This is a genomic window from Qipengyuania intermedia (assembly GCF_019711615.1).
GTDB lineage: Bacteria > Pseudomonadota > Alphaproteobacteria > Sphingomonadales > Sphingomonadaceae > Qipengyuania > Qipengyuania intermedia.
Window position 1 is genome coordinate 396,268 of record NZ_JAIGNS010000001.1, and the last position, 53,310, is coordinate 449,577.

Annotated in this window: 58 protein-coding genes and 1 tRNA gene (2 of these 59 cut by a window edge); 23 read left to right on the plus strand and 36 right to left on the minus strand. The window is 63.2% G+C overall.

Annotated features, from left to right (window positions below; all coding sequences use genetic code 11):
- Positions 1 to 628: the beginning of an adenylosuccinate synthase gene (locus tag K3179_RS01945; RefSeq protein WP_160594392.1), read on the minus strand. It extends 662 nt beyond the left edge of the window; only the first 628 of its 1,290 coding nucleotides appear in the window; its start codon is at positions 626 to 628; its stop codon lies beyond the left edge, outside the window.
- 126 nt (positions 629 to 754) lie between these two features.
- Between K3179_RS01945 and K3179_RS01950 the strand changes: the two genes are divergently transcribed.
- From K3179_RS01950 to K3179_RS01960, 3 genes are read left to right on the plus strand one after another with little or no spacing between them, the layout of a single operon-like run.
- Positions 755 to 1,570, plus strand: a complete 816-nt coding sequence (locus K3179_RS01950; RefSeq protein WP_221562238.1) for an aldo/keto reductase — start codon at positions 755 to 757, stop codon at positions 1,568 to 1,570.
- A gap of 47 nt (positions 1,571 to 1,617) precedes the next feature.
- A complete protein-coding gene (gene trhO, locus K3179_RS01955; protein ID WP_221562239.1) occupies positions 1,618 to 2,571 on the plus strand; it encodes an oxygen-dependent tRNA uridine(34) hydroxylase TrhO in 954 nt (317 codons plus the stop codon).
- Positions 2,564 to 3,175 (plus strand): glutathione S-transferase, encoded by a 612-nt coding sequence (locus K3179_RS01960; RefSeq protein WP_221562240.1) that lies wholly within the window; start codon positions 2,564 to 2,566, stop codon positions 3,173 to 3,175. Before trhO ends, K3179_RS01960 begins: the two co-directional genes overlap by 8 nt.
- On the opposite strand, the gene K3179_RS01965 is transcribed toward K3179_RS01960, so the two are convergent.
- The 3 genes from K3179_RS01965 to K3179_RS01975 all read right to left on the minus strand — a co-directional run bounded on the left by K3179_RS01965 (position 3,172) and on the right by K3179_RS01975 (position 7,143).
- Entirely contained in the window at positions 3,172 to 4,284 is a 1,113-nt protein-coding gene (locus K3179_RS01965) for an ATP phosphoribosyltransferase regulatory subunit (protein WP_221562241.1), read from the minus strand. The two genes, K3179_RS01960 and K3179_RS01965, sit on opposite strands and share 4 nt — an antisense overlap.
- Before the next feature lie 28 nt (positions 4,285 to 4,312).
- Entirely contained in the window at positions 4,313 to 5,896 is a 1,584-nt protein-coding gene (serA, locus tag K3179_RS01970; protein ID WP_221562242.1) for a phosphoglycerate dehydrogenase, read from the minus strand.
- An 89-nt stretch (positions 5,897 to 5,985) separates the two neighbouring features.
- Positions 5,986 to 7,143 (minus strand): phosphoserine transaminase, encoded by a 1,158-nt coding sequence (locus tag K3179_RS01975; RefSeq protein ID WP_221562243.1) that lies wholly within the window; start codon positions 7,141 to 7,143, stop codon positions 5,986 to 5,988.
- Positions 7,144 to 7,317: 174 nt separating this feature from the next.
- On the opposite strand from K3179_RS01975, the gene K3179_RS01980 reads away from it, so the two are divergent.
- Complete coding sequence (locus tag K3179_RS01980; protein ID WP_221562244.1) at positions 7,318 to 8,487, plus strand: glycosyltransferase family 4 protein; 1,170 nt, start codon at positions 7,318 to 7,320, stop codon at positions 8,485 to 8,487.
- Between the two features lie 12 nt (positions 8,488 to 8,499).
- Here K3179_RS01980 and K3179_RS01985 read toward each other — a convergent pair whose 3' ends face one another.
- Together K3179_RS01985 and K3179_RS01990 are read right to left on the minus strand one after the other, a co-directional pair.
- The gene (locus K3179_RS01985; protein ID WP_157799495.1) at positions 8,500 to 8,937 is read right to left on the minus strand and encodes a hypothetical protein; all 438 of its coding nucleotides are present in this window, start codon (positions 8,935 to 8,937) and stop codon (positions 8,500 to 8,502) included.
- Between the two features lie 74 nt (positions 8,938 to 9,011).
- Positions 9,012 to 9,773 (minus strand): PadR family transcriptional regulator, encoded by a 762-nt coding sequence (locus tag K3179_RS01990; protein ID WP_247712767.1) that lies wholly within the window; start codon positions 9,771 to 9,773, stop codon positions 9,012 to 9,014.
- 98 nt (positions 9,774 to 9,871) lie between these two features.
- On the opposite strand from K3179_RS01990, the gene K3179_RS01995 reads away from it, so the two are divergent.
- The 3 genes from K3179_RS01995 (at position 9,872) to K3179_RS02005 (ending at position 12,167) form a co-directional block, all read left to right on the plus strand.
- Positions 9,872 to 11,188 (plus strand): replication-associated recombination protein A, encoded by a 1,317-nt coding sequence (locus K3179_RS01995; RefSeq protein WP_221562245.1) that lies wholly within the window; start codon positions 9,872 to 9,874, stop codon positions 11,186 to 11,188.
- Positions 11,181 to 12,062 (plus strand): hypothetical protein, encoded by an 882-nt coding sequence (locus K3179_RS02000; RefSeq protein ID WP_221562246.1) that lies wholly within the window; start codon positions 11,181 to 11,183, stop codon positions 12,060 to 12,062. Before K3179_RS01995 ends, K3179_RS02000 begins: the two co-directional genes overlap by 8 nt.
- A gap of 29 nt (positions 12,063 to 12,091) precedes the next feature.
- A tRNA-Thr gene (locus K3179_RS02005) sits at positions 12,092 to 12,167 on the plus strand.
- A 10-nt stretch (positions 12,168 to 12,177) separates the two neighbouring features.
- Here K3179_RS02005 and K3179_RS02010 read toward each other — a convergent pair.
- Entirely contained in the window at positions 12,178 to 12,447 is a 270-nt protein-coding gene (locus K3179_RS02010; RefSeq protein ID WP_221562247.1) for a hypothetical protein, read from the minus strand.
- A gap of 111 nt (positions 12,448 to 12,558) precedes the next feature.
- Between K3179_RS02010 and obgE the strand changes: the two genes are divergently transcribed.
- From obgE to K3179_RS02025, 3 genes are read left to right on the plus strand one after another with little or no spacing between them, the layout of a single operon-like run.
- Positions 12,559 to 13,620: a GTPase ObgE gene (gene obgE / locus K3179_RS02015; protein ID WP_221562248.1), complete on the plus strand. Its 1,062-nt coding sequence runs from the start codon at positions 12,559 to 12,561 to the stop codon at positions 13,618 to 13,620.
- 7 nt (positions 13,621 to 13,627) lie between these two features.
- Positions 13,628 to 14,749 (plus strand): glutamate 5-kinase, encoded by a 1,122-nt coding sequence (proB, locus tag K3179_RS02020; protein WP_221562249.1) that lies wholly within the window; start codon positions 13,628 to 13,630, stop codon positions 14,747 to 14,749.
- Complete coding sequence (locus tag K3179_RS02025; protein WP_221562250.1) at positions 14,746 to 15,657, plus strand: NAD-dependent epimerase/dehydratase family protein; 912 nt, start codon at positions 14,746 to 14,748, stop codon at positions 15,655 to 15,657. The genes proB and K3179_RS02025 overlap by 4 nt, the downstream gene beginning before the upstream one ends.
- On the opposite strand, the gene K3179_RS02030 is transcribed toward K3179_RS02025, so the two are convergent.
- Positions 15,654 to 16,238 (minus strand): hypothetical protein, encoded by a 585-nt coding sequence (locus K3179_RS02030; RefSeq protein WP_221562251.1) that lies wholly within the window; start codon positions 16,236 to 16,238, stop codon positions 15,654 to 15,656. The genes K3179_RS02025 and K3179_RS02030 overlap by 4 nt on opposite strands.
- A 165-nt stretch (positions 16,239 to 16,403) precedes the next feature.
- On the opposite strand from K3179_RS02030, the gene K3179_RS02035 reads away from it, so the two are divergent.
- Positions 16,404 to 16,826, plus strand: a complete 423-nt coding sequence (locus K3179_RS02035; protein WP_221562252.1) for a hypothetical protein — start codon at positions 16,404 to 16,406, stop codon at positions 16,824 to 16,826.
- Between the two features lie 48 nt (positions 16,827 to 16,874).
- Here K3179_RS02035 and K3179_RS02040 read toward each other — a convergent pair whose 3' ends face one another.
- The 9 genes from K3179_RS02040 to K3179_RS02080 all read right to left on the minus strand — a co-directional run bounded on the left by K3179_RS02040 (position 16,875) and on the right by K3179_RS02080 (position 25,128).
- Positions 16,875 to 17,630, minus strand: a complete 756-nt coding sequence (locus K3179_RS02040; RefSeq protein ID WP_221562253.1) for a phosphoadenylyl-sulfate reductase — start codon at positions 17,628 to 17,630, stop codon at positions 16,875 to 16,877.
- A complete protein-coding gene (locus K3179_RS02045; RefSeq protein ID WP_221562254.1) occupies positions 17,627 to 18,073 on the minus strand; it encodes a DUF934 domain-containing protein in 447 nt (148 codons plus the stop codon). The genes K3179_RS02040 and K3179_RS02045 overlap by 4 nt, the downstream gene beginning before the upstream one ends.
- Positions 18,066 to 19,697: a nitrite/sulfite reductase gene (locus K3179_RS02050; RefSeq protein ID WP_221562255.1), complete on the minus strand. Its 1,632-nt coding sequence runs from the start codon at positions 19,695 to 19,697 to the stop codon at positions 18,066 to 18,068. The genes K3179_RS02045 and K3179_RS02050 overlap by 8 nt, the downstream gene beginning before the upstream one ends.
- The gene (locus K3179_RS02055) at positions 19,697 to 19,993 is read right to left on the minus strand and encodes a DUF2849 domain-containing protein (RefSeq protein WP_090481934.1); all 297 of its coding nucleotides are present in this window, start codon (positions 19,991 to 19,993) and stop codon (positions 19,697 to 19,699) included. The genes K3179_RS02050 and K3179_RS02055 overlap by 1 nt, the downstream gene beginning before the upstream one ends.
- Entirely contained in the window at positions 19,990 to 20,748 is a 759-nt protein-coding gene (gene cobA / locus K3179_RS02060; RefSeq protein WP_221562256.1) for a uroporphyrinogen-III C-methyltransferase, read from the minus strand. Before cobA ends, K3179_RS02055 begins: the two co-directional genes overlap by 4 nt.
- 97 nt (positions 20,749 to 20,845) lie before the next feature.
- Complete coding sequence (locus K3179_RS02065; RefSeq protein WP_221562257.1) at positions 20,846 to 21,913, minus strand: mechanosensitive ion channel family protein; 1,068 nt, start codon at positions 21,911 to 21,913, stop codon at positions 20,846 to 20,848.
- A 2-nt stretch (positions 21,914 to 21,915) separates the two neighbouring features.
- On the minus strand, positions 21,916 to 23,124 hold the full coding sequence (metC, locus tag K3179_RS02070) for a cystathionine beta-lyase (protein WP_221562258.1): 1,209 nt from the start codon (positions 23,122 to 23,124) through the stop codon (positions 21,916 to 21,918).
- Between the two features lie 2 nt (positions 23,125 to 23,126).
- Positions 23,127 to 23,960 (minus strand): sulfurtransferase, encoded by an 834-nt coding sequence (locus K3179_RS02075; RefSeq protein WP_221562259.1) that lies wholly within the window; start codon positions 23,958 to 23,960, stop codon positions 23,127 to 23,129.
- Between the two features lie 37 nt (positions 23,961 to 23,997).
- Positions 23,998 to 25,128 (minus strand): hypothetical protein, encoded by a 1,131-nt coding sequence (locus K3179_RS02080; RefSeq protein ID WP_221562260.1) that lies wholly within the window; start codon positions 25,126 to 25,128, stop codon positions 23,998 to 24,000.
- Between the two features lie 104 nt (positions 25,129 to 25,232).
- Here K3179_RS02080 and queF point away from each other — a divergent pair, with 104 nt between their 5' ends.
- Both queF and K3179_RS02090 read left to right on the plus strand, forming a co-directional pair.
- Positions 25,233 to 25,691, plus strand: a complete 459-nt coding sequence (gene queF, locus K3179_RS02085; protein ID WP_221562261.1) for a preQ(1) synthase — start codon at positions 25,233 to 25,235, stop codon at positions 25,689 to 25,691.
- Positions 25,692 to 25,703: 12 nt separating this feature from the next.
- Positions 25,704 to 26,492, plus strand: a complete 789-nt coding sequence (locus tag K3179_RS02090; protein WP_221562262.1) for a DUF1499 domain-containing protein — start codon at positions 25,704 to 25,706, stop codon at positions 26,490 to 26,492.
- Here K3179_RS02090 and K3179_RS02095 read toward each other — a convergent pair.
- Positions 26,482 to 27,579, minus strand: coding sequence for an FAD-dependent oxidoreductase (locus K3179_RS02095; protein WP_221562263.1), 1,098 nt, complete (start codon positions 27,577 to 27,579; stop codon positions 26,482 to 26,484). The genes K3179_RS02090 and K3179_RS02095 overlap by 11 nt on opposite strands.
- A gap of 47 nt (positions 27,580 to 27,626) precedes the next feature.
- Positions 27,627 to 28,529 (minus strand): ABC transporter permease, encoded by a 903-nt coding sequence (locus K3179_RS02100; protein ID WP_221562264.1) that lies wholly within the window; start codon positions 28,527 to 28,529, stop codon positions 27,627 to 27,629.
- Between the two features lie 71 nt (positions 28,530 to 28,600).
- On the opposite strand from K3179_RS02100, the gene K3179_RS02105 reads away from it, so the two are divergent.
- Together K3179_RS02105 and K3179_RS02110 are read left to right on the plus strand one after the other, a co-directional pair.
- Complete coding sequence (locus K3179_RS02105) at positions 28,601 to 29,290, plus strand: GcrA family cell cycle regulator (protein WP_221562265.1); 690 nt, start codon at positions 28,601 to 28,603, stop codon at positions 29,288 to 29,290.
- A 188-nt stretch (positions 29,291 to 29,478) separates the two neighbouring features.
- Positions 29,479 to 30,663, plus strand: coding sequence for a GGDEF domain-containing protein (locus tag K3179_RS02110; RefSeq protein ID WP_221562266.1), 1,185 nt, complete (start codon positions 29,479 to 29,481; stop codon positions 30,661 to 30,663).
- Between the two features lie 15 nt (positions 30,664 to 30,678).
- Here K3179_RS02110 and K3179_RS02115 read toward each other — a convergent pair whose 3' ends face one another.
- The 7 genes from K3179_RS02115 to K3179_RS02145 form a co-directional block, all read right to left on the minus strand.
- The gene (locus K3179_RS02115; protein WP_221562267.1) at positions 30,679 to 31,359 is read right to left on the minus strand and encodes a spermidine synthase family protein; all 681 of its coding nucleotides are present in this window, start codon (positions 31,357 to 31,359) and stop codon (positions 30,679 to 30,681) included.
- A gap of 57 nt (positions 31,360 to 31,416) precedes the next feature.
- On the minus strand, positions 31,417 to 32,478 hold the full coding sequence (locus tag K3179_RS02120; protein ID WP_221562268.1) for a methyltransferase domain-containing protein: 1,062 nt from the start codon (positions 32,476 to 32,478) through the stop codon (positions 31,417 to 31,419).
- 181 nt (positions 32,479 to 32,659) lie between these two features.
- Entirely contained in the window at positions 32,660 to 34,945 is a 2,286-nt protein-coding gene (gene pnp, locus K3179_RS02125; RefSeq protein ID WP_221562269.1) for a polyribonucleotide nucleotidyltransferase, read from the minus strand.
- A 182-nt stretch (positions 34,946 to 35,127) separates the two neighbouring features.
- A complete protein-coding gene (rpsO, locus tag K3179_RS02130) occupies positions 35,128 to 35,397 on the minus strand; it encodes a 30S ribosomal protein S15 (protein WP_090482753.1) in 270 nt (89 codons plus the stop codon).
- A 7-nt stretch (positions 35,398 to 35,404) separates the two neighbouring features.
- Positions 35,405 to 36,403, minus strand: a complete 999-nt coding sequence (gene truB, locus K3179_RS02135; protein WP_221562270.1) for a tRNA pseudouridine(55) synthase TruB — start codon at positions 36,401 to 36,403, stop codon at positions 35,405 to 35,407.
- Positions 36,403 to 37,092 (minus strand): site-2 protease family protein, encoded by a 690-nt coding sequence (locus tag K3179_RS02140; RefSeq protein WP_221562271.1) that lies wholly within the window; start codon positions 37,090 to 37,092, stop codon positions 36,403 to 36,405. Before K3179_RS02140 ends, truB begins: the two co-directional genes overlap by 1 nt.
- Positions 37,093 to 37,129: 37 nt before the next feature.
- Positions 37,130 to 37,708 (minus strand): thymidine kinase, encoded by a 579-nt coding sequence (locus tag K3179_RS02145; protein ID WP_221562272.1) that lies wholly within the window; start codon positions 37,706 to 37,708, stop codon positions 37,130 to 37,132.
- Between the two features lie 103 nt (positions 37,709 to 37,811).
- Between K3179_RS02145 and K3179_RS02150 the strand changes: the two genes are divergently transcribed.
- Positions 37,812 to 39,443, plus strand: coding sequence for an AbgT family transporter (locus K3179_RS02150; protein ID WP_221562273.1), 1,632 nt, complete (start codon positions 37,812 to 37,814; stop codon positions 39,441 to 39,443).
- A 3-nt stretch (positions 39,444 to 39,446) separates the two neighbouring features.
- On the opposite strand, the gene rbfA is transcribed toward K3179_RS02150, so the two are convergent.
- From rbfA to pspF, 10 genes are all read right to left on the minus strand, one after another.
- Positions 39,447 to 39,848: a 30S ribosome-binding factor RbfA gene (gene rbfA, locus K3179_RS02155; protein WP_221562274.1), complete on the minus strand. Its 402-nt coding sequence runs from the start codon at positions 39,846 to 39,848 to the stop codon at positions 39,447 to 39,449.
- Complete coding sequence (locus tag K3179_RS02160; protein ID WP_221562275.1) at positions 39,848 to 40,390, minus strand: DUF1697 domain-containing protein; 543 nt, start codon at positions 40,388 to 40,390, stop codon at positions 39,848 to 39,850. The genes rbfA and K3179_RS02160 overlap by 1 nt, the downstream gene beginning before the upstream one ends.
- Entirely contained in the window at positions 40,387 to 40,809 is a 423-nt protein-coding gene (locus K3179_RS02165) for a PaaI family thioesterase (RefSeq protein ID WP_345721820.1), read from the minus strand. Before K3179_RS02165 ends, K3179_RS02160 begins: the two co-directional genes overlap by 4 nt.
- Positions 40,806 to 43,325: a translation initiation factor IF-2 gene (gene infB, locus K3179_RS02170; protein WP_221562276.1), complete on the minus strand. Its 2,520-nt coding sequence runs from the start codon at positions 43,323 to 43,325 to the stop codon at positions 40,806 to 40,808. The genes K3179_RS02165 and infB overlap by 4 nt, the downstream gene beginning before the upstream one ends.
- Entirely contained in the window at positions 43,322 to 44,071 is a 750-nt protein-coding gene (locus K3179_RS02175) for a DUF448 domain-containing protein (RefSeq protein WP_221562277.1), read from the minus strand. Before K3179_RS02175 ends, infB begins: the two co-directional genes overlap by 4 nt.
- Entirely contained in the window at positions 44,052 to 45,719 is a 1,668-nt protein-coding gene (nusA, locus tag K3179_RS02180) for a transcription termination factor NusA (protein WP_221562278.1), read from the minus strand. The genes K3179_RS02175 and nusA overlap by 20 nt, the downstream gene beginning before the upstream one ends.
- Positions 45,719 to 46,276, minus strand: coding sequence for a ribosome maturation protein RimP (gene rimP / locus K3179_RS02185; RefSeq protein ID WP_221562279.1), 558 nt, complete (start codon positions 46,274 to 46,276; stop codon positions 45,719 to 45,721). The genes nusA and rimP overlap by 1 nt, the downstream gene beginning before the upstream one ends.
- Before the next feature lie 190 nt (positions 46,277 to 46,466).
- The gene (locus tag K3179_RS02190; protein WP_247712768.1) at positions 46,467 to 47,597 is read right to left on the minus strand and encodes a S8 family serine peptidase; all 1,131 of its coding nucleotides are present in this window, start codon (positions 47,595 to 47,597) and stop codon (positions 46,467 to 46,469) included.
- A gap of 265 nt (positions 47,598 to 47,862) precedes the next feature.
- Positions 47,863 to 49,446, minus strand: a complete 1,584-nt coding sequence (locus K3179_RS02195) for a type II secretion system protein GspD (protein ID WP_221562280.1) — start codon at positions 49,444 to 49,446, stop codon at positions 47,863 to 47,865.
- A 127-nt stretch (positions 49,447 to 49,573) separates the two neighbouring features.
- Positions 49,574 to 50,596: a phage shock protein operon transcriptional activator gene (gene pspF / locus K3179_RS02200; RefSeq protein WP_221562281.1), complete on the minus strand. Its 1,023-nt coding sequence runs from the start codon at positions 50,594 to 50,596 to the stop codon at positions 49,574 to 49,576.
- A 158-nt stretch (positions 50,597 to 50,754) separates the two neighbouring features.
- Between pspF and K3179_RS02205 the strand changes: the two genes are divergently transcribed.
- The 7 genes from K3179_RS02205 to K3179_RS02235 all read left to right on the plus strand — a co-directional run.
- Entirely contained in the window at positions 50,755 to 50,907 is a 153-nt protein-coding gene (locus K3179_RS02205; protein ID WP_221562282.1) for a hypothetical protein, read from the plus strand.
- Between the two features lie 86 nt (positions 50,908 to 50,993).
- Positions 50,994 to 51,776 carry a phage shock protein PspA gene (gene pspA, locus K3179_RS02210; RefSeq protein WP_245755895.1) on the plus strand — a complete coding sequence of 261 codons (783 nt, stop codon included), beginning with the start codon at positions 50,994 to 50,996 and terminating at the stop codon, positions 51,774 to 51,776.
- A gap of 3 nt (positions 51,777 to 51,779) precedes the next feature.
- On the plus strand, positions 51,780 to 52,076 hold the full coding sequence (pspB, locus tag K3179_RS02215) for an envelope stress response membrane protein PspB (RefSeq protein WP_221562283.1): 297 nt from the start codon (positions 51,780 to 51,782) through the stop codon (positions 52,074 to 52,076).
- Positions 52,073 to 52,447, plus strand: coding sequence for an envelope stress response membrane protein PspC (gene pspC, locus K3179_RS02220; protein WP_090481839.1), 375 nt, complete (start codon positions 52,073 to 52,075; stop codon positions 52,445 to 52,447). Before pspB ends, pspC begins: the two co-directional genes overlap by 4 nt.
- Positions 52,448 to 52,472: 25 nt before the next feature.
- On the plus strand, positions 52,473 to 52,778 hold the full coding sequence (locus tag K3179_RS02225; protein ID WP_221562284.1) for a hypothetical protein: 306 nt from the start codon (positions 52,473 to 52,475) through the stop codon (positions 52,776 to 52,778).
- The gene (locus K3179_RS02230) at positions 52,778 to 53,086 is read left to right on the plus strand and encodes a hypothetical protein (RefSeq protein WP_221562992.1); all 309 of its coding nucleotides are present in this window, start codon (positions 52,778 to 52,780) and stop codon (positions 53,084 to 53,086) included. The genes K3179_RS02225 and K3179_RS02230 overlap by 1 nt, the downstream gene beginning before the upstream one ends.
- Positions 53,086 to 53,310, plus strand: partial view of a hypothetical protein gene (locus tag K3179_RS02235; RefSeq protein ID WP_221562285.1) — the 5' portion only. Its footprint extends 90 nt past the window's final position; only the first 225 of its 315 coding nucleotides appear in the window; its start codon is at positions 53,086 to 53,088; the stop codon falls past the right edge of the window. Before K3179_RS02230 ends, K3179_RS02235 begins: the two co-directional genes overlap by 1 nt.

A 53,310-nucleotide genomic window follows, 5' to 3' on the forward strand; every position in this document is an offset into this window, starting at 1 on the left:
CTTTCTTGAGGCGCTTCCACACCGGCTGTGCGTATTGCAGCACGAAATCGGCAATGCCGCGCAATTCCTCGAGCAATGCCTCGCGGTCGACCGGCGGCTGGTCGAAACCGGCACGCAGCGCGTCATGATGGGCGCACAGGCGATCGAGCTGCGGTTCGAGATGATCGAGATGCGCAAGGTCGCACACGCGGATCGCGCGGCGGCCGACCTTGTCTTCGTACGCCGGGCCGATGCCGCGGCCTGTCGTGCCGATCTTGCCCGAACCGGCAGCCGCTTCGCGCAGGCCGTCGAGATCGCGGTGGATCGGCAGGATCAGCGGGCAATTGTCGGCAATCGCAAGATTGTCGGCGGTGATGGTAACGCCCTGCCCTTCGAGCTTTTCGACCTCGGCCTTCAGCGCCCAGGGGTCCAGCACAACGCCATTGCCGATGATCGACAGCGTGCCGGACACGATGCCCGAAGGCAGCAGCGAAAGCTTGTAGACGTTGCCGTCGATGACCAGCGTGTGGCCGGCGTTATGGCCGCCCTGGAACCGGACGACGGCATCGGCGCGGCTGGCCAGCCAGTCGACGATCTTGCCCTTGCCCTCATCGCCCCACTGGGCGCCGATTACGGTGACGTTGGCCATTGAAAAGCTACTCGCGATCTAGGGATGCACAAACGCGCGTCGCGTTAGGCGTTTGCGGCCAAGGGGGCAAGGCAGATCGGGGAAACTTCGAAGCCACTTCTCCATTGTTCAGGCAAAGGAGAATTTATGACCGACTATCCCACTCTCAACCTGAACGACGGCCGCCAGATCCCCCAGCTCGGCTTCGGCACCTACAAGATCGACGAGGACAAGGCGCCCGAAGCCGTCTCGACCGCGATCGACGTGGGCTACTGGCTGATCGACACGGCGGCCATCTACCAGAACGAAAAGGGCGTCGGCAAAGGCGTGGGCGAATGGTCCGACATCTTCCTACAGACCAAGGTCTGGAACGAAAGCCAGGGGTATGAACGGGCCAAGCGCGCGGCGGAAAAGTGCCTCGAACGGCTGGGCCGCGACCATGTCGACATGCTGCTGATCCACTGGCCCTGCCCCGACAAGGGCGAATTCGTGGACACGTGGAAAGCGTTCATCGAGCTGCGCGACGAGGGCAAGGCCAAGTCCATCGGCGTTTCCAACTTTCGCGAACAGGACCTGCGCAAGCTGGTCGAGGAGACGGGCGTGACCCCCGCGCTCAACCAAATCGAACTGCACCCCAGCTTCCAGCAGCGCGCCCTGCGCAAGGTGCATGAGGAAATGGGTATCGTCACGCAAAGCTGGTCGCCGCTCGGCCAAGGCGAAGGTCTTTCGAACGAGACCATCGAAGCCATTGCGGAAGAAACCGGCCAGCCCGCCAGCGCGGTCATCATCCGCTGGCATATCCAGCACGGCTTCTCGACCATTCCCAAGGCCAGCAGCCGCAAGCATATCGAAGCTAATTTCAAGGCCTTGTCGTTCGAACTGTCGGACGACCAGATGGCGCGCATCGACGCCCTCGACAGCGAAGACGGCCGCATGGGCCCCGACCCCAGCGAATTCTGCTGAACAGGAGGGGTGCGAGGCCGCGTGCACGCTGCTAAAGGCGCGCCAACATGACCGAGCACCCCATCCGTATTGCCGCGCTCTATCACTTCACGCGGTTCGACGATCCGGCAGCCCTGCGCCCCGCCCTTGCCGCTTTGTGCGACAAGCACGGCGTGAAGGGTACGCTGCTGCTGGCGCATGAAGGCATCAACGGCACGATCGCCGGGAGCGATGCGGGCATCCAGGCGGTGCTCGACCATATCCGTGCGCTGCCGGGCTGCGCGGATCTGGAAGTGAAGGAATCGCGTGCAGACACCATGCCCTTCTATCGCAGCAAGGTGCGGGTGAAGGCGGAGATCGTCACCATGGGCCAGCCCGACCTCGACCCGATGGAGGGCGTCGGCACCTATGTCGCGCCGGAGGACTGGAACGCGCTGATTTCCGATCCCGACACCATCGTGATCGACACCCGCAACGACTACGAGGTGCAGATCGGCTCTTTCGAAGGCGCGATCGACCCGGAAACGAAGAGCTTCCGCGAATTTCCCGAATGGTTTCGCGCCCGCCGCGCCGAATTCGAGGCCGAGGGCAAGACGCCGAAGATCGCCATGTTCTGCACCGGCGGCATCCGCTGCGAAAAATCGACCGCCTTCGTCAAATCCGAAGGGCTGGACGAGGTTTACCACCTCAAGGGCGGCATCATGAAATACCTCGAGGAAGTGCCCGAGGAGGAAAGCCTCTGGAAAGGCGAATGCTTCGTCTTCGACGAGCGGGTGAGCGTGAAGCACGGCCTCGAAATCGGCGAGCACACGCTGTGCCGCGCCTGCCGCATGCCCCTGTCGCCTGAGGACCTCGCGCACGAGACTTACGAGGAAGGCGTCGCCTGCCGCCACTGCCACACAGAGCGCACCGACGAACAGCGCGCCCGCTATGCCGAACGCCAGCGCCAGTCGAAACTCGCCCGCGAGCGGGGCGAAGCGCATGTCGGCAAGGTGCTGGACCGGGACGGCAAGGATGGCTGAGCCGGTCCTCTACAGCTTCCGCCGCTGTCCCTATGCGATGCGGGCGCGCATGGCGCTGCACATCAGCGGGGTGGAGAAGGAGCACCGCGAGGTCGTGCTGCGCGACAAGCCTGCCGCGATGCTGGAAGCCTCGCCAAAGGGGACCGTCCCTGTTCTCGTCACCGATGACGGCACGGTGCTGGAGGAAAGCCTCGACATCATGCGCTGGGCGCTCGGCAAGAGCGATCCCGAAGGCTGGCTGGAGCGTCAGGATACAGAGCTGCTGGAAGCGACCGACGGGCCGTTCAAGCATCACCTCGACCGATACAAATACCACACGCGCTACGAGGATGCGGACCCGCTGGAACACCGCGCGCAGTGCCTCGATCATCTGAAACGCCTGGACGAGCGGCTGGAGGGGCAGTCCAATCTATGCGGCGAACAACGCGGCTTCGCCGATATCGCCATTTTCCCCTTCGTGCGGCAATGCGCTAATCACGACCGCGAGTGGTTCGAAGGCGCCGGCATCGCCAATGTCGCCGCATGGCTCGAACGCCATGTGACGTCCGACCTCTTCGCGGCCATCATGACCAAATATCCGAAGTGGGAGCCGGAAGCGGCTTAAAGCGGCTTCGCCTCGCCGTTTTCGAGGCGGTGCGTGCATCCCAGCGTTGCGGCATCGTCTTCTGCATTGACGGCTGCGCGGGTGCGCCAGCCGTCCGCACGCAATGACGCTGCTACCGAACGGTCATGGCCGAGCGGCAGGAATACCGTGTCGCGCTGCTCCGCCTCGCCCTTGCCGAGCGCTTCGAGGATCGGCTCCATGTAGAGCGAGAAGCCGGTTGCTGCCTCGTCGCTGCCCTTGATCGCATAGGTCCCGCCGCGCCCCAGCGCGCCGCGTGCCTTGTCGCTGTGCAGCGTGAAGCCGAACCAGCTCTGGTATCCGAAACCGTGCCGTTCGGACGGGTCGAGCGTGAGGCGCACGCGGTCGCCAAGGATCGCGGCCACTTCGCGCAGCGCCGCGGTCCGGCTGGCGAGCACACCGCCGGCATCCAGCGCCGACAGCTTCTCCAGCGCCTGCTCCATCGGCCCTGCGGCATAAAGCAGCGGGAGATAGGCTTCCCCGCCGACAGCCTTGAGGCCGCCCGCATCCTTCATGTCGAGTTCGCGGCGCACCGCTTCACGCTGCTCCACGTCGAGTGGGAGCGCCTCTTCAGCCAGCGTATCGACGAGGTCGGGCATGGTGAAATCGACCGACAGGCCATCGACACCGGCAGCTTCCAGCGCATCGAGCGCGACCGAAACGGCTTCTGCGGCGGCTGCCACGCTGTCGCTTCCGACCAGTTCGGCACCCAGCTGCAGGCGCTGGCGAGCCGGATCGAGCTGGTCCGCCTTGATCGTGGCGACCTCGCCTGCGTAGCACAGGCGCAACGGGCGCGGCGCATCGCGCAGCGAGGTGGCGGCAATCCGCCCGACCTGCACGGTCATGTCGCTGCGCAGGGCCAGCGTGCGCAAGCTTTCCGGATCGGTAAAGCGGATCATGCGGCGCGTCGCCACGCCTTCCATGCGTCCGGCAAGCGAATGCTCGAATTCCACCAGCGGAGGACGCACGCGGTCGTAACCGTGGGCGTCCATCGATTGCAGCACCTGACGCATGGCGCTGGTGATGGCGGCGGCACGCGCAGGCAGCGCGTCTTCGAGCCCGATGGGCAGGAGATCGTCAGGCTGTGTCATATGGCCAGCGCCCCTGCCCCATCGCGCATCAGAATGCCAGTGGCATTACGGTCTTCACGCCTTCCAGCGCGCAGGCCTTGTCGACGACGTCCTGCGGTATCGGCTGGTCGACACTGAGCAACAGGATCGCTTCCCCGCCCGCTTCGCGGCGGCCGAGGTTGAAGGTGCCGATGTTGATGCCATTTTCGCCCAGCAGCGAACCGATCCGGCCGATGAAGCCAGGTGCGTCTTCGTTGACGATGTACAGCATGTGCCCGTCGAGCTCCGCCTCGATCCGCACGCCGAAGATTTCGGTCAGGCGCGGCGCATCGGCGCCGAACAGCGTACCGGCAACCGACCGGTCGCCGCTGTCGGTGCCCACGGTCACGCGCAGCAGCGTGTTGTAGGCGCCTTCCTTCTCGTGACGGATCGAGCGGATATCGAGGCCGCGTTCCTTCGCGAGGAAGGGCGCGTTGACCATGTTCACCGTGTCCGAATACTGGCGCATCAGGCCGGCAAGCACCGCACCTTCGATCGGCTTGCCCGAAAGCTGGGCTGCGGCGCCCTCGCGCTCGATGCTGATCTTGGTGAGGTTGCCGTGGGCGAGCTGGCCCACCAGGCTACCGAGGTTTTCGGCAAGGCCCATGTAGGGGCGCAGCTTGGGAGCTTCCTCTGCGCTGAGCGAAGGCATGTTGAGCGCATTGGTGACGCCGCCGTTGACGAGGTAATCGGCGAGCTGTTCGGCCACCTGCAAGGCGACATTGACCTGCGCTTCATTCGTGCTGGCGCCAAGGTGCGGCGTGCAGATGAAATTGGGCTTGCCGAAGAGCGGCGATTCCTTGGCCGGTTCGGTCTGGAACACGTCCAGCGCCGCGCCAGCGACCTGACCGCTGTCGAGTGCATCGGCCAGCGCCGCTTCGTCGATGAGGCCGCCGCGCGCACAATTGACGATGCGCACGCCCTTCTTGGTCTTGGCGAGGTTTTCGCGGCTGAGGATGTTGCGGGTTTCATCGGTCAGCGGCGTGTGCAGCGTGATGAAATCGGCACGGCCCAGCAGCGTGTCGAGATCGACCTTCTCGACCCCGATTTCCACTGCGCGTTCTTCGGTCAGGAAGGGATCGAAGGCGATGACCTTCATCTTGAGGCCCTGCGCACGGCTGGCGACGATCGAGCCGATATTGCCCGCGCCAATCAGGCCCAGCGTCTTGCCGGTGACTTCGACGCCCATGAAATCGTTCTTCGGCCATTCGCCCGCCTGTGTGCGGCGGTCGGCAGCGGGGATCTGGCGGGCCAGCGCCATGATCATCGCGATGGCGTGTTCGGCGGTGGTGATCGAGTTTCCGAACGGGGTGTTCATCACGACCACGCCTTTCGAACTGGCGTAGGGAATGTCGACATTGTCCACGCCGATACCGGCGCGGCCGATGACCTTGAGATTGGTCGCCGCGTCAAGGATTTCCTTGGTGACCTTGGTCGAAGAACGGATGGCGAGGCCATCGTATTCACCGATGCGGGCTTTGAGTTCTTCGGGCGTTTCGCCGGTGATGACGTCGACGTCGCAGCCGCGCTCTTCGAAGATGCGCGCAGCGTTCGGGTCCATCTTGTCGCTGATAAGGACTTTAGGTTTGCTCATGACGGAATATTCCTGTCGCTTTCCCGGCTTTGTACCGGGCAGTAATTAGGGAGGAAGGCGGCGGCCCGAAGCGCGGGCCGCCAGCCGGATCAGCCGTTCTTGACGGTCTCGTAGGCCCATTCGATCCAGGGCAGGAGACGCTTCAGGTCTTCCTGCTCGACCGTACCGCCGCACCAGATGCGCAGGGACGGCGGGGCATCGCGATAGCCGTTGAAATCGTAGCCCACGTCGCGGTCTTCGAGAAGCTTGACGATCTTCTTCGGGACAGCAGCCTGGTCTTCTGCGGACAGACTGTCGTACCAGTCGCCCTGGAAGACGAAGCATACGCCCGTGTTGGTGCGCTTGGCAGGGTCGGAGACCATGTTGCGCAGCCACGGCGTAGCCTCGATCCAGTCGAGCACGATCTTGGCATTGGCATCGGCGCGTTCGAACATCGCCTTGCGGCCGCCCAGGGCCTGCGCCCATTCGAGCGCGTCGATGTAATCTTCGGTCGCCAGCATGGACGGCGTGTTGATCGTTGCGCCTTCGAAGATCGAGCGGTTGATCTTGTCGCCCTTCTTCAGGCGGAAGAGCTTGGGCAGCGGCCATTCGGGATCGTATTCCTCGATCCGGTTCACCGCCTTGGGGCTGAGGATCAGCATGCCGTGCTGGGCTTCGCTGCCCATCACCTTCTGCCAGCTATAGGTCGTGGCATCGAGCTTGGCCCAGTCCATCTCCATGGCGAAAACGGCGCTGGTGGCATCGTTGATGGTCACGCCTTCGCGGCCTTCGGCGAGCCAGTCGGTGTTCGGAATCTTCGCGCCCGAAGTCGTGCCGTTCCAGGTGAAGACGACGTCGTTTTCCTGCGGGATGGAAGCGAGATCGGGGATTTCGCCGTAATCGGCATCGAGCGTGGTCAGCTTGGGCAGCTTCAATTGCTTTACCGCGTCCTGGATCCAGACGTTGCCGAAACTTTCCCACGCCGCGACCGTGGCCGGGCGATCGGGGCGCAGCATCGTCCACATCGCGCATTCCAGCGCGCCGGTGTCCGAAGCCGGCATGATGCCGACCAGGTAATCCTCGGGCACGCCGAGCATCTCCTTCGACAGGTCGATGGCATATTTCAGCCGCGACTTGCCAAGGGCGCTGCGATGCGAGCGTCCGAGCGATTCGGTTTTGAGGTTGGAAGCGGACCAGCCCTTGTGCTTGGCAGTCGGTCCGGACGAAAAGAAAGGGCGCTCGGGTTTGAGCGTCGGTTCGGCAGTCATGTATTCTCTCCTTGCAGAGAGCTCGCGCGGCGTTGGGACCGCGTGGCCCATCGGCGGCAATAATGTTGCGGTGCGGCGAGTCAATGCGAAATAGGTATGCGTCTGATTTGCAGCGGTTCGTTCAATCAAGCGCCCTCTCGCCAAAATCGTTCCACTTGCCTAAAGCCCGGCCTGATGGACGTTACCGATCTACGCATCGCGCTGTTCAGCGGGAACTACAATTACACCCGCGACGGTGCGAACCAGGCGCTCAACCGGCTGGCCGAATACCTGCTGAGGCAGGGCGCAAAGCTGCGTGTCTATTCCCCGGTGGTCGACAATCCCGATTTCGAGGCGACCGGCGATCTCGTCAACGTGCCCAATGTGCGTATGCCGGTTAAGGGGCGCGGCGAATACCGCCTTCCCTTGGGGCTCGGCAGCAAGGTCGAGGCCGATCTGGCCCGCTTTGCGCCCAATACCATGCACCTCGCCTCGCCCGATCCGTCGGCGCACAAGGCGCTCAAATGGGCCCGGGCGCAGGACATTCCGGTGCTAGCCAGCGTGCATACGCGGTTCGAAACCTACCCTCGCTATTACGGCCTCGGCTTCCTCGAACCCGTGGTCGAAGCGGGCCTGCGGCGATTCTATAATCGCTGCGACGCGCTGGTCGCGCCCTCGGACAGCCAGATCGCCGAACTGAAGACGCAGGAGATGCACGAGGACATCTCGATCTGGTCGCGCGGGGTGGACCGAGACGTGTTCGACCCCTCGCGCCGCGACATGGAATGGCGCCGCGCGAACGGCCTTGCGGATGACGACGTGGCCATCGTTTTCCTCGGCCGCCTGGTCATGGAAAAGGGCCTCGACGTCTTTGCCGACACGATCGTCGAATTGCGGCGCATGCAGGTGCCGCACAAGGTGCTGGTCATCGGCGACGGGCCTGCCCGCGGCTGGTTCGAAAAAGCCCTGCCCGGCGGCACCTTCGTGGGCTTCCAGACCGGCAAGGATCTTGGCCGCGCGCTGGCGAGCGGGGACATCTTCTTCAATCCCTCGATCACCGAGACCTTCGGCAATGTGACGCTGGAAGCGATGGCCTGCGGGCTACCCGTGGTCGCTGCCGGGGCGACGGGCGCCGCCAGCCTCGTCAGGCCGGGCGAAACGGGCCAGCTCGTCCCGCCCAGCAAGACCGACGCCTTCTCGAAAGGCTGCGCCGAAGCGCTGGCGCCCTATTGCACCGACGATGCCCTGCGGCTGGCCCACGGCGCGAATGGCGAGAAAGCCGCGCGCGCATATTCGTGGGACGCGATCAACCAGGCGGTGGTCGACACCTATCTGCGGCTGCACGCCTCGCGCACAGCCGCATAACAGGTGTTTGTCCTAGCGCAGGACGCCCTTCTTCTTCATCGACCAGGCATACCAGAGCTGGAAGATGGCAAGGCCCCACAGAAGTATGGGGAACCAGCCGGGCTGCATTTCAGCCAATTCGGCAGGCATGTCCGCCCCCGCTTCATAGACCGTCGTCAGCGCAATCCCGATGAGCGAGATGACGAAGGACCAAACGGCGAAGCGGCTGCGCAGCAACAGCAGGACCGATCCCATTACCGCGCCCCACACGCCGAGCGCCCATCCGGCTTCGGCCCAGGCGGGAAACTGGTCGAGATAATCGATACCCGCCTGCGGATAGCCCATGGAATTCAGGTAATCCATGTTGCGCAGTTGCGTCTGCGTGTAATCGTTCGCGCCGAAGCCGTTCCATAACAGCGTCACGATCCCGACCACCCATAGGTGCCAGGGTGCCTTGGTCGCACTATCCATCCGAAAATCCTCCCTCTCGCGTCCCTCGGCCACCAGACTAGCGCCGGGGCCGAAAGACGCAAGATTGAGGCAGATCAGAGGCGTTCGATCTTCTTCGCCAGCTCGTCCACGAGGTCGACGATTTCGCGCATGGTATCCTCGTCCAGCTGGCCGCTCTTGGCGCGGTTTTTCAGCACGGTTGCGAGATTGCCGACCGCTCGGAACATTTCTGGGGTGGCGAACGCCTTGCCTGACTTCGCGCGGTGCCTGCGCTGCCCTTCGATCCGGCCGACAAGCGTTTCGATCTCGTCCTTGCGGTCGGCCAGTTCGCCGCGGCCCTTCTCGGTCGCGCCATAAGCCCTTCGCGCTTCGTCGCCATCGACCTCGCGGATCAGGCCTTCATCCTGCAGCAGGGAGAGGGTCGGATAGACCGTCCCGGGACTTGGCGAATAGGTGCCACCGGTCATTTCTTCCACGGCTTTGATCAATTCGTAGCCGTGCCGCGGTTCTTCCGCGATCAGGTGCAGCAGCAAAAGGCGCAGCTCGCCGCTCGCGAACATCCGGCGACGCCGCGATCTGTGCTTGCGGCCCGATTTCCCGCCACCCTCGCCAAAGGGACCGCGCGGACCGAACGGACCGTTCGTGCTAAAAGGTCCGTCGGGACCGAATGGACCGCGGCGGCCAAAAATGCCGTCGGGTCCGAAAACTCCCGAAGCGCCATAGGTCCGGGTGAAGCTGCCGTCGGAATCGGGATCGACATCCACATCGATCTCCACCTCGACATCGAAATCTTCGCCTTCGGGCCGGTCGGGAATGTCGCCTTCCATCGGCTCGTCGCGATCTCCGCTACAAGTCATATCGAATCTCCTCTTAGATATTACTAAGATATATCTTATTGACCCACTGACAAGCGCCCACTGCAATTTGTCGGCGAACGCACTATGTGATCCGATCAATGGCCGACCTTTTTCCCGAAGATCTCCCGCAAACCCCCGCGTCCGAGGGCGTGCGCGAAGATGCACCACTCGCCGACCGACTGCGCCCCAATTCCCTCGCCGAGGTTATCGGGCAGGACCATCTGACCGGTCTCGAAGGCGCGATCGGCCGCATGGTCGCTGCAGGCCGCCTCTCCAGCATGATCCTGTGGGGCCCGCCCGGAACCGGCAAGACCACCATCGCGCGCCTCCTGGCAGACAGCGTGGGCATGCGCTTCGAAAGCGTCAGTGCAGTGTTCTCCGGCGTGGCCGACCTCAAGAAAGCCTTCGCCGCCGCAGACAAGGCTGCGGAGGCCGGCCAGCGCACGCTGCTGTTCGTGGACGAAATCCACCGCTTCAACCGCGCCCAGCAGGACGGTTTCCTGCCCTTCGTCGAACGCGGCACGGTAACGCTGGTCGGTGCGACGACGGAAAACCCCAGCTTCGCGCTCAACGCCGCACTGCTCAGCCGCGCACAGGTATTGATCCTCCAGCGCTTGGACCGCGAGGCGCTCGGCCAGTTGCTCGACCGGGCGGAAGAGCTGGAAGGCCCCCTCCCCCTGACGGAAGAAGCGCGCGATGCCCTGGTGGCGAGCGCCGATGGCGACGGGCGCTTCCTGCTCAACCAGGCGGAAACGCTCTACAATGCGAAGATAGACGAACCGCTCGACCCGGCAGCGCTCGGCAAGTTCCTCCAGCGACGCGTCGCGGTCTACGACAAGGATCGCGAGGGCCATTACAACCTGATTTCCGCACTCCACAAGGCGGTGCGCGGCAGCGATGTGCAGGCCAGCCTCTATTACCTCGCGCGCATGCTGACGGCTGGCGAGGAGCCGCGCTTCCTCGCCCGCCGGCTTGTCCGCATGGCGGTGGAAGACATCGGCATGGCCGACCCGCAGGCGCTGGTCCAATGCATGGCGGCGAAGGATGCTTACGAGTTTCTCGGCAGTCCGGAAGGCGAACTCGCGCTGGTGCAGGCCTGCACCTATCTCGCCACCGCTCCCAAATCCAACGCGGTCTACAGGGCGCAGAAATCCTCCTTCAAGAGCGCGAAGGAAACCGGCAGCCTCATGCCGCCGCAGAACATCCTCAACGCGCCCACCAAGCTGATGAAGGATATCGGCTACGGGTCGGGCTACAGCTACGACCACGATGCAGAGGACGGTTTTTCGGGCGACAATTACTGGCCCGAGGAGATGGAGCCGCAAAGCTATTACCAGCCGGTAGAGCGCGGGTTCGAGCGCGAGGTGAAGAAGCGTCTCGACTATTGGGACAAGCTAAGGCGCGAACGTGACTGACCGCTTCGACCATTTCGTGGCGATCGACTGGTCGGGGGCGAAAGGGGCGAAGCAGAAAGGCATTGCCGTCGCCATCGCCGATGCAGGAGGTGGCCCGCCGGTACTGGTGGAGCGCGGAAAAGGGTGGGGCCGCGACGACGTGCTCGCAATCCTGCGCGACGATCTGCCGGACGATACGCTGGTCGGGGTCGATCTGGGCATCTCCCTCCCCCACGCAGATTGCGGCGCGTTCTTCCCCGCCAACGACTTGCTCCTGCCGCACGCGCCTGCCCTGTGGGCGCTAATCGACGACATCTGCTCGCATGAAGCGAACCTCGGCGCGCAGGCCTTCGTCGATCACCCTTCCTACCGTCCCTATTTCCGCAACGGCACCGATACCGGTACGCATTTCTTCTGCGACAATGCGGAACACCGGCGCGGGCGCTTTCGCGTGACCGAGCAGGTGCAGGCCAGCATGGGGTGCAAACCCTATTCCAACTTCAACCTCGTCGGCGCGGCGCAGGTCGGCAAGTCCAGCCTCACCGGCATGCGGATGCTGCACCAGCTGCGCGGACGCCTGCCCGTGTGGCCGGTCGACCCGCTACCCGCCTCCGGTTCGGCTCTGGTCGAGATTTACACCAGCCTCGCCGCGCTTGAGGCTGGCCGCAGCGCAGGGCGGGCAAAGATGCGCACGATCGAGGAGCTGAATGCAGCGCTCACAGTCCTCGGGTCGCCTTCGGTACCCGGCAGCGGGGCAATCGACGACCACGCTTCCGACGCGCTGCTGACGGCGGCGTGGCTGCGCAAAGTGGCCGGAGAACGGGAACGCTGGGCGCCGCAGGGGCTGAACGACGAAATTGCACGCACAGAGGGCTGGACCTTCGGCGCGTTTTAGCCCAAAGGCGCGCGTCGTTGGGTGAACAGGCCGGCTTAGCTCAGTTGGTAGAGCAGTTGATTTGTAATCATCAGGTCGCGGGTTCGACTCCTGCAGCCGGCACCACCCGCCCCCTTTAGCCCTCTTTTCCAGCCTCGCTTGCGGCCATCAGGTCCATGAAATTGCGGGCGGCTTCGCGCTCGTCATCGTTTTCGAATGCCACGTCGAGATCGGGCGCCGCGCCGAGCATGAAGAGCAGCGACCACAGGGCAAAGCGTTTGCCCGGGTCTGTTTCGAGGCCGAGGTCCACGCGGCAGCGTTCTATGCCCGCTTCCAAACCCGCCGGAGTAACTTCGGTCAGGTCCGGGGTGGCGAAATAGCGGCGCATGAGATCGTCGAACTGCATAGCGCCGGAGTAGGTGCGAAGGCGGCGCGGCGCAAAGACAATTCGTCAGGGCACCCAGTTTGGGGGCCACCAATACTCGCCATCGGCGGCAAAAACGATTAGAGGCGCGCCATGCACTTTCTCGACCAAGCGAAGATCTACCTGAAAAGCGGTTCCGGAGGCCCCGGCGCCGTCAGCTTTCGCCGCGAGAAATATATCCAGTATGGCGGCCCGGACGGCGGCAATGGCGGCAAGGGCGGCGACATCGTTTTCGAAGCGGTCGAAGGCCTCAACACGCTGATCGACTTTCGGTACTCGCAGCATTTCAAGGCGAAGCGCGGCAGCCACGGCATGGGCCGCGACCGCACCGGTGCAGGCGCGCCCGACCTGGTGATCCAGGTGCCCGTCGGCACGCAGGTCCTGTCCGAGGACAAGGAAGAAGTGCTCGCCGATTTCACCGAAGCGGGACAGAAGGTCGTCTTCCTCGAAGGCGGTATCGGCGGACGCGGCAACGCCAGCTACAAGAGTTCGACCAACCGCGCCCCGCGCCAGCACCAGCCGGGCGAACCGGGCGAGGAAATGTGGGTCTGGCTGCGGCTGAAGCTGCTGGCAGATGTTGGCCTGCTCGGCCTGCCGAATGCGGGCAAATCGACTTTCATCAACCAGGTCACCAATACCAAGGCCAAGGTGGGCGCTTATGCCTTCACCACGCTCGTGCCGAAACTCGGCGTCGTGCGCCACAAGGGGCGTGAATTCGTCCTCGCCGACATTCCCGGCCTGATCGAAGGCGCAGCAGACGGCGCAGGCATCGGCGATCGCTTCCTCGGCCATATCGAACGCTGCCGCGTGCTGATCCACCTGATCGACATTGCGGGCGATGACCCCGCAGACGCCTACCAGACCGTCAACGCGGAGCTCGACGCCTATGGCGCGGGCCTCCTAGACAAGCCGCAGCTGGTGGTGCTCAACAAGCTCGACCTTGCGGACAAGGAACTGGGCGCGGCCTTTGCCGATGAATTGCTGGCTGCAGGGGCGGAAAAGGTCTTCTCCATCTCCGGCGCGACGGGCGAAGGGGTCGAAGAACTCATGGATGCGGTCCTCAGCTACCTGCCGGAACGCACCGCGACCGAGACCAAGGCCGCGCCTGTCGACGATACCGAGGCGGACGAAGCCTCCGACTGGTCGCCTCTCTGATTTCTCGATGGCCATAGCCTCCCTCGCCGACATTCGTTCCGCCAGGCGGCTGATCGTCAAGGTCGGCTCGGCCCTGCTGATCGAAAACGGCGAAGCGCGGCGCGAATGGCTGGCGACTTTGGCAGGCGAACTGGCCGGGTTGCGGGAAGCGGGCACCGAGATCATCGTCGTATCCTCGGGCGCGATTGCGCTGGGTGCCGCACGCCTCGGACTGCCAAAGGGTGGCCGCGCAAGTCTTGCCGATGCACAGGCGGCCGCATCGGTCGGGCAGGTGGAACTGGCGCGGGTCTGGGGAGAGGCGCTGGCGGCGCACGGAATGCTTGCCGCGCAGATGCTGGTGACGCTGGGCGATCTCGAGGACCGCAGGCGCTACCTCAATGCCTCCGCAACGCTGCAGCGGCTGATCGAAACCGGCGCAGTGCCGGTGGTCAACGAGAACGACAGCGTGGCGACCGAAGAAATCCGGTTCGGCGATAACGACCGGCTTGCCGCCCGCGTGGCGCAGGCTGCGGGCGGGGATGCGGTCCTGCTGCTCTCCGACGTCGACGGGCTCTACGATCGCCACCCGAGCGAAGATGGCGCGCAGCTGATCGAAAAGGTCGAGGGCGTTTCACCCGAAGTCATCGCCATGGCGAGCACGGAATCGGGTTCGGGCATGGGCTCTGGCGGCATGGTCGCCAAATTGCAGGCCGCGCGCATTGCCGAGCGCGCCGGTATCTGCCTCGCGATCATCAACGGCACGCACGACGCGCCTATCGGAAAGGCGCTGGACAGCGGGACCGGCACGCTCTTCACCGCGCAAGGAGAAGAGAGCGCGCGCAAGGCATGGTTGTCCGGCAGGCTTGCCCCGGCAGGCGTGCTGACCGTCGATCCCGGCTGCACCGCCGCGCTCGCCAACGGCGCCAGCCTGCTCGCGGCAGGTCTCACGGCAATCGAGGGCGATTTCCAGCGCGGCGACCTTGTCGCAATCCACGGTGCGAAGGGCGAGCGGCTGGGTCAGGGCCTCGTCGAATACAGCGCCGCCGAATGCCGCCAGATCGTGGGCCTGCGCGAAGAAGAGCAGGCCGAAAAGCTCGGCTATGCGCCCCGCGCCGCAGTCGTCCATCGCGACCACATGGTGCGCGCATGATCGTCGCGCTGACAGGGGCCACCGGCTTCGTCGGGAGGGCCGTGCTCGACGTCGCTAGCGATCGGGAGGTCACAATTCGGGCCCTGACCCGCCGTGCGCAGGACGAAGCGGCAGGGGTGGAGTGGATCGAGGGCAGCCTGTCCGACACCGCATCGCTGGAAACACTCTGCCAAGGTGCCGACGCCGTCATCCACGTGGCAGGCCTCACCAACACCCCCGACCCAGCTACTTTTCGCGAGGCCAATGTCGAAGGAACCGCGCGCCTGATCGAGGCCGCAAAGGCCAAGAAGGTGAAGCGCTTCGTTTTCGTTTCTTCCCTCGCCGCGCGCGAGCCAGGTCTGTCGGCCTACGGCGCCTCGAAGGCGGAGGCGGAAAAGCTGGTCGAGGCGAGCGGCCTCGACTGGACGACCGTGCGTCCGCCCGGCGTATACGGCCCGCGCGATGTCGATTATTTCGAGATGTTCCGCAGCGCGAAATTCGGCTTCCTTCCCCTGCCCCCGCGCGGCGCCAGTTCGCTGATCCATGTGCAAGACCTTGCGCGCCTCCTGCTCGACCTCGTCGATGCCTCACCCGCCTTGGTGAGGCGCAAGACCTTCGAACCCGACGACGGACGCGAAGGCGGCTGGGGCCATGACGAACTCGCCAAAGCCATCGGGCAGGCCGTGGGACGCAGGGTCTTTGCACCCCATCTCCCCAAGAACGTGCTGGAACTGGGCGCGAAGGCCGACAAATTGCTGCGCGGCGACAAGGCGCGCCTGACTGCCGACCGGGTCGGCTACATGACCCATCCGAACTGGGTATCGCGATCCGCGATGAAAGTGCCCGCAGCCGTGTGGGAGCCCTATATCGAAAGCCGCGACGGCCTGAAGATGACCGCGCAATGGTATCGCGAGGAAGGCTGGCTTTAGCCTGCTTGCTCCGGCGCCACGCACTCCCTCATCGCATAGGCTTCCGCGTAGGGCCGGTCCCAGCACCTGTCGAACGCCTCGAGCACGTTGAGGTTCGGCGGCCATGCCATTGTGAAACTCGAGCCGTCTGGGCGATTGAACGTCAGATTGTCGGGTGCAGGCATCCCTTTCAGCCGCTCGATCGCGCGCGCCAGCCTCTCGCGATCACGTGACAGGAAGGCGATACTCCCGTCGACATAGTGATTCCAGCCGAAATCGCGGTCCCACTCGGGCGATTTATAGGTCAGTTTGAACAGCGCGATCGCCTGCTCAGTCTGGCCGATTTCCGCGCGAAGCTGCCCCTCGTGCCAGTAAAGAATGCTGGCATGGGCCCGCTTTTCGTGACGCCAGTCGCGGATTAGCTCGGCGGCCTCTTCGCTGCAGCCGCGTTTCGCCAGCGACCTCCAGCCCCCTTCGAGGTCCTGATCGAACTCCTGCTGGGACAAAGCGAGCATTACCTCGCGATCATAGGTGCAGTCGGGCGGAGACAGCGGACCGGCGGCCTGCGCCAGTGCGAGAACGGATAGGAGGGCAATCGACATCGGGGGAGCCTATCCGCGCGCAAAGGCAAGTCAACACGGGCTGGGTGACGCGCCCAAACCCGAGGAACGTTGCCACCCTCCACCCTCGCCCCTAGTGTCCGCGCAGGGTTGCGAGTCGTGAGCGGAAATATCCGCCTTCATTCACGGGTCGCTGTGGAGGTCTTCATGAGAAAACTGATACTCGTCGCAAGCGCGGCGATCCTGGCAGGCTGTTCGCAGGCTGCCGAAGAAGAAGTCGTAGACGAACCGGTGGAAGAGCCCGCCATGGTGGACGAGTCCGGCATCGCGGCGGACGGCCAGGCAACCCCGGGAATGTACCGCGTCACGTCTTCGGACGGCAACGTATACGACGAGGATGTTCGCGCCGACGGCACCTACACCCAGTCGCTCAATGGCGAAGTCGTCGAGACCGGCAGGTGGGACCAGAAATCGCCGAGCCAGTACTGCTACACGGTCGACGAAGCCTATGTCGATGAAGACACCCCCGCCGGGGAGCAGTGCAACACCGAACAGATCGGCGAAGACGGCGTCTGGACATCGACCAATCCCGCCGGGGAGACGGCCGTGGTCGAGCGCGTACAAAGCTAAGTTGAACCAATCGGGGCGCGGGGGATCGAACCTTCGCGCCCTTTTTCTTTAGAGGAAGGGTTCCTCGTCCGGCTTGTGGATGCCGCACTCCACCTTGTCCCAGCCGCTCCAGCGGCCGGCGCGCGGATCTTCGCCCGGCTTCACTTCGCGGGTACAGGGCGAGCAGCCGATCGAGGGGAAACCGCGTTCTACCAGCGGATGACGCGGGAGATTATGCTCTTCGAAATAGGCTGCGATACGGTCCGCATCCCAGTCGATCAGCGGGTTGATCTTCATTCGCCCCTGCGCATCCGAAGTGTCCACTTCGAAACGCGGCAGATTGGCGCGGGTCGAGGACTGGAACGCCTTGCGCCCCGTGAGGCTCGCATCATAGCGTGCCAGCGCCTTCTCCAGCGGACGCACCTTACGCAATTCGCAGCATCCGTCCGGATCATATGACCAGCGAAGGCCCGTTTCATCGCGCTTTTGGAGATCGGAAAGCTCGGGATAAAGATCGACCCGGTTGAGGCCGAACAAGTCGGTCAATTCGTCGCGATAGGCCAGGGTTTCCGGAAAATGCTTGCCCGTGTCGAGGAACAGGATCGGGATGCTGTCGTCGATCCGTGAGACGAGGTGCAGCAGTGCGGCACTTTCCGCACCGAAGCTGGAAACCAGCGCGATGTCTCCCACCAAATTGCCGTCGACCACCGCGCGCAGCCAGTCTTCCGTTTCGGTGCCGCGAAACATTCGGTTCAGGCGGATGGCGTCCTGATCCGTGAAGCGTGGCCCCGTATCGAGGCGGTCGATGGCGCGTGTCTCGTTCATGCGTGCCGCTTGGCCCAGATCGGCGTGCGGCTGTCGGCGGCAGGCTGGTACACTTCCGGCCGGCGCGAGAGCGCGGTTTCGAGGTCGTCTTGGTTGAGGGCTGTGTCCGGCTCGAAAGCGTCGAAGCCGCAGCGGCGCATATAAGCGACCTGGTCGACCAGCACATCGCCCACGGCGCGCAGTTCGCCCTCGTAGCCGGCTTCGCGCAACAGACGGGCGGACGAATATCCGCGCCCGTCACCGAAAGCGGGGAAATTCACTTCCACCAGCGCAAGACGTTCGAGATGCGGGATCAGTTCGCGCGCGTCGTCGCCCGGTTCCACGCGCACGGCGCTCGCGTTCGACTGGTCGAGGAAGGAATCGACCGTTACCGCCGCATGATCGACGGGCTCGTCTTCGCGATAGCGGATGAGCGTGTCTGTGTCGGAAACGAAGTCAGCCATAGAGGGCCTCCTTGAAGGGGGTCATGCCGATACGGCGGTAGGTGTCGAGGAAGCGCTCGCCGTCCTGGCGTTCGCGCAGGTAGACGTCTGCGGCGGTTTCGACCGCGTCGACGATGCCTGCTTCATCGAAGCCGGGGCCGGTGATCTTGGCGAGGCTCACGTCCTCCGCCTCGCTCCCGCCGAGCAGGAGCTGGTAGTTCTCGACGCCCTTCTTATCGACGCCGAGGATGCCGATATGGCCAGCGTGGTGGTGCCCGCAGGCGTTGATGCAGCCGGAAATCTTCAGCTTGAGCTGGCCCAGCGCCTCGGTCTTCCCATTTGCGGCGAAACGCTCCGAAATCTGCTGCGCGACCGGGATCGAGCGCGCATTGGCGAGGCTGCAATAGTCGAGGCCCGGGCAGGCGATGATGTCCTCGACCGTGTCGAGGTTCGGGCTGCCCAGTCCTGCGTCATCGAGAGCGCTCCATAGCGCGTGGAGATCGGCCTTGCGAACGTGCGGCAGGACGATGTTCTGCGTGTGCATCACGCGCAGTTCGTCGAAGCTGTAATCGCGCGCGAGGTCGGCCATCAGATGCATCTGCTCTGCGGTCGCATCGCCAGGAATGCCGCCGACCGGCTTCAGGCTGATGACGGCGGACACGTATCCATCCGCCTTGTGCGCAACCGTATTGCGGTCGACCCACAGCGCGAAATCGGGATCCGAGCGATCGATGTCATCGGGCAGGTCCGCTTCGAAAAGCGGGTCCTCGAAGTAGGTGCGGATACGCTCGAGTTCGGCGAAGGGAGGTTCGACGCCCTGTTCAAGAAGGTGCGCGAATTCCGCTTCGACCTGGCGCGTGTATTCTTCCGCGCCCATCTCGTGGACGAGGATCTTGATGCGCGCCTTGTACTTGTTGTCGCGGCGACCGTGGCGGTTGTAGACCCGCAGGCATGCCTCGGCATAGGTCACCAATTGGTCGAGCGGGACGAAGGGGTTGATGCAAGGCGCGATCATCGGCGTGCGGCCCATGCCCCCGCCGACGTAGAAGGCAGCGCCCAGTTCGCCGTCCCGCTCCACGATCTGGATGCCGATGTCATGCAACCGCATGGCTGCACGATCGGTGTCGCTGGCGATCACCGCGATCTTGAACTTGCGCGGCAAATAGCTGAATTCGGGGTGGAAGCTCGACCATTGCCTCAGCAATTCGGCATAAGGCCTTGGGTCGACGACCTCGTCCGCAGCAGCGCCCGCGAAATGGTCGGACGAGATATTGCGGATGCAGTTCCCGCTGGTCTGGATGGCGTGCATTTCCACCTTGGCGAGATCGGCCAAGATATCGGCCGCATCTTCCAGCTTGATCCAGTTGTACTGGATGTTCTGGCGGGTGGTGAAATGCCCGTATCCGCGATCGTACTTGTCCGCGATATCGGCCAGCGCATGCATCTGCCGGCTGTCGAGCGTGCCATAGGGAATGGCGACGCGCAGCATGTAGGCGTGCAATTGCAGGTAGAGACCGTTCATCAGCCGCAGCGGCTTGAACTGGTCTTCGGTCAGCTTTCCTTCGAGACGGCGGCGTGCCTGGTCGCGGAATTCCTCGACCCGGGCATCGACCATCTGCTGGTCGTATGAATCGTACTTATACATCAGATCACCCAGTTGCCGATGTCGGGATCGGCGGGTTTGAGAGTGAGATCGGGGCGCACCGTCGGGCCGATCGCGCGGACGCGGTCCTTGATGTGCGAAGGACGCGGGCTGCCCTCGTCCATCGTCGCGTCGATCGCATAGGGCGCATTGACGCGGCGGGCGGATTCCTCGCGGCGGGCGATTTCGTCCTCGCTGCCGGTCACATCGACGGCGTCTTCGACATGGAGGGACCAGTCGCTGCCGGTCCACCAGGTGACCGCACCCGTCTTGAGGTCGTTTCCGGTCAAAATCCTCATCGCGCAGCCTCCTGTGCAAGAGCCGCGAGCGAGACGTTATCGCGCGCCGTCACCTCGCCAATTACGATCAGCGCGGGACTGATAACCTGTTCGGCTTCGACAAGGTCGGGAAGAGCAGCCAGCGGAGCGCGCAGCACGCGCATTTCGGGGCGCGCACCGTTCTCGATCACGGCCACCGGCATGTCGGGCGCAAGGCCATCTTCCATCAGCTTTTCCGCAATTTGCGGCGCGGTCTTCACGCCCATGTAGATGACGAGCGTGCGGCCCTTGCCGGCAAGTCCGGCCCAGTCCTGGTCCTTCAGCCCCTTGCACTGGCCGGCGACGAAGCTGACGATCGAGGATGCATCGCGGTGGGTGAGCGCAATCTGTGCCGCAGCCGCCGCGCCGTTGGCGGCGCTGATGCCCGGCACGACTTCGACCGGCACATTCGCCGCGCGAGCCGCTTCCGCTTCTTCGCCGCCACGCCCGAAAATGAAGGGATCGCCGCCCTTCAGGCGCACGACGTCTTCACCGGAGCGGGCAATGCGCACCAGCAGGTCGCAGATGTCTTCCTGCGCCATGGTGTGCTTCGACCGCTGTTTCGCGACCGAGATCAGCTCGGCATCAGGATGGGCGAGCGCCAGGATTGCAGGATCGACGAGACCGTCGTGGACGATGATGCGCGCGCGATCGAGCAGGCGCGCAGCCCTCAGCGTCAGAAGATCGGGATCGCCCGGCCCCGCGCCGACGAGATATATGGTTCCGGTATTTGCCATGGGTCATAGATGCGCCGCATGGGCATGCCACGCCAATCAGAATGAATGCGTGGGCAGGTAGCGCAGATTTTGAAATCAGCGCTGTGCGCGCGCAAAACTATTCTTTTGTAACCTGGTCGCCGCCGCTGCGGGTCATCATCATTTCGAACCACCGGTCGAGCTGATCGCTCGAGCGGATGTGCAGGTCGCGCTGCGGGAACGGGATTTCGATGCCGTTCTCCTTGAACAACCACCACAGCTTCTTGAGCACGGCACTGCGCACATTGCCGACACCGTCTTCAGGGTCCTTGATCCAGCAGTGGATCATGAAATTCACCGAGTTATCGCCGTATTCGGCCATCCAGACGGTGGGAGGGGGCGCTTTCAGCACGCGGTCGCACGACTTGGCCGCTTCAAGCATGAGCTCTTCTGCCAGCTTCATATCGGCCTCGTAGCTGACGCCGACCGGCACCTGCATGCGCACATTCTTCGACGAATAGGACCAGTTTTCCACCTGGTTTATCATCAGGTTTTCGTTCGGGATCAGATATTCGCGCTGGTCGCGCGTGGTCACCGATACCGCACGAACGCCGATCTTGCGGATCTGGCCGAAGCTCTCATTACCGGCCATGTCCGTCACCGCGATGACGTCACCCGGCTTGATCGACTTGTCCATCAAGAGGATGATGCCGGCAATCAGATTACCGAATGTCTTCTGCAGGCCGAAACCGATGGCAAGGCCGAAAGCGCCGGAGAATACCGCCAGCGCGGTCAAATCGATACCGAGCAAGTCGATCCCGAGGAAGAAGGCCGCGGCCCAGATGGCGATGGTGACGATCTTCTCGACCAGCAATTGCTGCGTGTCGTCCAGCCTTGTGATGCGTCGCACCAGTCGGCGCGACAATTTGCTGATAAACCAGGCGAAGGCGATCACGCCGACGAGGATCGTTGCCACGATCAGCACGTCGAACAGCGAAATGCGCATCTCGCCGAAGCTCAGCGCGAGCGAATCCAGCGTGTCGACGATCGAACCGACCGTTGCGCTTTTTTCGCTGACCGCTTCCCTGATACCTTCCGATGCCGCCACGGCGGTTTCTTCCGGCGCAGGTTCGGCCAGGGACCACGCCTGCTCTACCGTATCGGTCTGCGGGGTTTCACTGCTTGCGGGTGGTGTTTCGCCCTGCACGACTATCCTTTATCCATTACCACGAAAGCCTGATCGAGATCTGCGATCAGGTCGCCTGCATCCTCGAGACCGATCGATAGGCGAATTCCGCAGCTATCGCCAATCCCCCAATCTTTCTTCGGCCAATTCATCACGCTTCGCACGCCCGGCACGTCAAACGGCAGGGCAAGGCTCTCGAAGCCGCCCCAGCTGTATCCGATGCCGAACAGCTCCAACGCATCGATCAGGCGCACTCGTGCCGCATCGTCGCGGTCCTTGAGAACGAAGCTGAACAGGCCGCAGCCGCCCGTGAAATCGCGTTCGTATAGTTCGTGACCCGCCGATCCGGGCAGGACCGGGCACAGCACCTGTGCGACCTCGTCCCGCGCTTCCAGCCACTTTGCAATCTTGAGGGCAGTCGCGGTTTCGCGTTCCAGCCGCACGTCCATCGTTCTCAGCCCCCTCAGCGCGAGAGCAGCGTCATCTGGTGACACGATGTGGCCAAGCTGCTGAGCCGTCATGCGCAGGCGGCGATACCAGCGCTCACCCGCGCTCGCGGAACCCATCATCAGGTCTGAATGCCCGCCGACATGCTTGGTCAGCGCCATGATCGCAATGTCGCACCCCCGCTCCAGAGCCGGGAAACCGAGCGATGTCGCCCAGGTATTGTCCATCAGGCTGACCGCTCCCTGATCCCGTGCAATCGCGGCGAGCGCGGGAATATCGCACAATTCCATCGTCAGGCTGCCGGGGTTCTCCAGCATGACCGCCTTGGTCCGTTCGCAGAACTTTTCCGCAAATCCATCGAGGTCGAGCGGGTCGAAAAACCGGTGCTCGACACCAAAGCGCTTGAGCAGGCCCATGGCGGTATTGCGGGTCGGGTCGTATGCATTGTCGGTAACGAGCAGGACGTCGCCTGCCTTCAGCACTGCCATCAGCGCACCGACGATGGCCGCAACGCCGCTGGGGTAGAGGACCGTGCCATGTGCGCCCGGCTCCAGCTCGGTCAGCGCGTCCGACAGTGCCCATTGCGTCGGCGCGCCGCGCCTGCCGTAGAAGAAGCGCCCGTCCTCGTTCGCCTTCGGCCCTTCGCGCAAGGAGGCGCAATCGGGATAGAGATGGGTGCTGGCCCGCCACACCGGCGGATTGACCACGTGCCGGGCGAAATCGCCCGTCCGCCCCGTCGTCACCAAGCGCGTGCCCTTGCCCTGCTTTCCCTTGGAGCCCGCCATGGTCAGCCAGCCGAGCCCCTGGCCTTGGGCGTATCGGGATCGGCGCCCCACTCCATCCAGCTGCCATCGTATAGCGCGACATCCTCCTTACCCGCCACTTCCAGCGCGAAGAGGAGAACGCAGGCCGTCATGCCGCTGTTGCAGCTGGTGATGACCGGCTTGTCGAGGTCCACGCCTGCGCTTTCGAAGATGCCGCGTATCTCATCGGCGCTGCGATAGGTCCCATCCTCGTTGAGCAGCCGCGTGAAATGCACATTCGCCGCGCCGGGAATATGACCGTCGGACCCGCTGCCTTCTTCGCCCGCAAAACGCGCCGCATCGCGGGCATCGACGAGTTGGGCATCGCCATTCTCGATGGCGTCGAGAATGTCCTGCTTGCTGCGGACATCGCGCCGCATGTGCGGCTCCGGATAATCGCGCGGCGCGTGATCGAGGCGATCGTCCTCCAGCGGGCGATCCTCCGCTATCCATTTGGCAAGTCCGCCGTCGAGCACGGCCACATTGGGCTCGCCCGCGTGGTCGAACAGGAACCAGGCGCGCGCGGAGCTGCGAATATCGCTGTCGTCGTAGAGGACGATGCGGCCACCATGGGCGACGCCAAGCTTTCGCATCCTCTCGGCGAATTGGTCTGCCGTCGGCACCGCCTTGGGGACGCTGGAGCCGGGATCGGTAAGCGCGGCGAGGTCGAGATACCGCGCACCGGGAATGTGCCGCTGCCGGAACTCGGCTTCCGCGTCCCTCCCGCTGTCGGGCAGATGCATGGTTGCATCGAGGATGATTAGGTCATCCGCGCCGATCCGCGCTGCGAGCCACTCTGTAGAAACCAGTTTGTCCATCCCTGCGTGCTAGCGCGGGGGCGCATCGCTGTCGATGTCAGTCGAGAGCGCGGGCCGCGACCGGGCTCCAGCTGCGCAAGCCTTCGTCGAGACGGAATGGAGCAACACGCCCGGCATTGGCCTCGCCCTGACCGATGACGAAGGTGCGGACCTGGGGCTCTCCCCTGGCATCGGCGACTTTCAGCCGCAGTAGCGGCACGAGCAGGACCATGGAGCCCTGGTGCAGCACGCGGGCATTGGCGACAGGAAGCTGGACCTTGCCTTCATACCGCACGCTCTGACCCGGCGCGATGCGTTCGAAGACATGCTGCTGGGGCAGGTCCTGCCCGGCCGATGCGACCTGCTGTTCGACTGGCAAGTCGCCGTGCGCCGAGACGAGATCGGCAGAAACCGACACGCCTGACATCGCCGAGGTCGAACGATTGAGCACGCTCACCCGGTAGTCGAGCGTCGCGTACGCGAAGGAAAGCGTCAGCTTGATCGCTTCGACCTTGATCTCGGCAGGCTTTGCAACCTGCGCGGCTGCAGGCGCCTGCTTGGGCGCTACGACGGGGCGTTCGATCCGGGGCGGCGGTGCGCTTGCACGCTTGCGCTGCCACGCGAAGAGCGCGAATCCCAGTGCGAGGAGACCTGCCAGCGCAGCCAGGATGATCGCCCAGGGCAGTCCGCCCGTTTCCTCCGCAACGGTGACGTCGGCATCTGCGTCAGGCGCAACCGGTTCGGCAGCGGGAAGCGATATCGACCCGGGAGGATCTATCGTGCTGGTGGGCTCCCCCGCTTGCGTTTCGGGCAGCGTATCGACTGGTGCCTCGATCTGTGGCGGAGCCGGACGTGCGCTTCCTACGGCAGGGGCCTGCGTGGGCCCTTGTCGCGGCGCGGTTTCGATGACCGGTCCGGGCGAGATCGTGGGCCTGGGCGTCGGGGCTTCTTGCGGTGCCGGTGTGGCTTGCTGGGTCGGCGTCGGCGTCGGCGTGGACCGCGCGGTTTCGATGACCCGGGGGCGCGTCGTCACCGGCGCTGCATCGTCCACCGGGCCCTGCACCTGCGGACTGGGCGTAGAGGTCGGGTTCGACGGCGGAAGCTGGAAATCCTGCGCGCGTTGCGCTGCCGCGGACACAGGCAGGGCAAGCACGAGGGCAGCAAGAAGAGTGGTAGAACGTATATTCATGGTAACGGCCGGTCTGGTCGGGAAGGCGCGCTGAATAGGCGGTGAAGGATGCGCATCCAAGCCCCCTCCTTGCGCCGGGACGACATTCGCGGCAGATGCGCGGCATGAGCGACACACCGACACCCAAGTTCCTTGGCGAGAACAGCCCCCTGCCGACCTCACCCGAAGAGGCCGAACTCGATTACGTGCCCAACCCGCGTGCGGGCCAGCTTTACCTGGTCCGGTTCGCAGCGCCGGAATTCACCTCGCTGTGCCCGGTAACCGGCCAGCCCGATTTCGCGCATCTCGTGATCGATTACGCGCCTGGCGAGACGATCGTCGAATCGAAGAGCCTCAAGCTGTTTCTCGGGTCGTTCCGCAATCACAACGGCTTCCACGAGGATGTGACTGTCGGCATCGGCCAGCGACTGTTCGAGGAAATGAAGCCGCGCTGGCTGCGTATCGGCGGATACTGGTATCCGCGCGGCGGCATCCCGATCGACGTCTTCTGGCAAAGCGGCGCACCGCCTGCCGAGCTATGGCTTCCCGATCAGGGCGTCTCGTCCTATCGTGGCCGCGGATAGGGAGAAATTGCGATGATTGCGAAGCTGCCGAAGATCGCCTTGTGGCTGGCCGTCGGGCTAGTCCTCTGGTTCGCCGCTGCCGTCTTCGGACCGAAGTTCGGGCTGATCGACTGGCGGTTTGCCCTGGGCACGATGGTCCGCGGCTGGGGGCCGATCCTGATCGGCATCACGGCACTGGTGGCCATCATCGCACTCGTCGCGGTCCTCTGGAAAGGCCCGCGCGGCCAGTGGTGGAAGGCTACCCTCGCGCTCGCCATTCCCGGCGCATTCATGGGCGGTCTCGCCTCGGTTGCTGCCACGGCTGAGAGCGTGCCGCCGATCCACGATGTCGCCACCGACGTCACCGATCCGCCGCAGTTCACGCCTTGGACGCGCGAGAAGCGGGCCCAGCTGTCGGCCAATCCACTCAATGATTACGCGACGCCGCTTGGTGAACTGGACGCGTGGAGCGAGACGGAAGGCCCGCTCGCCTCGCAATCCCACGCCCAGATCATCGCCGAGAGCTACCCCGATCTCGCTTCCATCCCCTATTCGGGCGATGCCGGCGATGCGATGGTCGCTGTCTCCCTCGCCATGGAGGATATCGGACTTTCCGAAGTCACCAGCGATGTCGAAGGCGGCCGCGTCGAAGGCGTGGCGGAAACATTCCTGTTCGGCTTCAAGGACGATGTCGTCGCGCGTGTGCGCGATGGCGAGATCGACCTGCGTTCGGTCAGCCGCGTCGGACTGTCGGACCTTGGCTATAACGCAGCGCGGCTGCGCGAATTGTCGGAAGCGATCGAGAACCGCCTCAGCGAGTGAACCGCTCGATCCAGCGCCGGTCCAGCCAGTCCTTCAGCTTGCGCAACCAGCGACCTTTCAGCGCGATCCGTCCATAGCTCAGAATGGCTTCGCCGCGACCGGTGTTGAACAGGTAGAAATCCATTCCCCTGCCGCGATAGGTATTGGTCGGCTCGCGGCCATCCATTGCCCGGCGCAGATTGTCGGCAAGGACCGGTCCGGCATAGACCGCATGCACGCCGGAATGCGGCAGTCGCCGATCCGTGCGGCGTGCCACGTCCCCCGCGGCGAAGATATGGGGATGGCTGCAAGAGCGCTGGTACCGGTCGACCTCGATGAAGCCGTCTTTGTCGATAGCCAAGGCGCTTTGACGCGGCCAGTCGGGAGCACCACTGCCGATTGCGGCGACGATCAGGTCGGGCGGTCGAATGTCGTGTCCTTCGGCGATCAACCGCCCGTCCTCGAAACCCGCATCGCTTTCGACAATCACGATATCCTGCGCGACCAGTTCCGCCCGCGCCTTGCGCTGCACGGATGCCGCGTGATCGGATAGTAGCCCATGCGCACCTGCAATCAGGGTGACTCGGGGCTTTTTGGGCAGGGGGGCATTGGCGAGGCCGAACGCAAGCTCCAGCCCGCCTCCACCGCCTCCCACAACGGCGATGCGGCGCGGCTGGGCCGCACTTTCGCGAAAGTCGCGCCAACTCTCGATGAAGCGATCGATGGGGCGGATGTCGAGGAGGCGCGGGTCATCGCCCAGCACCTCCCGCGCACGGCCTGCCCCGCCTATCGCGATGGAGCAGATGTCGAAGGCAAGATCCCCGCCGTCGTCGAGACGAACGGTTCGCGCGGAGGCGTCGATCCCGACAACTGCCGCCATTACCCACTCGATGCCTGCTTCCTCGATTAGCGGCTGCAGCGGGATCATCGCCTCGCTCGCGCGGTATTCCCCCGCCAGCCAACCGGGGATCATGCCCGAATAATGCATCGCCTTGCGCGGTTCGACGATGACTACCCGCTCGCATGGCAGCCCGTTCTTGCGGATGTCGTCGATGACCCCGAGGTGCGCATGCCCGGCGCCGACCAGCAGGAGGGTTTGGCCGCTCATGGCAGGGGTCTACGCCGGCTCGCCCCGCAGCGGAACCGGACCATCGTTCAATTGCGGATTTTCCAACCCGACTTGAGCACGCGGTAAACTGCAAAGGCCAGCAGCAGGTTGAAAACGCCAAGGCCGATCGCCCCGTTGATCACCGCTTCGTTGGTATCGCCAATGTCGCTCTTGCCGAGGAACCCGAAGCGGAAGCCGCTGATGACGTAGAAAAACGGGTTCAAGCGGCTGATCGTCTGGAACACGGGCGCAAGGTTGTCGATCAGGTAGAATGTGCCCGACAGGAGGCTAAGCGGCGCAATCACGAAATTGCTGACCGCCGCGTTGTGATCGAACTTCTCCGCCCAGATCGACGCTAGCAGTCCGAGCAGCGACAGCATGACGGCACCCATCAGGCCGAACCAGACGACCGCCCAGGGATGCGAGAGCGACAAATCGACACCGGGATAGAACGCCATCGCCAGCGCGACCGCACCGCCGACGAAGATCGCACGGGTCACGGCTGCGGCCACGATCCCGCCCATCAGCTCGCCTTCCGACAGCGGCGGCATGAGCAGGTCGATAATCGTGCCCTGGATCTTGCCGGACAGGAGCGAAAAGCTCGAATTGGCGAAGGCGTTCTGCATCATGCCCATGACGATGAGGCCCGGCGCAACGAAGGTGGCGAAGTTAACGCCCAGCACTTCGCGCCCCTCGCGGCCCATCGCGACGGTAAAAATCACCAGAAAGAGGAAGGTCGATACGCCCGGAGCCCAGATCGTCTGCGTCTGGACCTTGAGAAAACGGCGAACCTCCTTAATATAGAGACTCCATAACCCGATGCGGTTTATCCCGGTGATCACCGGTTCGCCGCGAGCGGGGAAACGACCCTTCCTCCCGGCATTATTCTCGTTGAACGAAGCATCGCCTTGCGGCACGGCGGGAGTGGCGGGTTGGACTTGATCGGCCATGGGCGTGCGCCTAGGGCCAAGCATCCCGGCTGGCAAGCTACGTCGGGCCATGTAAGGAACACGGATTAGGTATGAGCTGGACCGACGAACGGATCGCGACGCTGAAGAAAATGTGGGAAGGCGGCTCCACCGCCAGCCAGATCGCCGAGGAACTCGGCGGCGTCAGTCGCAACGCGGTGATCGGCAAGGCGCACCGCCTCGGCCTCAAATCCCGGCCCTCGCCTGTGAAGAGCGGCGAAAAGAAAAAGGCTGCCAAGCCTGCTCCCAAACCTGCGCCCAAGAAGGCGGCACCGCGCACGGCGGCCAAACCGGTCAAGCCCGCTGCTGCAGCGCCAGCCCCAGCAGCCGCGCCCAAGCCCGCCGCGACGGCCGCGCGTGCCGATTCCAATCCTTCGCAGCCGCTGCCCAACAAGACACCCGACCTGCCCAAGATCGTTTCGGTCGGACCCGGCGGCTTCCTGCGGCAGGGTCCTGGCGACCAGCAGCCGCCGATCCCTCCCGCGCCGCCGCGGCGACTGGTTCCGGCAAAGCCCGACCCTTCGATTGCCGACAAGACCAGCCTGCTGGACCTGTCCGACAAGGTCTGCCGCTGGCCGATGGGCCACCCGGGCGAACCCGATTTCCACTTCTGCGGCGAAGCGGTGAACCCCGGCTTCCCCTATTGCGTCGAGCATTGCGGCAGGGCCTACCAGGCACAGCTGCCGCGTGGTGCGCGCCGTCCCCCTCCGCCCCTTCCTTTCGGCGGCCCGCGCGTCCGTTAAGCCGACCCGGGCCGGGGACCGCAGCAAAGTCTAAAGAGCCGGTTTTCGCGAAAAATGGTAGATTTTCGCCATTTTTCGCGAAATCTTTCCTCGGCTTAAACCATATCGATTGACCACCCTGTCACCTCTTCCTGCAAAAAGGTGAGCGTGTCCTGCTTGTCCGGACACGTTCGCAGACAGGAAACGTCATGGATTGGGTGAGCGCCTCTTTCGGCGCATTTATGGGAATAGCGATCGTGGTCAGCGTAACCTCGCTGGCCCTCTATCCCTTTGTCCGTCGTGATTACCTCTTGTGGTGTTCGCTCCGCATCGCCTGCTTTGCCGCAATGACGATTGCGCTGATCTCATTCGGTCCCGCTCCGACGCTGGTAGCCGGTCTCGATAACCACGGCCTCGCCGAAGTGGCGCTTGCCCTGGGCGTGGGCTGTACCGGTCCCTTCTTCGCAACTTATGTCGAACGTCACATCGACCTCGGCGCGCATCGGCGGCACCTGTGGTATATCCTGCCGCTCGGGATCTTCGCGGCGGCCGCGACTTTCCTCGGCAAGACATGGCCGATCTTCCACCAATTGCACGATTTCGCCCTACTGACGGCGAGCTTCCTGCTCGGCAACAGCCTGCTCGCAGCCATCCGCCGCCATAGCCGCGTCGCCAAATTGCAGGCGATAGTCTGGGGCCCGCTGGTCCTGCTGGGCCTTGGCGCCTTCACCTATGAGTTTTTTGCCAGGGAAACCATCTCCTACTGGCCGCGACTGGTGCTGGCGGCATTGTCCTTCGACCTCGTCATCACCTTCCTCGGGATCATGACCGGCTTTGGACGCATCAAGCTGGAACGCGACCGCGCGCTGGCCAATATCGAGGCGGCAGAGCAGCTGATGCTGATCGATCCGCTCACCAACATCGCCAACAGGCGCGGGCTGGAACAGCACTTCGCCTTCGACACCGCACGCCGGCCTACCGGACTTGCCCTGATCGACTGCGATCACTTCAAGCGCGTAAACGACACCTTCGGTCACGAAATGGGCGACCGCGTGCTTGTCGCGGCGGCGCAGGCCTTGAAGTCCGACGATATCTTCGTGGCAAGGCTTGGCGGCGAAGAATTCGTTATCCTCGTATACGGGGACGACTGGCAAAACCTCGCCGAACAGGCGCGCCGACGGATCACCACCGCCGTGCGCCTGGCGGTGCCGGAAATGAGCCTGCCGGTAACGGCCAGCGCCGGTCTGACCGCCATCTCGCGGACGGACACGCTTTCCCTCGCCATGAACCGTGCGGACAAGGCCCTGTATGCCGCCAAGGAAGCCGGGCGCGATCGCAGTCTGGCGATCTCCGAATTCCAGGCGGAAAGTCTTCCGCTGACACAAGTCGCTTGAGCGACTGAGACCCCCTTAACGCTTGCGCGCAAACCAGATGGTGTGGTGCGGGCCCTTGTTGTTGGGCCGCGCGCGGACACGGCGCTCTTCGACTTCGAAGCCTGCTTCCTTCAGCCTGCGGGTGAACTTGTAATCGGGGGCAGCCGACCACACAGCCAGAATGCCCCCGGGGCGCAGGGCGTCACGCGCCTTGCCGAGCCCGGTCGTGGAATAGAGGCGCTGGTTGCCATCGCGCACGATCCCATCGGGTCCGTTGTCCACATCGAGGAGGATAGCGTCCCATTTTTCGCAAGTCCCGTCGTTCGCATCGTCGATCAGCGCGGCGACATCGCACAGGACCACATCTCCGCGCGGGTCGGACAGCGTGTCTCCCGTCAGCTCGGAGAGAGGCCCCTGCGCCCATTCGAGGATTTCCGGAACGACTTCCGCCACGACGATCTCGGCGCCCTCGCTCGCCTTCTCCAGCGCCTTGCGGAAGGTAAAGCCCATGCCATAGCCGCCGATCAGTACGCGCGGGTTCGCGCGGTCCAGTTCGCCAAGGGTGAGCTCCGCTAGCTGTTCCTCGCTGAACTGCATGCGCGTGCCCATCAGTTCGTCGCGCCCGACCATGATGATGAAATCGCGCCCGTGACTTATCAGGGTCAGCGTTTCTCCATTGGGCACTTCGGCAGTGGCGACGGTTTCGCGCGGCAACATCGGGATCTCCAGTTCGATTTGACCGCCCCGATAGCGGGTAAGCGGCACCGGCGATAGCTAGCCGGTGACTTCGAGGACCATGTTCGTCGGCGTTTCCGATGCCCGCCGCACCTTTTGAAAGCCTGCTTCCTCCAGTACTTCGGTCAGGCGTCGCTGACCCGCCTGCGCGCCGAGCCCGAGGCCGACGTCCTGGGCGAGCGAGGCGGGCGTGCAGACCGTCGTCGAGAAAGCGTAGAAGATCTGGCCCAGAGGATGCATGTTCTCGGCCATGCTGTCTCCGGCCATCGGCTCCACCAGCATGAAAGTGCCGTCGTCTTTCAACGTCTCGCGAATATGGCGCGATGCGCCGACCGGATCGCCCATGTCGTGCAGCGCATCGAAAATGCAGGCGAAATCATAGTCCTCGCCCGGATAATCCTGCGCCGAGGCGACTTCGAACTGCACATTGTCGACGCCGGCAGCCTTCGCCTTGCGCCGGGCCTCCTCGATCGAAGGTTCGTGGAAGTCGTATCCATGGACCGTCGACTTGGGATAGGCCTGGGCCATCAGTATGGCCGATGAGCCGTGCCCGCAGCCGATATCGGCGATTTTCGCGCCAGCCTTCAGCTTTTCTTCGACCCCGTCGAGGGCTGGTATCCACTCGCTGGTGAGATTGGCGGCATAGCCGGGACGGAAGAAACGGTCGGTGCCGCAGAAACAACATTCGCTTTGGTCGCTCCATGGGCGGCCCTTCCCGCTCTTGAACGTCTTGACCGCCTTTTCGTGGCTCTCGTATTGCGAGACGACCGCCTGGATGAAGCCCTGCATGCAGGCTGGCTGGCCTTCGCGCGAAAAAATCAGCGCCTGTTCCGGGCTGATCGAAAATGTCTCGTCTTCAGGATGAAAATTGACGTAGCCCGCCGCGCTGACCGAACCGAGCCACTGGTGCAGGTACTTCTCGTTCATGCCGGTGTGTTCGGCCAGTTCAGCCACGCTTACGCGGCCCATTTCATCGATTGCTTCGAAAACGCCGGTCTGGTCGCCCAGGTAAGCCATGTACAGGCTGAGCGCGCCTGCCACGTCGCCGATCACCTTGCCGGCCAGTTCTTCCACCTTCGCCATATCGATCTGTTCGCTCATCTTCGCTCTCCCTCATGCGGTTAAGCGACCCGGCGACTCCGATGCGACCTGTGGTTTTCGAGGGGCGACTCGCGCGTTGTGCTGCGGCGCCATCCTGATCTGACGATAGCACATCCCATCGGCACACGAAAAAAGGGCCGCAAGTTTCCCCGCGGCCCCTCTTCAACCGGCTGGTGCCGGATCAGTCCTTGAGGAAGTCAGGGACGTGGGCTTCACCGCCACCATCCTTGTTTCCACCATCCCGGTCGCCGCGATCGCGACGGGGGCCGCCACGGCCGCCACGACGATCGCCGCCACGACCACCACCGCCGCCACGCGGGCCACGGTCACCGCGCGGTTCGCGCGGCGGGCGGGTGTCTTCCAGCTCTTCGCCGGTTTCCTGGTCGACCACGCGCATCGACAGGCGGACCTTGCCGCGCTGGTCGATCTCGAGGACCTTGACCTTCACTTCCTGGCCTTCGGACACGACGTCGGTCGGCTTTTCGACGCGCTCGTTCTTCATTTCGCTGACGTGGACGAGACCGTCCTTGCCGCCCATGAAGTTCACGAATGCGCCGAAGTCGACGATGTTGACGACCTTGCCGTTGTAGATCTTGCCGACTTCCGCCTCTTCGACGATGCCTTCGATCCACTTGCGGGCTGCTTCGATCTCGTCGGCATTGCTCGACGAAATCTTGATCACGCCTTCATCGTCGATGTCGACCTTGGCACCGGTCTCTGCGACGATTTCGCGGATGACCTTGCCGCCGGTGCCGATAACGTCGCGGATCTTCGACTTGTCGATCTGCATCGTTTCGATACGCGGAGCGTGCTTGGACACTTCGCCACGAGCCGAACCCAGGGCCTTCTGCATTTCGCCCAGGATGTGCGCACGACCTTCGCTGGCCTGCGCCAGTGCGGTCTTCATGATCTCCTGCGTGATGCCGGCGACCTTGATGTCCATCTGGAGCGAGGTGATGCCCTTCTCCGAACCGGCGACCTTGAAGTCCATGTCGCCAAGGTGATCTTCGTCACCCAGGATGTCCGACAGGACGGCGAAGTCGTCGCCTTCGAGGATGAGGCCCATCGCGATGCCCGAAACCGGGCGTTCGATCGGCACACCGGCGTCCATCATCGACAGACAGCCGCCGCACACGGTCGCCATCGAGGACGAGCCATTGGATTCGGTGATGTCCGACAGGATGCGGATGGTGTACGGGAAATCTTCATGATCGGGCAGGACCGGGTGCAGCGCGCGCCATGCGAGCTTGCCGTGACCGGTTTCGCGGCGGCTGGTGAAGCCGAAGCGACCCACTTCGCCGACCGAATAGGGCGGGAAGTTATAGTGCAGCATGAAGTGGTTGTACGACAGGCCTTCGAGGCCGTCGATCATCTGCTCGGCGTCCTTCGTGCCAAGCGTGGTGGTGCAGATTGCCTGCGTTTCACCGCGCGTGAACAGGGCCGAACCGTGGGTACGGGGCAGCAGGCCGACCATCGCCTCGATCGGGCGAACTTCGTTCAGCTTGCGGCCGTCGATGCGCTGGCCGTCCTTGAGGATGGCGCCGCGAACGATTTCCGATTCCAGCTTCTTGACCGCCTTGTTGGCGACCATCTGCGTCTGCGGCTCTTCGTCAGCGAAAGCTTCCTTGGCCTTTTCGCGGGCGGCGTTGAGCGCGTCCGAACGCTGCGACTTGTTGGTCAGCTTGTAGGCAGCAGCGATATCGTCGCCGACGATGCCGCGCAGCTTTTCCTTGATCGCCGAGGTATCGTCCGAGGTGTCGATTTCCCACGGATCCTTGGCAGCCTGTTCAGCCAGGTCGATGATCGCACCGATGACCTTGCGGCTTTCCTCATGCGCGAACATGACGGCGCCGAGCATTTCCTCTTCGGTCAGTTCCTTGGCTTCGGATTCGACCATCATCACCGCGTCCTGCGTCGCAGCGACGACGAGGTCGAGACGACCGTCTTCGCCAAGCGCATCGCCCAGGCTCGGGTTGAGGATGTATTCGCCATCGTTCGAGAAGCCGACGCGTGCAGCGCCGATCGGGCCCATGAAGGGCACGCCCGAGATGGTCAGTGCAGCCGAAGCGGCGATCATCGCAACGATATCGGGCTCGGTCTCGCCGTCATAGGACAGGACCTGGGCGATGACGTTGATTTCGTTGTAGAAGCCTTCCGGGAAGAGCGGACGCACAGGGCGGTCGATCAGGCGGGAAGTCAGCGTTTCCTTCTCCGTGGCGCGGCCTTCGCGCTTGAAGAAGCCACCCGGGATACGGCCCGCGGCGGAGAATTTTTCCTGGTAGTGGACGGTCAGCGGGAAGAAGTCCTGCCCTTCGCGTACACTCTTGGCGGCGGTCACGGCGCACAGCACCACGGTCTCGCCATAGGTTGCCAGAACGGCGCCGTCAGCCTGACGGGCGATCTGACCGGTTTCGAGAGTGAGGGTTTTTCCGCCCCATTCAATCGATACGGTTTTCTTGTCGAACATGTATTTTCCTTATGAACCCGCGGGCCGCCATATTGCGGAGCGGGGCCTACTTGTGCCGGGTATACCGTCCCGGTCCGGTGCGAGGCGTCATGTACTGCCTCATTGAAGCTCCTGTGCCGGATTGCGCAGGAGGCCAAATGCGAAGAAGGGCGACCCTTGCCGAGCCGCCCTCCTCGAAACTCTTACTTACGAAGACCCAGCTTCGCGATCAGGGCGTTGTAACGCTCCACATCCTTCTTCTTGAGATAGGCGAGGAGGTTACGGCGCTTGTTGACCATCATCAGAAGGCCGCGACGCGAGTGGTTGTCCTTGTGGTTGGCCTTGAAGTGATCCGTCAGGTTGCGGATACGTTCGGTCAGGATCGCGACCTGTACTTCGGGCGAACCGGTGTCGCCGTCTGCCTGCGCGTTGTCCTTGATGATCTCTTGCTTCTTCTCGGCGGTAATCGTCATATTCATTCTACTCCGCGACATCCGGTAGGTTGAAGCCCCGGACGACCTTGGCCGTCCCTCCGATGAGTTCCACCAGCGCAACGGGAGTAGCCTCCAGCTTCGCGAAATAGAGCCCGTCGGTGTGGGGCAGGTCCGACAATACCCGGCCCTGGCGGACCGCCTGCGCGCTGTCGGGATCGAGGGATAGAGCCGGGATGTCGTCCAGCCCCGCCTCTAGCGGCAGGAGTAGGTGTTCAAGAGGCGCGCCCTTAGCGATTTCCTCCAGCTTGTCCAGCGAAATCGCCTGATCTTCATGAAAGGGACCGGCCTTGACGCGCCTGAGGTAGGTGACGTGACCGACACTTCCAAGCGCACGCGCGATGTCCCGTGCAAGAGAGCGGATGTATGTCCCTTTGGAGACATGCGCTGTCAGCGTAACGGCGTCTGCAAGTTCCAGCGGTGCGGCCACATCGTAAGGGTCGGGACGCCCCGCGCTGGTCTGGAAAGCGGACTTCAGCTCCGGATCCTCGCGCTTCCCCGCCATGGTCAGGCTGTGGATCGTGACGCGGCGCGTCTTCATGTCCACTTTCTCCCCGGCGCGGGCGAGGTCGTAGGCGCGCTTTCCGTCGATCTTGAGGGCAGAATACTTGGGCGGAATCTGCTCGATCTCTCCGGTGAAGTGTTCCAGCACTGCAGCGATTGCCGCCATGGGCGGGCGGCGGTCGCTACGCTGGATCACCTCGCCTTCGGTGTCGAGCGTGTCGGTCTCCTCGCCGAACTGGATGGTGAATTCGTAAATCTTGCTGGCATCGAGCATCCGTCCGGCAAGCTTGGTCGCCTCGCCTAGCGCGATCGGCAGCACGCCTTCCGCCAGCGGATCGAGCGTGCCGCCGTGGCCGACCTTGGTCTTGGCATGGCCGCCTTGGCGCAGCACGCGCTTGACCATGCCGACGGCCTGCGTCGAACCAAGGCCGCGCGGCTTGTCGAGCACGATCCAGCCGTGCGGGGCGGGTTTATGCCTCTCCATCAGGCGAGGAAGTTCGCGATGCCGTCGGCGACAGAATAGAACAGGTTGCTCATCCACTCGACCGGCGGGAAAATCGTTTTCTCCACCCACCGGGCTTCGGGGAACGCCCATGTGGCCACGATCAGCACCACCAGCAACAGCATGCCCAGGGCCTGCAGTTGCTGCCACTGCCGCGCCCAGCGCCGCGGCAACAGTCCGCCGACGATGTGGGACCCGTCGAATGGCGGGATCGGCAGCAGGTTGAAGAAGGCGAGGAAGGCGTTGATGAGGATGAAGGCGCCGAAGGCCGTCTTCACGATCTCGGGCAGCTCGGTCCCCCAGTTGACGGCAAGGCCACCCGCAATACCCACGACGATCGCGCCCGCGAGGGCGAGCAGGATATTCGTTCCCGGCCCTGCGGCCGCGACAGCCATCATGCCATAGCGTGGATTGTGCAGACGCCGCTGGTTGACCGGAACCGGCTTGGCCCAGCCGAATATGGGACCCCCGAACAAGGCGAGCGCACCGGGCACAAGCAGCGTGCCGACCGGATCGACGTGCCTGATGGGGTTCAGCGTCAGCCGCCCGAGGTCGCGCGCGGTCGTGTCACCCAGCTTGAGTGCGACCCAGCCATGCGCCACTTCGTGGAAGACGATCGCGATGATCAGGCACGGGATCAGGATCGCCGCGAGAGTGAGTGTTTCCGTCATCGTCCCAAGATAGGATGCCGAGTGCGCCTGCGCACCCCTATTGGCCCAACGCCTGCGAAAAATGCTTGCGGCACATGGCCACATACCGATCATTGCCCCCAATCTCGGTCTGTGCGCCTTCGCGCACTGCCTTGCCGTTTTCATCGACCCGCAAGTTCATCGTCGCCTTGCGCCCGCAATCGCAGACCGCCTTCATCTCGACCAGCTTATCCGCAATGCCAAGCAATGTGGCAGAGCCGGGAAACAGCTCGCCCTGGAAGTCGGTGCGTAGGCCATAACAAAGGACCGGTATTCCGGCTTCGTCCGCCAGCTTCGCCAATTGCCAGACCTGGTCGGGGGTGAGGAATTGGGCCTCGTCCACCAGCACGCAGGCGAGCGGGGTTTCGGCATGTTCGGCCAGGACGTGCGCCGCGATGTCGGTTTGCTGCTCGAAGCGGTTGGCATCGCTGGCGAGGCCGATACGACTGGAGATCGCTCCGAAACCGGGCCGGTCGTCCAGCGCGGCGGTCCATAGCGATACCTTCATCCCGCGTTCGCCGTAATTGAAGGCGGTCTGGAGCAAGGTCGAGCTCTTCCCCGCATTCATACTGGCAAAATAGAAATACAGCTTGGCCATGGCCTGCCCTAGCGCGCCCGGCCACAGCTGTTAAGGAGACCGTCAGACAGGATTGGGGATGACACCCCGACCGCAACGAAAAGATTAGCGACAGGGATTTTCGATGGCAGAGGCGAACACGGCACCCGATACGCAGACAGGGATCCTGGGATGGGTGGAGCGGACTGGAAACAAGCTGCCCGATCCGGTATTCATTTTCTTCTACCTGATCATTGCGCTGGTTATCGTATCCGTGATCGCCGCGGTGTCCGGCCTGTCGGCCCTGCACCCCACGGCAGTGGATGAAAATACCGGCGGCGCGCAGGTCATCGAGGCGGTGAGCCTGTTGTCGCCGGAGAACATCCAGCGGCTCTGGGTGGAAATGCCCGCGACATTCACGCACTTCCATCCGCTCGGTTATGTCCTTGTCGTCATGCTTGGTGCGGGCGTTGCCGAACGCTCCGGCTTCTTCGCTGCGGGCATGTCGAAAGCGGTGAAGAGCGCTCCCAAGTCCCTGCTGACCCCGGTGGTGGCTCTGGTCGCAATGATCGGCAACCACGCCGCCGACGCGGGCTATGTCGTCCTGATCCCGCTCGCCGGCATCCTGTTTGCGGCCGCCGGACGCCATCCGCTTGCCGGTATCGCTGCGGCCTTTGCCGGGGTTTCGGGAGGTTTCTCCGCCAATGTCTCACCGGGCCAGCTCGATGCACTGCTCTTCGGCATCACCGAAGAAGCGGTCAGCGCAAGCGCGCTCGATCCGGCTTGGACCGCAAACATCGCCGGTAACTGGTACTTCATCGTGGCGATGACCGTGCTTTACCTGCCGATCATCTGGTACGTGACCGACAAGGTCATCGAACCGCGCCTCGGCGCTTGGGCCAGGGGCGCCGTCGCGGGCGCAGGTGACGATGCGCCCGTCGAGGTCGATGAGGAAAAGGCCAGCAAGGGTCTACGCGCAGCAGGTCTTGCAGCGCTCTTCGTGGTCGGACTGTGGACGCTGATGGTCTTCGCGCCCGGCACCCCTCTGGTCGACGAAGCCGCTTGCGAGGGCATTCCGGCAGCAGATTGTTCGATCCACACCGAACTGCGGCCTCTTTACCAGTCCCTAGTGGCAGGTTTCTTCCTGCTCTTCCTGCTGACCGGCTGGGCCTATGGCCGCGCGGCGGGCACGATTAACGACCATCGCGATCTTGTGAACATGATGGCCGAGAGCATGAAGGACATGGGCTACTACCTCGTCCTCGCTTTCGCTGCCGCGCACTTTGTGGCGATGTTCGGCTGGTCGAACCTTGGCCTCATTACCGCCGTACACGGTGCTGCGGGGATCGAGAGCACGGGCCTGCCCCTGCCGCTCGTCCTTGGCCTGATGGTGATCTTCGCGGGCCTGCTGAACCTATTCGTGGGCTCGGCCAGCGCGAAATGGGCGCTGCTCGCCCCGATCCTCGTGCCGATGCTCATGCTGCTCGGCATCAGCCCCGAAGGCGCGACGGCGGCCTACCGCGTGGGCGACAGCGCGACGAACATCATCACCCCGCTGATGGTCTATTTCCCGCTGATCCTGGTTTTCGCCCAGCGCTGGGTGAAGGATTTCGGCCTCGGCAGCCTGACCGCGATGATGCTGCCCTATTCTTTATGGCTGCTGATCTCGGGCGTCCTGCTGATCGTGGGCTGGTTCTATCTCGGCATCCCGCTCGGGCCCGATGCACCGGTCGGCTATACCCTACCCTCGGCGGCAGCTCCGGCAATCATGCAGTAAGGCTTATTCTTCTTCCCCAAGGTCGCGCGCGACCTTGGGGTCGGAGAGGAGCTGCTCGATCCGGTCCGCCTCGTCGAAACTTTCGTCGGGCTGGAAAGATAGCTTCGGCGCGAACTTGAGTCCGAGGCGCTGTGCCACTTCCTTCTGGAAGAAGGCCGTGTTGGTCCGCAGTGCCTTCAGAACCTCCGCCTCGTCCTTACCGAGCAAGGGCTTCACATAAGCCTTGGCGTTTCTGAGGTCGGGCGTCATCCGCACTTCGGTCACAGCGATGTTGTGCGCGCGCAGCACATCGTCATGCGCTTCGCCGCGCGCGAGCAATTCGGACAAGATGTGGCGCACCCGTTCGCCTACCTTGAGTACGCGAACCGATTGCTGTTCCGAGGTCGATTGCTGGTGCTTGGCCATCAGGCGTAATCCTCCATCTTCCCAAGAATGCGCTTGAGCGAGGTCATGTTCCTCGCAGTCCCGCGGCAGCCGAGCCGCTTCTCGATAAAACGGCCGGTTAGGTCCGAGACCCCCACACCGTGAACATAATCGAGGTAGAGCACGCGAGGTCCCAATGCGAGCCGTTCGGCGCCGCGTTCGCGATGGTCGGCCAGCAGGCGCTCAAAGCCGCCTTCGTCGGGCTGGCGCGGCAGGAATATCGTGTGGACCATCTTATCCGAGCCTTCACCGTGGAAGGGGTTGTCATTGATCGCAGAGCGAACCTCTTCGACAGTCCGTACGACGACGAAGCCGGTGATGCCAAAATCTTCCTCGATGAGCCGGGCAATCCGGCCACAAAGCGCCTCTTCGTCTTCCTCGCTGCTCAGGATGACATTTCCGCTAGCGGCCACAGTCTCGACTTCACCGAAGTCACGTGCGCTCATGCGATCGCGCAAGTCCGCCATCTTGATGCGGTTGCCACCAATGTTGATGCTGCCGAGCAGTGCAAGGCGCGTGCTCATGCCTCGCTGCCGGGGCGCGGTGTCGGAATCGCGGTACTCGTCGAACGCGCGAGCAGGTTGCCCGCATCATCGAACAACTCGCCTTCGAGATAGATCACCCGACGACCACGCTTGATCACACGGCCCTTACCTACCAATGGCCCCGCCATCACCGGACGGATCAGCGTCATGGTAATGTCGAGGTTGAGCGGTGCTTCCTCGTGGTCGGTAGCCCAGACATGCGCCCAGCCCATGACCTCATCGAGAAAGCCCGCGACCAGTCCGCCCTGCACGGTGCCGCGCGGTGTAATGAAACTGTTAGGCGCGGTGAAGCGGAGCGTGATTTCCTCACGCTCCGCATCGAAGCTGCCGAATTCGACGCCCATCAGGTCCGCATGTGCGGCCCCCCGATTATGCGGCCTTCCGGTGTCTGTGCTCACAGCGTGCGTTCACGCTCCTCGACCTCGAACACCTCGAGCTGGTCGCCCGGCTGGATGTCGTTGGTGTCGGCAAGGACCACACCGCATTCGAGACCTGCGCGGACTTCGTCCACGTCGTCCTTGAAGCGGCGCAGCGAAGCGATGGTGGTGGCCGAGACGATGACGTCGTCGCGCGTGAGACGTGCGTGCAGCCCCTTGCGGATGACGCCTTCCTCGACCAGCAGGCCGGCGGCCTTGTCCTTCTTGCCCGAACGGAACACTTCCTTGACCGCAGCACGGCCGACAACGTTCTCGATCCGCTCCGGACCAAGCTCGCCTGCCATCTCCTTCGCGATTTCTTCGGTCAGGTGGTAGATGACGTCGTAATACTTCATCTCCACCCCGTCGCGCTTCACCAGCTCGCGCGCCTTCGCATTCGGACGCACGTTGAAGCCGATGATCGGCGCGTTGGACGCCGAAGCGAGCGAGACATCGCTTTCCGTGATCGCTCCGACGCCTGCATGCAGGACGCGGACCTTGATCTCGTCGTTCGAAAGGTTGTGCAGCGCGGTCGTGATCGCCTCGACCGAACCCTGCACATCGGCCTTCACCAGTACGGGGAATTCGATGACATTCGCAGCAAGGTTGTTGAACATCGTGTCGAAGCTGGTCGGAGCAAGCGCGGTGCGCTTCTCGGTCGCCTTTTCCTGGCGATATTCGGCCACTTCGCGGGCACGCTGCTCGTTCTCGACGACGGTGAGGACATCGCCTGCGCTCGGCACGCCGCCAAGACCCAGGACTTCGACAGGCATCGAAGGACCGGCCTTCTTGATCTGCTTGCCCTGGTCGTTGACGATCGCGCGGACACGGCCGCTTTCCGTGCCGACAACGAAGGTGTTGCCGCGCTCCAGCGTACCGCGCGTGATGAGCACGGTAGCGACCGGGCCGCGGCCCTTGTCGAGCTGGGCCTCGATCACGGTGGCTTCCGCCATGCGATCGGGGTTCGCCTTCAGTTCGAGCAGCTCTGCCTGCAGAGCGATCTTTTCGAGCAGTTCATCGAGACCGGTCTTCTCCTTGGCGGAGATTTCCACGTCCTGCACGTCGCCCGACATCGATTCCACGATCACTTCGTGCTCGAGCAGGCGCGTACGGATATTGTCCGGATTGGCTTCAGGCTTGTCCATCTTGTTGATCGCCACGATCATCGGGACGCCCGCAGCCTTGGTGTGATTGATGGCCTCGATCGTCTGAGGCATGATGCCGTCATCGGCAGCGACCACCAGAACGACGATGTCGGTCACATTGGCACCGCGCTGGCGCATTTCCGTAAAGGCGGCGTGACCCGGCGTGTCGAGGAAGGTAATCTCGTCACCGCCCTTCGTCTTCACCTGGTAGCTACCGATGTGCTGGGTAATGCCGCCGGCTTCGCCCTTCACGACGTTCGCGCCGCGAAGCGCGTCGAGGAGGCTGGTCTTGCCGTGGTCGACATGACCCATGATGGTGACGACCGGCGGACGCGGCTTCAGCGTTTCTTCCGGATCGACGTCCTCTTCGGCAGCGATATCGACATCGGCCTCCGACACCTTCTGGATGTTGTGGCCGAACTGTTCGACCAGCAGTTCCGCCGTATCCTGGTCGATCGTCTGGTTGACGGTGACCATCATGTCGAGATTGAAGAGCTCCTTCACGAGGTCGGCACCCTTCTCGCCCATACGCTTGGCGAGTTCGCCAACCGTGATGGCCTCCGGAACGACGACGTCCCGAACCTGCTTTTCGCGCGGCTTATTCGAGCCGCCACCCTGAAGGCGACGTTCCTTTTCACGCGCACGCTTGAGCGCGGCGAGACTGCGGGCGCGGCGACCTTCGTCCTCGTTGAGCGCCTTGTTGACGGAAAGCTTGCCCGAGCGGCGCTTGTCCGGTTTTTCTGCGGTGCGTGCGGGCTTTTCGTCTTTCTTCTTGCGTTCCGGCTTCTTGATTTCCGGACGCTTGACGGGCGTGAACTTGCGTGCGGCCGGGGTCGGCGTAGCTTCGGCGGCAGCATCTTCGGCCGGCGCGGCTTCTTCAGCGGCGGCTTCTGCCGGAGCTTCCTTGGCAGCCTTCTTTGCCTGCTTGGCCGCTTCTTCCTCGGCCTTGCGGTTTTCTTCGGCGCGCTTCTTTTCGTCTTCGGCAGCCTTCTTCGCCTGCTGATCTTCACGCTTGCGGGCTTCTTCCGCCAGCTTCAGGCGCTCTTCCTCGGCCTCGCGCTGGAGGCGAGCGACGCGTTCCTGCGGCGTTTCCGCATCGGCAGCCGGTTTCTTGGGCGCAGGCTTCTTGGCGGCAGGCGCGGGTGCGGGCGCAGGCGCTGCTGCAGGCTCGGGAGCCGGAGCAGGCGCAGGGGCCGGAGCCGCCTCGCCGGGTTTGACGAGCTTGCGGCGGCGCTTCACCTCGACCGCAACCTTGTTGGTGCGGCCGTGGCTGAAGGTCTGCTTGACCTCGCCCGGCTGAGCACCCTTCAGGGTCAGCGGTTTGCGGGCAGGTTTTTTCTCTTCGTCGCTCATTCTTGCTCGTTTCTCTTCTGCGTATCGTTCGTATCGTCGTCGGCGCGCATCGAGGCGCGCCCATCGTCGGCCGGGATAGTGTGCCCCTGATAATGCATGAGGCGCATCAAGGGTTTGCGTATCCTTGCGGCCGATGCATCGTCGGCCAAAGCGAAATGGACGACATTGTCGCGGCCCAATGCCACAGACAGTGCGTCACGGTCCAGTGGGAGTGTCCACCCTCGCATTCCCGACCCTTCGGCATCGCTGCCGACACGCCAGGCCTGGTCCAGCTTCTTGCGCCCGTCTTCGCTCGCATCGCTGGCATGCAGCAACAGCGCCACTCCCCCGTTGCGGGCGGTCTCGGCAATGCGTTGCGTTCCCAAGATAAGAGCTCCCACGCGCATTTCGAGACCTAGTCGGTCGAGAAATACGCGGGTCAGGGCATCTTCTATCTTCGCGGGCAGATTTTCCGGAATCTCGAGATCGCCCGTCTTGAATGCGCGCGACAGCCCGCCCTTCAGCTTGCCGTTCGCAAACGCCTCTTCGATCGCGGCACGGTCGCTGCACACCCATGCCCCACGCCCCGGTGCCTTTTCCTGCGCGTCAGGCAGGACAAGACCCGAAGGCGAGACGGCGAGGCGCACCAGTGCGTCGCGCGAACCGGTCTCTCCGGTAAGCACGCAGCGCCTCTCGGGCTCCGGTTTACGGGGCCGAGAGACTTCAGCGATGTCGGACGTCAGGCGCTCATTGGGTGGAGTCCGCATCGGCGGCCTCCTGCGTGTCGGTCGTCTCGGCAGCTGCCGGAGCTTCCTCTTCGTCTTCGAACCAGTGCGCGCGGGCAGCCATGATGATCTCGTTGCCCTGCTCTTCGGTCAGGCCGTATTCGCCGAGCACGCCGCCCTTGTCGGCTTCGCGCTGGGGGCGATCGCGGCGCATCGGCGGGCCGTCCGGATTGTTGTTCCGGCGACGCGGTGCCTCACGCCGCTTGGCGATCAGTTCGTCGGTCGCGAGATCGGCGACATCGTCGAGCGTCTTGAGCCCCGCCTTGCCGAGCGTGACGAGCATCGCTTCGGTCATGTGGGGCAGTTCGGCAAGGTCGTCCTCGACACCCAGTTCGCGGCGCGCTTCGCGGTGCGCAGCTTCCTGGCGATCGAGCGCTTCCTTGGCGCGGTTCTGGAGTTCTTCCGCCAGTTCCTCGTCGAAGCCTTCGATGCTCGCGAGCTCTTCCAGCTCGACATATGCGACTTCTTCCAGGTCCGCGAAACCTTCGGCGACGAGCAACTGCGAAAGCGTTTCGTCGACGTCCAGTTCGGCTTCGAACATGTTCGAGCGCTCGGCGAATTCCTTCTGGCGCTTCTCCGAGGCTTCTTCCTCGGTCATGATGTCGATCTGGTTGCCGGTCAGCTGGCTGGCGAGACGCACGTTCTGGCCGCGGCGGCCGATGGCCAGCGAAAGCTGGTCGTCGGGCACGACGACTTCGATACGGCCATCTTCTTCGTCGAGCACGACGCGGCTGACAGTTGCCGGCTGGAGCGCGTTCACGATGAAGGTCGCGCCGTCATCGCTCCACGGGATGATGTCGATCTTCTCGCCCTGCAGTTCCTGCACGACGGCCTGGACGCGGCTACCCTTCATACCGACACAGGCGCCGACGGGGTCGATGCTGCTGTCGTGGCTGATGACGCCGATCTTGGCGCGGCTGCCCGGATCGCGGGCGGCTGCCTTGATCTCGATGATGCCGTCATAGATTTCGGGCACTTCCTGCGCGAACAGCTTGCGCATGAAATCGGGGTGCGCGCGGCTGAGGAAGATCTGCGGGCCGCGGTTGTTGCGCTCCACCTTGGTGATGAGCGCGCGGACACGTTCGCCAACACGGGCGGCTTCACGCGGGATCTGCTGGTCGCGGCGAATGACGCCTTCGGCACGGCCGAGATTGACGATCACGTGGCCGAATTCGACCGACTTGATAACGCCGGTGATGACTTCACCAGCGCGATCCTTGAATTCTTCGTACTGGCGCTCACGCTCGGCATCGCGGACCTTCTGGAAGATCACCTGCTTGGCCGACTGCGCATCGATACGGCCGAGATCGACCGGGGGCAGCGGGTCGACGATGAAGTCGCCGATCTTGGCGTCCTTCTTCAGCTTCTGCGCAGCCTTGAGATCGACCTGCTTGAAGTAGTCTTCCACTTCCTCGACGACCTCGACGACACGCCACAGGCGAAGGTCGCCAGTCTGCGGGTCGAGCTTTGCACGGATGTCGTTTTCCGCACCGTACCGGTTGCGGGCAGACTTCTGGATCGCCTCTTCCATCGCTTCGATCACGATGGATTTGTCGATCATCTTTTCCGATGCGACGGCGTTAGCGATCGCGAGGAGTTCAGCCTTGTTGGCGGAAATGGCACTGGCCATCAGTCGTCTGCCTTTTCTTCTTCGATGTCGTCGGCACCGCTCGTATCGAGCGGCTGGGTGGCGGCAATGAGCGCGTCGGTCAAGACGAGCTTTGCCGAATGGATCTGGTGACGGTCGAGGCGTACCTCGCCCGCCTTGGCATCTTCGATGACCACTTCGTCACCTTCGATGCCCTTCAATTCGCCCTTGTAGCTACGCTGACCTTCGAAACCCTTTTCCATGGAGATCTTGGCTTCGTGTCCGGCCCAATTGGCGAAATCCTTGGCCCGCGTGAGCGGACGATCGATACCGGGCGAGCTGACTTCGAGGTGATAGGCCCCTTCGACCAGCACGTCGCCCTGTTCTTCCAATTCGTCGAGCCGGTCGGATACGCGGCGCGACAGCGCGGCGCACTGTTCGATCACCAACTGGCCCGTCGCCGGGTCTTCGGCCATGATCTGCAATGCCATCCCGCCATCGCCGGCTTCCGACGGCATCATCTTGACGCGCACGAGATCGAAACCCAGCGCATTCGCTTCGGGTTCGATGACTTCGGTCAAGCGGTCGGTATCGGCCATTCATACTCCGGTTCGGACTTGCATCGCGACAAAGAGGTTTGGTGCCGGCCCCTTTCGGCGCCAGCCCTACAAAGTTGCGACAATGTCGGGATGGGTGGGGAGATAGGTGCGAGTCCCTCAAAAAGCAAGAAATAAGAAAGGGGCCCGGCGCTTTGCCGGACCCCTCCCCTTTTTGACTGCGTGGGTCGACTTAGTTGACGACGCCGATCACGTCCGGATTGCCGTCCGGATCGCCATTGACGCGGCCACCATTTCCAACTGCGCCCTGGAGCAGGATACCGGCGAAGTGCGGGGTCGCCATCGAGGTACCGCTGATGGTGTTGTAACCACCACCGGTCCAGGTCGATTTGATCGACGAACCCGGCTCGGCATAATCGACCGGCGGATTGCCGTAGTTCGAGAAGCTCGACCAGTTGTCGCCGATCGCGAACGACGAGATCGTGTACACGTTCGGTCCGTTGGCACGGGCCGGCGAGTGGTTGTTCGCATCATCGCGCTCGTTACCTGCGGCGATGGCGAAGCGCACACCGCCTGCAGCCGCGCTGACCACTGCCTGGTCGAGAGCGGTGCTGACACCGCCGCCGAGGCTCATGTTGGCAACATCGCCCGGTTTGCCATACTGGGCAACGTAGTCGATGCCAGCGATCACGCCCGAATTGGAACCCGAGCCGCGACGGTCGAGCACGCGCACTGCAACGACCGGTGCGCCCGGTGCGACACCGATCACGCCGATGTTGTTGTCGATCGCAGCAATCGTGCCTGCAACGTGAGTGCCGTGACCGTTCTGGTCGCCAGCGTCGCCGCGCACGAAGCTGGCCGAGCGTGCGACGTCGACATTGAGGTCGGGATGGTCGAGCTGGATGCCGCTGTCGATAACCCATGCAGTGGCGAAATTACCGGGCGCGCCGCCGCCAACACGGGCGATACCCCACGGCGTTTCCTGCGGGGGCTGCGCACCGCCACCGCCGCCCGGCTTGGCCTTGGCGCCAGGTGCCATGCCACGAACCTGGATGGCGGTGACGACCTGGTCCTGCTCGCAATAGGCAATGCTGGGGTTGTTGCGCTTCATGTTCTCGATTGCCTGCGGCGCGGCATTGACCGCAAAACCGCGCAGGGCGACGGAGTAGACGTGCTTGACCTGGGCGGCGCTTGCCTGGGCAGCGCGATTGGCTTCGGCCTTGGCATTGCCGCGCGAAACCGACTTATCGAATACGCAGATATAGCTGTTGGCGATTTTCTCGCCTGCCTGCTGCGCCTGGGCCGGTGCGGCGACTGCCAGCATCGGAAGGGCCGCAAGCACGGCCAGAGTCTTAGCTTTCATGAATAGTCCCTCCAGAAGTCTCAGCAGCACGCGACCCGTGCTGGACTGATACCCGAGAGGTGTAATCGGATAACAAGGGCTGTCGAGAGGGTCAGAACTAAGAAAAATAGTAAATCACGGCTTTATCGACGAATTGTTGCATTTCGGCGACGAAGTGACTTCGACTTTTATTTATTACGAAAGAGAGTATCGCCGGAATCTATGCCAGCCAAGAGAAACATTACTGATTTTTACTTATCGATCGCCTTCTCAAAGGCGTGCGGCCCTACTCTTCGCTCTCCCCGGACGATTGTTCTTCCAGTTCCTGATCTGCATCGCGCTGCTCGAACCGGCGATGACGCACGATCCTTGGCGTGATGACAATGTAAAGTTCGGTCGTGGTGCTGGTGGAGCGTTCGTTGCGGAATGCTGCACCGATCAGCGGTATGTCGCCCAGAAGCGGGATTTTCGACTTGGTCGTCAGCACGTTTTCCTGCGTCAGGCCGCCGATGACGAAGGTTTCGCCATCGCGCACCGATGCACTGGTTTCCGCTTCGCGCTGACTGATCGTCGGGTAGCCTTGGCTAAAGCCGGTCACGCTCGAGACGACGCCATAGATTTTCGAGGTGATATAGCCGTCCGTGCTGACCCGCGGCGCGATCTGCAAGGTGACCCCGACGTTCACATACTGGACCTGCTGAGAGACGCCGTTCACGCCCGACAACTGGATCGAAGTGAGAATAGGCAAGGCATCGCCCGTAATGATCTTGGCCGTCGAACCGCTTTGCGCTGCGATCCTCGGCCGCGAGACGATGCGTCCTTCACCTTTCTGGATTTGCGCATAGATCGCAGCCTGCAATTGCCCTGAAGGCAGGACATCGTTGGGATCAACGCCGAAAGGGAGGAACCCGCCGGTCGCAAGATTGCCGACGGCGATCTGGCCGTTGGAATTGGTGAAATCGATGCCGAGGTTGCGCGCACCGGTCTCGGTCAGCTCGACGAATTGGGTTTCCAGGATCACGCTGTCGACCGGGACGTCGATCAGTTCGATCTGGCGCTTCACACGCTCTATCCGTTCTTGCGTCCCGGTGATCCAAATCGCGTTGAGGCGGCGGTCGACGGCGAGACCGTTGCCGACATTCTGGCCTAGCGGCTGGTCGTCGCGCTCGGCTTGCTGCGGCGCGCCTATGTAGCTGGTCGACTGGTTTGCACCCGGGGATCCGAAACCGGGTTCGCGGCGGATAAAAACATCGTTGGGGGCAATTTCCGCCCCTTCGGCGAGAAGACCGACGATTTCCGAGACATCGGCGTATTTCAGGAAAACCAATTCGTACGAATCGCCGGGCTGGTAACTATCGACCGGTCCGCGCTGCAGTTCCTGTTGCGGCACGACGTCTTCGCCGTCCGAGCCGATCGGACGTGTGCCCAGGGTTTCCTCGTCACTGACCATCTCGACACGCACTTGCACGGCGTTGTTGCCCATCTGCTCCGCCCGTATGCGCGAGGGGCGAGCCGTGTCGAACCTGAGTACGAGGCTGCTGCCTTCCGTCACGAACTGTAGGGATCGAACCAGGCCGCGATAGCTTTGCCTGTCGGGCACCCGGCCGACCTTGAGCGTCGTGGCCATGACGAGTTCAGGCCTCGTGGGATTCCTGTCGATGGTCGCCACGCGCGGTTCGGCAGGTGAGAAGCGGAGCATGAATGTCGCCGCCCCCTCGTCCTCGGAAACCAGCCGGACTTCTTCCAGAACGGAAGGCACGACCTGAGCCGAAGCCGTCGCGAGCGGCCACACGGCCGCAATCGCTGCAAGCAACGCCAGAATGGCAAAAGGTATACGGTGCCCTGCGACCCGGGCGTGAACCGCCTTCATTATTTCAAAAATTCCCAGTCCTGGGAGACAGGCATACCGAACATTGCCTGCGCGACAATAGAGTTTTCGGAATATTCCCTCGCCTGTGGCCAGTTTGCGACAGGGCGAAAGGTCTGTGTCCGGCGAACTATTCTTCCATCAATCCATGTTTCTTGATGGCGTGACGCAATTGGTCGTAGCTCAGGCCCAATGCCTTGGCCGTTTGCCGCTGGTTCCAACGATGCTTGCCCAGCGCGTGCTCCAGGATCATGCGCTCATGCTGGTCAACCGCAGCCTTGAGATCTTCAACCTGGTCTAGGTCGGGCGCAATTTGTGCGGCGGGCTGCACTTGCTGCTGCACCGGATCCTTCTTCGGGATCGTCGGGGAGATCGGCTTCCAGGGACTGTCGAAGGGATCGAACTGGACGTGACCGATAGGAGTGTCCCAATCGTCCCACCGGTAGACAGCCCGCTCGACCACGTTGCGCAGCTCGCGCACATTGCCTGGCCATGGGTGCTCTTCGAGTTCCTGTGCGACATGCTCGGCAAAGCCGGGCCAGGCCTCCCAGCCGAGCTCCGCGCCCATCCGGCGGCCGAAATAATCCGCGAGCACTGCGATATCCCCTTCGCGTACGCGCAATGGAGGAAGCGTGATGACCTCGAAGCTCAGTCGATCGAGAAGGTCGGCCCGGAACTCGCCCCGCTCAGCCTTGGCCGGCAAATCCTCGTTTGTTGCCGCGACGATCCGCACGTCGACACGCATCGGGCGCGATGAACCGATCCGCGTGACTTCGCCATATTCGACTGCTCTCAGCAGCCGCTCCTGTGCCCCCATCGACAAGGTGCCCAGTTCGTCGAGAAATAGAGTGCCCTTGTCGGCTTCTTCGAACCTTCCCGCGCGCTGTTTGGTAGCACCGGTGAAGGCCCCGGCCTCGTGACCGAACAGTTCCGCCTCGATCAGTGTCTCTGGCAGCGCAGCGCAGTTCATGGTCACCAAAGGTTCGTCCCAGCGGGTGGACAGTCGGTGCAGACGTTCGGCAATCAGTTCCTTGCCCGTGCCGCGTTCGCCGATGACCAGGACGGGGCGCCGCATGGGCGCCGCACGGCTGGTCCGCTCGACCGCGTCGAGGAAAGCGCCGGACTGCCCGATGAACTGATTATCCCGCTCCATGACCAATAGATAGGGAATTTTCCCAAGGGTTGGCAATCCCCACCAGAACGTCGTTCGTCGAAAAACGCAAAACTGCGATATTTCAGGCAGTTGCGAGTTTTGGCACACCCTTTGCTGAACACAGGACAACAACGAATACCAGTCCAGGGAGGACAACCATGTACGACCGCAAATTCTTCCAGACCCAGCTCGGACAAGCTGCCCTTGCCAGCATTGCGGCCATGACGGCCTTTGTCGTGCTGAGCTCGCAGATTTCCGTCACGAGCCCGATCCCGGTCGTCGCATCCTACGAACAGGTTGAAATCGCGTGACCGACAATACCCCCCTCGGGCCGGAGCGCCTTAGTCCCGACGCTTCGGCCCGTCCCCGCAAACCGCATGGCAATCGCCTTGCCCGGATTGATCGCGAAGCGCAGCGCGCAAGAGATTGGACCAATCCCGAAACAGTGAATACGAAGATCAACGAATTTTTCTCAACCGGAGCACCCTTGATGGGCATTTTCAGCAGAACCCGCGATATCGTCGCCGCCAATTTCAACGACATGCTCGACAAGGCGGATGATCCGCAGAAGATGATCCGCATGATCATCCTCGAGATGGAGGAAACCCTGGTGGAAGTCCGCGCGAGCGCGGCACGCACGATCGCGGACCAGAAGGAAATGCACCGCCACACGGTCAAGCTGGACAAGCTCCAGGCCGATTGGGGCGAAAAGGCGGCCCTGGCGCTGTCGAAAGATCGCGAAGATCTCGCCCGTGCAGCCCTCGTCGAAAAGAAGAAAGCTGCCGACATGAGCGACCAGCTCAAGCAGGAAATCGCCGTACTCGACGATGCCCTGCGCGCTTACGAGCAGGACATCCAGAAGCTGCAGAACCGCCTGCGCGAAGCACGCAGCCGCCAGACCGCGATCGCCGCCCGCCTGGAAAGCGCGGAGAACCGGGTCAAGCTGCGCAGCCTGATGACCGAAGATCGTGTCGACGATGCGCTGAGCCGGTTCGACCAGCTCGAACGCCGCGTCGACTACGCCGAAGGCCGTGCCGAAGCGCTGTCCATTTCCGATGGCAGCAAGCAGCCAAGCCTTTCCGACGAGATCGCCGCGCTCGAGGGCGCCGATGCGATCGACGATGAACTTGAACAGATGAAGAAAGCGCTCGGCAAGTCCGACGCGAAGAAGGAGGACTGATCCATGGACGAGATTTTTGCAATCGTGGCGATCTTCATCGCCCTCCCGTGGATCGTCCTGCACTACATCACGAAGTGGAAGACGTCCGCCACCATCACCACCGACGATGAAGCGTTACTGGAAGAGCTCTACAATCTCGCCAAGCGCCTCGATGACCGGATGGACACCGTCGAGCGTCTCGTCGCTTCCGACAATCCCGACTTCCGCCCCGCCCGCCTCGTCCACGACAGCGAGCAGGACAACGAACAGCTGCGCGAACTCGAACAGCTGATTGCCGAGAAAAAAGGAGCAGCAAAGTGAACTCCCCCCGCACCACTCTTTATCGCGACAAGCAGAATGCGAAGTTCATGGGGGTTCTCTCCGGCATCGCGGACTACACCGGCGTCAACGCCTTGTGGATCCGCCTGGGCTTCCTGATCCTCGCGGTGTCGATGGGCTGGCCTATCCTTGCCTATTTCGTCGCCGGCATCCTGCTCAACAAGAAGCCCGCACACCTCTACTCCGAGCCTGCCGAACAGAAATACTGGCAGGGCGTGCGGCAAAACCCGAAGCGTACGGCCCGCGAAATCCGTGGCAAGATGAAGGACATCGACCGCCGCCTGGCAGACGTCGAAACCTTCTACGTCAGCAACAACCCGCGCCTCACGGCCGAAATCGAACGCCTGCGCTAAAGCCGGGCCGAGGGGGAGAGAGAATATGGATCCCGCGCTTTTGATACCGATCCTGGCGCTGAGCATCCCGATCGTCGCGATCTGGACCAAGCACCAGCAGAAGCTCGCTGAAATGAACATCCAGACCACCGCGCAGGCCACTGCCGAACAGGCAGCGCAATACGCCAGCAAGGTGCAGCAACTCGAAGACCGCGTTCAGGTGCTTGAGCGGATCGTGACCGACAAGGGATACGATGTCGCCACCCAGATCGAAGCCCTGCGCGACCAGCGCCGCGTCGATGACGAAGGCACCGGCGTTCCCTTAGGGACGCTGAACAGGGAGAAAGCATGATGGAATTCTTCACCGAAACCGCAATCATCGCCGGCGTGGCCATCATGACGGGCGGCTGGGTGGTAACAACCTGGTTGCGGATAAAGAACGGCTATCCGCTGGAGAACAGCTGGGGCAAAGCCGTCTATCCGAAGAACGACCAGGCAGTGGAGCGGGTCAAGCTGCTCACCCAGGAAAACGCCGAACTGCGTGCTGAATTGGGTTCGCTCAAGGACCGCCTCGGCAATGTCGAACGCATCGTCACCGACAGCGGCTATCACCTGACCAATGAGATCGACCGCTTGCGCGACAAGTCGGAGACGAATTGATGGATCCGAACCTGATCCTGATTTTCGGCTTCGTCCTGACTGCGGCGCTCCTGGCCATGACTACCGGTATTCTCATCCACCGGCGCCAGGTCGAACACGACGAACGCCGCGCGGAACTGAAGGTCCGCGAGGCTGAGGCGAAGGCCGAAGAGGCGCGCTACTCCAAGGGCGACTACAGCCAGATCGAGGAGCGTCTCCGCGTACTCGAACGCATTGCAACTGAC

Excerpts from the sequence above, each read along its gene's own strand:
- truB (WP_221562270.1), bottom strand. The coding sequence starts at position 36,403 with ATGGAGAGGCATAAACCCGCCCCGCACGGCTGGATCGTGCTCGACAAG.
- K3179_RS02080 (WP_221562260.1), bottom strand. The coding sequence starts at position 25,128 with ATGAATATACGTTCTACCACTCTTCTTGCTGCCCTCGTGCTTGCCCTG.
- metC (WP_221562258.1), bottom strand. The coding sequence starts at position 23,124 with ATGGCGGGCTCCAAGGGAAAGCAGGGCAAGGGCACGCGCTTGGTGACG.
- K3179_RS01975 (WP_221562243.1), bottom strand. The coding sequence starts at position 7,143 with ATGACTGCCGAACCGACGCTCAAACCCGAGCGCCCTTTCTTTTCGTCC.
- K3179_RS01950 (WP_221562238.1), top strand. The coding sequence starts at position 755 with ATGACCGACTATCCCACTCTCAACCTGAACGACGGCCGCCAGATCCCC.
- pspF (WP_221562281.1), bottom strand. The coding sequence starts at position 50,596 with ATGGAGCGGGATAATCAGTTCATCGGGCAGTCCGGCGCTTTCCTCGAC.
- cobA (WP_221562256.1), bottom strand. The coding sequence starts at position 20,748 with ATGGCAAATACCGGAACCATATATCTCGTCGGCGCGGGGCCGGGCGAT.
- K3179_RS02145 (WP_221562272.1), bottom strand. The coding sequence starts at position 37,708 with ATGGCCAAGCTGTATTTCTATTTTGCCAGTATGAATGCGGGGAAGAGC.
- queF (WP_221562261.1), top strand. The coding sequence starts at position 25,233 with ATGAGCGACACACCGACACCCAAGTTCCTTGGCGAGAACAGCCCCCTG.
- rpsO (WP_090482753.1), bottom strand. The coding sequence starts at position 35,397 with ATGACGATTACCGCCGAGAAGAAGCAAGAGATCATCAAGGACAACGCG.
- K3179_RS02030 (WP_221562251.1), bottom strand. The coding sequence starts at position 16,238 with ATGTCGATTGCCCTCCTATCCGTTCTCGCACTGGCGCAGGCCGCCGGT.
- K3179_RS02160 (WP_221562275.1), bottom strand. The coding sequence starts at position 40,390 with ATGAGCACGCGCCTTGCACTGCTCGGCAGCATCAACATTGGTGGCAAC.
- rbfA (WP_221562274.1), bottom strand. The coding sequence starts at position 39,848 with ATGGCCAAGCACCAGCAATCGACCTCGGAACAGCAATCGGTTCGCGTA.
- K3179_RS02100 (WP_221562264.1), bottom strand. The coding sequence starts at position 28,529 with ATGGCCGATCAAGTCCAACCCGCCACTCCCGCCGTGCCGCAAGGCGAT.
- pspB (WP_221562283.1), top strand. The coding sequence starts at position 51,780 with ATGGACGAGATTTTTGCAATCGTGGCGATCTTCATCGCCCTCCCGTGG.
- K3179_RS01985 (WP_157799495.1), bottom strand. The coding sequence starts at position 8,937 with ATGGATAGTGCGACCAAGGCACCCTGGCACCTATGGGTGGTCGGGATC.
- K3179_RS02110 (WP_221562266.1), top strand. The coding sequence starts at position 29,479 with ATGGATTGGGTGAGCGCCTCTTTCGGCGCATTTATGGGAATAGCGATC.
- K3179_RS01980 (WP_221562244.1), top strand. The coding sequence starts at position 7,318 with ATGGACGTTACCGATCTACGCATCGCGCTGTTCAGCGGGAACTACAAT.
- K3179_RS02115 (WP_221562267.1), bottom strand. The coding sequence starts at position 31,359 with ATGTTGCCGCGCGAAACCGTCGCCACTGCCGAAGTGCCCAATGGAGAA.
- rimP (WP_221562279.1), bottom strand. The coding sequence starts at position 46,276 with ATGGCCGATACCGACCGCTTGACCGAAGTCATCGAACCCGAAGCGAAT.
- K3179_RS02195 (WP_221562280.1), bottom strand. The coding sequence starts at position 49,446 with ATGAAGGCGGTTCACGCCCGGGTCGCAGGGCACCGTATACCTTTTGCC.
- pnp (WP_221562269.1), bottom strand. The coding sequence starts at position 34,945 with ATGTTCGACAAGAAAACCGTATCGATTGAATGGGGCGGAAAAACCCTC.
- K3179_RS02090 (WP_221562262.1), top strand. The coding sequence starts at position 25,704 with ATGATTGCGAAGCTGCCGAAGATCGCCTTGTGGCTGGCCGTCGGGCTA.
- K3179_RS02045 (WP_221562254.1), bottom strand. The coding sequence starts at position 18,073 with ATGGCTGACTTCGTTTCCGACACAGACACGCTCATCCGCTATCGCGAA.
- K3179_RS02175 (WP_221562277.1), bottom strand. The coding sequence starts at position 44,071 with ATGCGGACTCCACCCAATGAGCGCCTGACGTCCGACATCGCTGAAGTC.
- proB (WP_221562249.1), top strand. The coding sequence starts at position 13,628 with ATGGCCATAGCCTCCCTCGCCGACATTCGTTCCGCCAGGCGGCTGATC.
- K3179_RS02040 (WP_221562253.1), bottom strand. The coding sequence starts at position 17,630 with ATGAACGAGACACGCGCCATCGACCGCCTCGATACGGGGCCACGCTTC.
- obgE (WP_221562248.1), top strand. The coding sequence starts at position 12,559 with ATGCACTTTCTCGACCAAGCGAAGATCTACCTGAAAAGCGGTTCCGGA.
- K3179_RS02010 (WP_221562247.1), bottom strand. The coding sequence starts at position 12,447 with ATGCAGTTCGACGATCTCATGCGCCGCTATTTCGCCACCCCGGACCTG.
- K3179_RS02225 (WP_221562284.1), top strand. The coding sequence starts at position 52,473 with ATGGATCCCGCGCTTTTGATACCGATCCTGGCGCTGAGCATCCCGATC.
- nusA (WP_221562278.1), bottom strand. The coding sequence starts at position 45,719 with ATGGCCAGTGCCATTTCCGCCAACAAGGCTGAACTCCTCGCGATCGCT.
- K3179_RS02190 (WP_247712768.1), bottom strand. The coding sequence starts at position 47,597 with ATGAAAGCTAAGACTCTGGCCGTGCTTGCGGCCCTTCCGATGCTGGCA.
- K3179_RS02105 (WP_221562265.1), top strand. The coding sequence starts at position 28,601 with ATGAGCTGGACCGACGAACGGATCGCGACGCTGAAGAAAATGTGGGAA.
- K3179_RS02230 (WP_221562992.1), top strand. The coding sequence starts at position 52,778 with ATGGAATTCTTCACCGAAACCGCAATCATCGCCGGCGTGGCCATCATG.
- K3179_RS01965 (WP_221562241.1), bottom strand. The coding sequence starts at position 4,284 with ATGACACAGCCTGACGATCTCCTGCCCATCGGGCTCGAAGACGCGCTG.
- K3179_RS02050 (WP_221562255.1), bottom strand. The coding sequence starts at position 19,697 with ATGTATAAGTACGATTCATACGACCAGCAGATGGTCGATGCCCGGGTC.
- K3179_RS02035 (WP_221562252.1), top strand. The coding sequence starts at position 16,404 with ATGAGAAAACTGATACTCGTCGCAAGCGCGGCGATCCTGGCAGGCTGT.
- K3179_RS01960 (WP_221562240.1), top strand. The coding sequence starts at position 2,564 with ATGGCTGAGCCGGTCCTCTACAGCTTCCGCCGCTGTCCCTATGCGATG.
- K3179_RS02095 (WP_221562263.1), bottom strand. The coding sequence starts at position 27,579 with ATGAGCGGCCAAACCCTCCTGCTGGTCGGCGCCGGGCATGCGCACCTC.
- infB (WP_221562276.1), bottom strand. The coding sequence starts at position 43,325 with ATGAGCGACGAAGAGAAAAAACCTGCCCGCAAACCGCTGACCCTGAAG.
- trhO (WP_221562239.1), top strand. The coding sequence starts at position 1,618 with ATGACCGAGCACCCCATCCGTATTGCCGCGCTCTATCACTTCACGCGG.
- K3179_RS02150 (WP_221562273.1), top strand. The coding sequence starts at position 37,812 with ATGGCAGAGGCGAACACGGCACCCGATACGCAGACAGGGATCCTGGGA.
- K3179_RS02120 (WP_221562268.1), bottom strand. The coding sequence starts at position 32,478 with ATGAGCGAACAGATCGATATGGCGAAGGTGGAAGAACTGGCCGGCAAG.
- serA (WP_221562242.1), bottom strand. The coding sequence starts at position 5,896 with ATGAGCAAACCTAAAGTCCTTATCAGCGACAAGATGGACCCGAACGCT.
- K3179_RS02025 (WP_221562250.1), top strand. The coding sequence starts at position 14,746 with ATGATCGTCGCGCTGACAGGGGCCACCGGCTTCGTCGGGAGGGCCGTG.
- K3179_RS01995 (WP_221562245.1), top strand. The coding sequence starts at position 9,872 with ATGGCCGACCTTTTTCCCGAAGATCTCCCGCAAACCCCCGCGTCCGAG.
- K3179_RS01990 (WP_247712767.1), bottom strand. The coding sequence starts at position 9,773 with ATGACTTGTAGCGGAGATCGCGACGAGCCGATGGAAGGCGACATTCCC.
- K3179_RS02055 (WP_090481934.1), bottom strand. The coding sequence starts at position 19,993 with ATGAGGATTTTGACCGGAAACGACCTCAAGACGGGTGCGGTCACCTGG.
- K3179_RS02205 (WP_221562282.1), top strand. The coding sequence starts at position 50,755 with ATGTACGACCGCAAATTCTTCCAGACCCAGCTCGGACAAGCTGCCCTT.
- K3179_RS02140 (WP_221562271.1), bottom strand. The coding sequence starts at position 37,092 with ATGACGGAAACACTCACTCTCGCGGCGATCCTGATCCCGTGCCTGATC.
- K3179_RS02075 (WP_221562259.1), bottom strand. The coding sequence starts at position 23,960 with ATGGACAAACTGGTTTCTACAGAGTGGCTCGCAGCGCGGATCGGCGCG.